This window comes from Rhodococcus xishaensis (assembly GCF_004011825.1).
Lineage (GTDB): Bacteria > Actinomycetota > Actinomycetes > Mycobacteriales > Mycobacteriaceae > Prescottella > Prescottella xishaensis.
The window spans coordinates 343,655-401,325 of record NZ_RKLO01000005.1 but is presented as its reverse complement, the minus strand read 5'-3'; the positions used below and the strand labels follow the sequence as shown (position 1 = coordinate 401,325).

Below are 57,671 nucleotides of genomic sequence, written 5' to 3'. Positions count from 1 at the left end.
TCGGTCCCGCTGCACAGCGCCTTTGCGCACTCATGCAACACAACGATGGCCCGTCTGGCCGTCTCGCTGCCCGCCGACGCGCTACAACAGGCGGCGCTGCAGTTCGGCCTGGGTATCGACTACGTCACCCCGGGGCTGACGACCGTCACCGGGAGCGTGCCTACGGCGGACACACCAGCCGAGCGGGTCGAGTCGGGAATCGGCCAGGGGCAGGTCACTGCGTCGCCCTTCGGGATGGCGCTCGTCGCCGCGTCCATCGCCCACGGTTCGACACCCGCACCGATGATGATCCTCGGCGAGCCCGGCACTGCGGATCGCACCGTCACCCCGACGCCGGCAACTGTCGACGCTGATCTGCGCGCGATGATGCGCGAGACGGTCACGGACGGAACCGCGACGACACTCGCCGACCTTCCTGGCCTCGAGGGCAAGACCGGCACGGCGGAGTACGGTAGCGGCACAGGTTCACACGGATGGTTCGTGGGCATCGACAACGATCTCGCTTTCGCGGTTTTCGTTGCGGGAGCAGGTAGTTCGGGTCCCGCGCTGGATGCTGCCGGTCGTTTCCTGAGGTAGGTCCGCGCCATTCCCGAGTCGGGCCCGCACGGCAACAGGATGTAGCGGCACGTCAGGTGGCGCAATCGTGACTTCTTCGTAGGCCGTCCGTGCTTGTTACGCAAGTGGCGAACGGGAGGATTGTGGCCATGGGTTTCAGTGCCTCGCCCCGTTTTCGGCGTGGCTGTGCGATTGCCCTGCCTGTCTGCCTTCTCGCTGTTTCGGCCGCGGCGCTCGCGTCCTGTATGGGCGAAAAGCCTGATGCGAGTGCACAATCGGCGGTGATCGGGTTTGTCCAGGCGCTGAACGATCGGGACTCCGAGGCTGCCGCCGCGCTCACGTCGTACCCGAACGCGGCAAGGGAATCCATCCAGCAGATGTTCGACGGCCTTGACGCGCAGGAATCCCTTTGGACCGTTGCACAGTTCATGAAACTCAATAGTGATTCGGGATTCTTCACCGTCGACGTGGCATGGAACTTCGGCGAGGGCAAGGACTGGGACTACTACGTCGACGGTGGGGTCAGGAAGCTGTCGGTGGGCTGGCGCGTCTCCTGGGATCCGACCCTGCTGGCGCCCGGGCTCGGTCACGGCGCGTCGCTCCGGTACGACCGAACCGACGCGGCGCCGCCGAAGGTGTTCGATGACACGGACACGCCTTTGATGTCGGAGCAGACGATCAACGCGATCATGCTCGACCCCGCAGCGATGCCCGATCCGGCGGCCACGACCGATCGCGTCGCGAAGGCGATCGAGCCGGTTGCCCCGCTCGTGACCGCCGATTACATGCGAGAGGAACTCGCGGCCAAGCCCGGGGAGAAGGTCGCCGCGGTCCTGCTGCGGGACCCGGACTACTTCTACCTGGAACAGGAGCTCACCGGTATTCCCGGTGTCGTGGTCGACAAGCAGCCCGAACTGATCACGGACGACCGTCGGATCTTCACCCCACTGCTCGATCCGCTCCGCGCCGTGTGGCAGATGAACCGCGACGCCACCGCCGGTTGGGCCGTGAACATCGTTGAACCGGACGGCTCGGTGCAGCAGCAGGTGGGTTACCAGGGACCGCCCGGACCGGACATCAAAGCCACCCTCGACTCAGAGATGCAACTGGCCGCGGAGAATGCCGTCGTGAGTGTAGGCACGCCAGCTGCCATCGTCGCGATCCGTCCATCCACGGGAGGAATTGTCTTTGCGGCACAGAATAATCAGGCGATCGAGCAGGGGGCCATTGCCTTCGATGGGTTGTATCCCGCGGGCAGTTCCCTCGATGTGGTCCGGCAGGCTGCGGCGCTGCAGTCGGGGGTCGGACCGTTGGACGTGAGCGACGACGACCTCGAACGCGCTGGACGGCAACTGGGCATCGGACTGCACTACGAGATGCCGGGGCTCGATCCCAAGACTGGGGTACTGACCGAGGAACAGTCAGGGCTCGACCAAGTGATGAGGTCGAGAACCGGCATTGAGCCGCAGGTCAGCGTCTTCGGTCTCGCGATGGTCGCCGCTTCGGTCGCGCGTGGCAGTGTCCCGATGCCGATGTTCGTCGAGGGGGAGCAGGCCACCGCGGAAAACGTCGAGGACGCGCTGCCGGCGGCGGTGACCGATCAGCTGCGGAACACCATGCGCGACAACGTGCAGACGGGTCCGGCCTCATTCCTCGCGGGCTACCCCGACCTGATCGGGGTCGCGTCCGGCAACGAGACCGACCGCTGGTTCTTCGGTTCCCGCGGTGACCTCGCGTTCGCCGTTTTCGTCGCCGACGCCGACGGCAGCGACCGGGCGGTGAAGATGACCGACCTGCTCATGAGGGAACTGGCCAAGCCGATGTAGACGCGAGCCCGCCTCCGTCAGCTGAGGGGTCGCCGCGCCCGCACTGCCCGATAGAGCACTCGCCATCCGATGAGGAACAGAGCGAGGAAGGACGCCGCGACGAGAACGAACGAGAACGCGGTGCCCTGACCGCTGATCACGCGCAGCAGCATGCCCAGCAGCAGGGTCGATACCCACGCGAGGACCCCCGTCGGGAAGACCGACAGCGGATCGAATTTGTCTCGGTAGAGCTGGAACGTCACGAGCCATCCGGCGGCCAATCCGGCTAGAAATGGCCACGCCGTCGTCGCGAGCCCAGCAAAGGTGAGGGCCTCCTCGTGGCTCCTACGGCCCGATGCCGCGAACACGAGCACCAGAAGGACGTCGATCGCTGCGGCCGACAGGTACCTCTTCACGCCGCTCAGCCTATTCCCATGGTGGTGCCGCGGCCGTTCACGCCCGGGGAAGGACCTCCGACAGCACTGCCGGCGCCGTCCAGTCCGAGGTGACGATGCTCGCCGAGTGAGCGGCCAACTCGGCCACCCGTTCCAGCGCCTCGGCCTCGGTCGGCGTCCTGTTGTCGATCGCGGGCGGCACGCTTTCGGCAAAGGTCATCACCGTCAGGTACCCGTTTTCGCGATACCAGTCTGTGTCGACGCCCTCGGACAGGTAGCTGTTCGCGTCGCTGTCGAAGATCACGAACCAGGGTCGAATCGACGCCTCGTACTTTGCCACTCGCGGATCGGCCTCCCCGACACCACCGAGGACTGCCGGGAAGGCGGCCGCCTGATCGAGTTCACCTGCCGCCGCCAGATCCCGGATGTGCGTGGCGTACTCGACGTCGGTTTTTGCGGTGTCAACGGGGTTGTACGACTCGACCGTTCCGTTGATCAGGTAGAAAACGAATTTGCCCCGCATCGCGTCTCGGGTCGGCCAGCCGTTGGTACGCACCGCCTCGTCCAAGGTCGATTGCGAGTCGCCGACCAAGTCGGCGGGCCGGAGCAGGGCATCGCCGAGTTGTGCACCGATGAGTGCATCGAGTTCGTCGGGTCCGCGCCCGAAGTCCGACGATCCGCTGGACCCGTCGATCGACGGGGCGTTGAACCCGTCCTTCATCTCCACCTTGACCATCACCGGAGCGTGGTCGGGATTGGCCTCGTGCCAGGCCCGCAGGTCCGCAAGGCAGCCATCGAGTCCTTGATTGCGGGGGCCGGTGCGCAACTGCTCGGGCGACTGCGCGTCCACGCAGTTGTTGTCGTTACCAATGGGATTGGCATGCGCGACCCGCCACCCAAGCCCCAAACGGTTGGTCCACACATCGATTTCGATCAGTGCGGCGCCGGCGTCCAGCGCATCGGTGAGGTAGGGGAAGGTGGCCTTTTCGTACGCGTTGTGAACACCGACGGTGGTCGTGTCGTCAAACCCGAGTTGCCCGGTGTTCGTGGGTAGCCCGCCAGCGTTCGCGGACGCGGGTAGCGAAACAAGGACGGTTGCGACGGCCGGGGCCAGCGCAGCCGAGAAGCGCGCTAGCCGAGGGATGTTCAACATGCAGCCCCTTGGAGAAAAATGAACAGATTTCGGGGGAGCATATAGCGGTGTACGCGGCGGCGGCGGCGTTTTGTTCGTAAGCGCAGCTTACGTACGTTCGACGAACCTCCTTGCGGGTACGAGGTCAACCGCAAGACGCACCCGCTGTGGCCAACGGAGGCGGCCGCAGCGGGTGCGTGAGTCGAGGGGAGAGAGGGTCAGCCCTGGAGGCCGGCCTCGATCTCGAGGTTGATGGCGATCTTGTCGCCGACGACGGCTCCGCCGCCCTCGAGCGGCATGTCGATGCTGATGCCGAAGTCCTTGCGGTTGATCGTGGTGCTGGCCTCGAACCCGGCGACCGGGCCGTGGCCCATGCCCGGGTTGACGCCGAGGAACTCGAGCGCGAGTTCCACCGGCTTGGTCACGCCGCGCAGCGTGAACTCGCCCTCGACGACGTAGTTCGGACCGGCCGCACGGACACCAGTGGAGACGAACGTGGCGGTCGGGAACTGCTCGACGTCGAAGAAGTCGGCGGACTTGATGTGGCCGTCGCGCTGCTCTTGGTTGGTGTCGATGGATGCCACCTGGATCTCGGCCCGCACGGACGGAGTGCCGTCCTCGGCGACCGTGATCGCGCCCGAGAAGTCCTTGAAGGTGCCGCGTACCTTGCTCACCACCAGGTGGCGGACCGTGAAGCCGACGGTCGAGTGAGCGGGGTCGATGGCCCAGGTGCCGGAGGTCAGGGCGGGAAGTGCGAGGGCGGTGGTCATGTGAACTCCTAGACAGAAAGTAGTTGAACCTTCAAGGACTACCTTTGCAACGGTGGCACCGGCGCCGTCATTCCGCAAGCAGGCGTGACGCCGGTCACATAACAACGCTCATTCCGGGCGTGGAGGTGGTGGTCGGTCCTCAGCCTCGGCCGCTGTAGCCGCGGGGCCGACACTCATGGGATCGACTATGGGATCGACATTCGAGGGATCAGAGACGGCGCTACGCACATCCGGCGCCGGAGTCGCGCTGTCATCGAGCGCCTTGTCATCGAGCGCCTTGTCATCGAGCGCCCCGTCATCGAAATCTGCGTCGAACACGAAGTCGCCGCGCATACGCCCCCGGAACAGGAACGCGACGATAATCCAGCCGACGATCGCGACCAGAATGAAACTCACACCGCGGTAGACGAATGCGGCCGCCACTGCCCGGGACGCGCTGATGCTCGCGGCCGTCGTCAGCGCCGCGATCAGAGTGGCATCGACGTATAGCAGGCCGCCCGGGGCGCCCGGGATCGTCGCGACCGCCTTACCGGCGGCGAACGCGACGAGCAGTCCCGCAAGTACCGGATCGGCGCCGATGGCGAAACACGCCGCGCCAAGACAGACGACGTCGGCCATCCGGTGAACCGTCGACCAGCCCAGCGTCAAGGCCGCATCCCGCCTGCCGAGTTGAACCGAGTCGAGTTGCGCGACAATGCCCCGGACTGCCTCCATCCCCGCATCCGCGGGCTTGCGTCGGATCCGGTTCGCCCGGATCAGCGCCCAGCACGCGACCCGCTCGATCGCGTCGGGATGCGCCGAAACGTAGCGGCCCGCGTACATCAGCCCCACCAGCCCGGCTACGGAGAAGAGGAGCGTGAACGGGCTCACCGATCCGCCCACCAGCAGCGCTCCGGCCATACCGATTGCCGCGAGCCCCGCAACGGCAATGACCCCCGAGATCGCGAGCTGCCACGACGCGACCACGGGAGAGGCGCCCCAGCGGCGGGTTTCCCTGTACGTGAAGGCCGTCGAGAACACCTGACCCGCCGGCAGTGTCAATGCCATCGCCGTCGACCCGCTGATCACCGCGACCGATCGCCGCTGACTTACGGGCACCCCGCCGGCGTGCAACAGCTGCTTCTGGACCCGGCCGTAGCCGCTCAGGGAGACCGCCTGCGCCGCGACACACAGCGCCAGCCAACCCCAGTGAATCTCCGAAAGGGCCTGCCACGATTCGTGCAGCCGGGGCCACAGATAGATGCCTTCACCGATCAGCACGGCCGCGAGCAGACCTCCGGCGACCCACTTGAGCCACCAGAACCGACCGCGAGATCGATCCGAGTCGCCGCCTCGAGAGTCGGGCTCCGGCAGTGCCACCCGCCCAGGGTAACCAAGATCGCTCATGTCACTCGGGATACTCCACCGGCCACGCCAGGTGCGTGTTGCGGCGACGGCCGCGCAACTGCACGTGGTCGCCCAGTTCCCAGTGGGCCTGCTCGTCGTCGTCGGCGAAGTACAGCGCACTGGTCGACGCGAGGACGCGGCTCGGTCGCAGCTTCGCGAGTTCGGTCAGCCGTGACGCCTCATTCACCGGATCCCCGATCACCGTGTACTCGAATCGCTCGGCGGCACCGATGTTGCCCGCAACCGCGAGCCCCGCCGAGACGCCGATCCCGACGTCCAAGCCGGTGATCTCGTCGAGGGCGAAACGCAGTTTCCGCGCCGCGGCCAGTGCGGCCGTCGGCGCGTCCGGGCGGTCCAGTGGTGCGCCGAAGATCGCGAGCGCGGCGTCGCCCATGAACTTGTTGACGAAACCGTGGTGGCTGTCGACGACGCCGACGACCACCCGAAAGAACTCGTTGAGCAGTTCGACGACCTCACCGGGCGGGCGCTCAGCCGCCGCGCCGGTGGAGCCGACCATGTCGACGAACAGGACCGCGACGAAGCGCGTCTCGCCGCCCAGTTCGGTACCGAACTGGAGCGCCCGTCGGGCGACGTCCTCACCGACATGCTGGCCGAACAGCTCACGCAGCAGCTTCCGCTCGTCGGACTCGCGCATCATCCGGTTGAAGCCGACCTGCAGGCGGCCGATCTCCGAGCCATCGAACACCGCGACCCGCACGTCCGTGTCGCCCCGCTGCACGCGCTCGATCGCCCGGCGCAGCTGCCGGACCGGGTCGGAGATCTGACTCGCGGTCAGCATCGACAGCGCGAACGCCTGTCCGATCGTCATGATCGACAGCAACAGGATCGCCCACGCGAGCGCACCGGGCGAGAACTCGAGATTGGTGCTCAGCTGGGTGACACACAGCAAGATGATCCCGATGACCGGCATTAGTGTGCCCAGCCCCCACGTCATTGCCATGCGGGTGCCGACGCCGGGCGCCATCGTCCGGTCGAATTGGCCCTCGCTCAGCGCCTGCGCAGCGACCGGCCGCAGGATCCGCTCACCGAGCATGTAGGTGAAACCGAATGTCGTCGTCGCGGCCATGCACACGGTGACGACCACCGCCACCGCCAGTTCCGGCATCTCGCCGACCGTCAGGGCGACGAACAGCACGCCGCCAAGAATCCACAGCCCAAGATGCACGATGGCCTGACGCAGCGGTGCGTGCAGTGCCGCCATCTGCTCGGCGCGAGTAGGAGGGCCACCGCGCAGTTGCCAACGGATCACCACATGCAACATCGTCGCCGCGGCTGTCAGGCTCACGACACCCGCGAACAGCAGATAGGCGCCGAAGATCGCGGCGTTTCGACCTTGCTCGGCGATGAGCCCCGCGTTCTCCCGGATCGGTAGGCCATAGCGAACAAACGCGAACACCAGCAGCGCGCCGATCAGGTTCGCACCGAGCATCGAAAGCATGTAGAGAGGCCAACGACTGCGAATCGTTAGCGTCACTGCTCGATACGATGCCAACACGACCCCATAATTTAGCCGGAGAAGCTTCGCAGTTCGGCAGCGCACGCGGTCCAAGCGCCAGTCGGTCCGCGATCCGTTGGCAAAACCCCCGCTCGATAGGCCCGCGCAGTGAGCGACAAGGAACCTCGCGAGAGCCCCACGCTGGCGAAATCAGGTGCGGCGGTCGCACCAGAAACCGAGCAGAGACGGCCGGCGGCGGAGTCCGTACACCCGTTCGTTCGTGTCGGCGCGGCTTGGACCTGGCGTCTGCTGGTCCTCTTCGTGGGTCTGCTCGCGCTCGGGTACGTCATCTCGAAGCTCGAAGCCGTCGTCATCCCCGTTGCGCTCGCGTTACTACTGGCAGCATTCCTGATGCCCAGCGTGGATTGGATGAACCGGCGCGGGCTACCCCGGGCTGTGGCCGTGATCATCGCCGTCGTCGCCACGATCGGGGTCGTCGCCGCGATTCTGTCGTTCGTCGTAGAACAGTTCGTACAGGGCCTGCCGGCGTTGAGCGACCAGTTCACCGCCAGCATCACCAAGCTGCAGCAGTGGCTCACCGAAGGGCCGCTGCACTTCAGCGAGGACCAGATCCGCAGCGCGGGAGACAACGTCGTCAGGGCCGTTCAGTCCAACCAGGAGGCGCTCACCAGCGGCGCATTGACGACCGCCACGGTCATCGGAGAGATCTTCGCGGGCGCCTTCCTCACACTGTTCACCCTCGTGTTCTTCCTGTACGGCGGCGACCAGATCTGGGAATTCGTTACCAGGGTTATTCCGAAGAACACCCGCAGCCGGGTTCGGTTGGCGGGACGACAGGGTTTCTCCTCGCTCGTCGGTTACACCCGCGCGACGGTTGCGGTGGCCGCGGTCGACGCGATCGGTATCGGCACCGGGCTCGCGATCCTCGGCGTGCCACTCGCGCTTCCACTCGCGTCGCTCGTCTTCATCGGTGCGTTCGTTCCGATCATCGGTGCGTTCGTCACAGGATTCCTCGCGGTCCTCGTCGCCCTGGTGACGAAGGGGCTGCTGACCGCGTTGATCGTGCTCGGCATCATCATCGCCGTCATGCAACTGGAGGGCCACGTTCTTCAGCCGCTGCTGCTCGGCCGCGCGGTCCGGCTGCACCCGCTCGCCGTCGTCCTCGCGATCGCGACGGGCCTCGTGCTCGCCGGCATCGTTGGCGCCCTGCTGGCCGTGCCGATCGTCGCGTTCCTCAAGACCGCTGTCCGGTCGTTGCGCGCCGAGGACCAGGAGGAAGCCTATGAGTCCCTGGTCAGCGTCGACCCATCCACACCGATGTATCCGGCGACGCCCGACGAACCCGACGAGTCCACGAGTGGTGGGCTGGCCACGACCCGTGACTGACATATCCTTGCCCGCATGGAGGCAAGAGATCTGCGAGTGTCCGATGCTGAGCGTGAACACGTTGGCGAGCTGCTCCAACGTGCAGTGGGGCAAGGAATGCTCTCGCTCGGCGAGTTCACCGAACGGATGGACACAGTGCTGGCTGCGAAGACCCGAGGCGAACTGAACGCCGTCCTCGTGGATCTGCCGGGCATACAGTTGAATCCCGCATACGTCAACGGCCCGAACACGCCGGCCGCGCCCGCACCGGGCCCCGCGCCCACGCCGGTCGCGCCAGGCCCCGCTCCCGCACCTGCATTCGCGGGGGCTGGCGGGCACCCGGTGCAGCAGCCTCAGGTCATCCGTGGGCGCATGTCGACAATCACCCGCAAGGGACGTTGGCACGTGCCACCGGCCCTGTTCCTGGACTCACGAATGGGCAGCGCGACCCTCGACTTCACCGAAGCCGTCATGCAGACGCAGGTGGTCCACCTGACCGTGGAAGACAACTGCGGATCGATCGTGCTCATCCTTCCGCCCGAAGCGACAGCCGACCTGAACGACATCGACTCGATTGCCAGTTCGGTGTCGAACAAGGCCCGCACCGGGCCGCCCTACGGTCCACTGCACCTCGTCGTCCGGGGCCGGGTGCGCTTCGGGTCGATCACTGCGCGGTACCCACTCGGGATCCTGCGCAAGATGTTCGGCTGACGGATCGCTCGCCCCGCTCAGTCCTCCCTGTGCCGGGCGAGCAGTTCGCTCACGCTGACCGCGACACCATCACCGCGGCGGTGGCGACCCGGGTGCTCCGAATCCGAGGTCTCCGCTGCGGCACCGCGTGGTCCCTGCGGGTCCGCGTCGGGCTCCCGCTGCGGCTCCGGTGAGGGCCTCATCGTCGGACGCGCTCCCGGGTCCGGTGCCCTCAATGAAGCGAGCCAGGCCAGATCCTCTTCCTCGTCGGGGTGGTGCGGCCGTGGCCCGGGCACCGCGCGGGACCGAGGATCGGGGCGCGGCGTACCCGGTCGCGGGGACGCGGAGCGAGCCCGGGGAGCGTCCACTATCTGGGGGAGGGGCTGAGTCATCGGTTCGGCAGCCGCCGCGGCGTTCGCCGGAGCGATTTGAGGCACGTCCGCCGAGGCCAGTTCGCTCTCGAGGATCGGCTCGGCGAGTCCGATCTTCTGCTGGATGCGCTTCATCCATGCCGGCGCCCACCAGCTGTCGTCGCCGAGCAGCTTCATCACCGCGGGCACCAGGAACATGCGGATCAGCGTCGCGTCGATGATCAGCGCCGAGATCATCCCGTAGGCGATGTACTTCATCATCACCAATTCGGAGAACCCGAACGCGCCGGTGACCACGATCAGGATCAGCGCGGCCGCGGTGATGATCCGGCCCGTGTGCGCGGTGCCGATCCGGATGGCTTCCGTCGTACTCGCACCCTGTGAGCGGGCCTCCACCATGCGCGAGAGCAAGAACACCTCGTAGTCGATCGACAGGCCGTAGATGATCGCGACGATCAGCACCAGGACCGGCGAGGTGATCGGCCCAGGAGTGAAGTTCAGCAGGCTCGACCCGTGCCCGTCGATGAAGATCCACGTCAGGATGCCGAGCGTCGAACCCAATCCGAGCGCGCTCATCAGGACGGCCTTGATCGGCAGCACGATCGAGCCGAAGGCGAGGAACATCAGCACCGTCGTCAAGAACAGGACCGTGACGATCATGAGCGGCAGGTTGTCGAGCAGTGCGTTGATGCTGTCCTGCTCGATCGCCGGGGTGCCACCGACGAGGACCTGGACGCCGTCCGGGGTCGGCATCGACCGCAGGTAGTCGATAGTGGGAGCAGAATCGTTGCGGTCCACCAGCCCGGCCTTGAGGACCTGCACGCCGTCCTTCGACGGACCCGTGATCGTGAACCTCTCGACCAGTCCCGGCGCTCCGCTCGCCGTCTGGAGGATCTGGCCGACCTCCATGCCCTCAGCTCCGCTGATGACGAGCTTCACCGGCTCGGTGCGCTCGCCCGGGAACAGTTCGTCGAACTGCTCCTGCGCGACCCGCGTCGGGTTGTCCGGCGGCAGGTAGGTCTCGTTGATACCACCGAACTTGATGCCGCTCATCGGGAGGATGAGCAGCACCAGACCGACCACGATCGGGATCGTCACCTTGAGCGGGTTGCGCATCACCCACTGGGTGAGTCGACCCCATATGCTCGCCTCGATCTGTTCGGTCGACTTGATCTGGCCGAACCGTTTGAGTCCGAACTTGTCGATTCTTCGGCCCAGGATGCTGAGGATCGCGGGCAGGATCGTGACGGATGTGAACGCCGCCAAAAGCACGGTCGCGATGGCACCGTAGGCGACCGACTTGAGGAAGCCCTGCGGGAACAGGATCAGTCCGCCGAGGCTGACCGCAATCATCGTTGCGGAGAACAACACCGTCCGGCCCGCGGTCATGACACTGCGGCGCACCGCGGTGCGGGTGTCGTACCCGTCGCCGAGTTCCTCCCGGAACCGGCTGACGATGAACAGCCCGTAGTCGATCGCCAGGCCCAGTCCGATCAGCGAGACCACCGACGCGACGAACGAATTGACCTCCGTGAAGTGCGTGAGCACGCGCACGATGCCGTTGGCGCCGAGGATCGTCAAACCACCGACGATCAGCGGCAGCGCTGCAGCGACGACACCGCCGAACACGAAGAACAGCAGCACCCCGACCGCTGGGATCGCGAGCAACTCCATCCGTTTGATGTCGTTGGCCATGGTGTCGTTGATCGCGCTCGCGACCGGCTGCATGCCGGCGAGCTGCACCTCGACGCCGTCGATGTCGAACGCGTCCTTGATGGCGCGGAAGTTGTTGGTGATCGCGGTGTCGTTGTCGCCCTTGAGCGCGATACTCGCGATCGCGTGGGTACGGTCCTCAGTTGCCAGCGCAGCCAGCCGTGGCGTGTTCGGAACCGGGAAGTAGCTGAGGTTGATCCTCTCGACCTGGTTGGGGTGATTTCGAAGCAGGCTTTGAAGGCTGTCGGAGACCTCGGCGCTGAACTCCGGATCGTCGACGGTCTTGCCCTCGGGGGCGGTGTACATGGCGACCACGTCACCGGTGGTGTCCCGGCCGAATGTGCTGTCCGCGAGCTGGGCGGCCGCCACGGATTCCGAACCCGGGTCGTCCCAACCGCTCTGGCTGAGGTGATCAGCGAGGCTGGAACCGTAGGCACCAAGTGCCAACAGCCCGGCCACCATCACCGCGATGACGGTGAAGCGGGCGCGGTAGACGAGATCTCCCCAGCGATCGAACACGGTGCGACTCCTCAGCGCCCGACGAGCAGGGCAGACAGCGGACGGAAAGGCTGCAACCAGGCACCCTCTTCGGGCAGGGACTCCAGGCTCACCCGTGGCAGCGGCTCACGGAAGACGCCGGGAATGTCCTCGAGATCGACGAAGTCCAGGATTTCGGACGAGACCGCCCAGCTGGCGTGCTCACGGAACCCGAGAACCTGCACCGGCACTCCGGTTGCTGCGATGTCCTCGAGAGGCTCACGGAAAGCTTGTCCGTCGGCCGACGCAACGATGACACCGGCCAGTCCCTCACCATGGCGCAGTTCGATGTGGTGGAGCATGTCGGCATCGACGTCGCTGTCCTCGTCGACCTTGGGCTTGGCGAACACCGCGAACCCCACGTTACGTAACGCCTCGACCCAGGGTCGGACAACATCGGCGCTACCAGGGGCGATGTTCGTGAACACCGTCGCCTCGGGCTCGAGTGTCGCCGTTTCGACCGTGGACAGCTCAGTCGTACGGGACAGCAGCCAGCGGCCCAGTGCGTCGAATCGCGGCCGGTACGCGGCGGTCGGGCGACCCCCGAGGATCGCACCCAGACCCATGTCGAGGTTGGGTGCGTCCCATACCAGCAGTACTCGCTTGTGCCGTCGGACGTCGGGACCGTTGCCGTCGAGGGAATCGCGAGCCAGGTCCGTGTCCTGTGTGTCTTCGCTGAGACTCATTACTTGATCTTCCCCCAGATGAGGTCCGTGATCGTGCTGCCGACCTGGTGTGCCTTACCCTCGAACTTCGTCACCGGCCGCTCATGTGTTATCGGCGACTCCCAGTCGAGCTCGGTGAGCAGCGGTTCGGCGTCACCGGCCTCGCGGATCGCCTCGGCGTACTCGGCGTGGTCGGTCGCGACGTGGAGCACACCACCGGGCTTCAACCGGCTCGCGATAAGCGCGAACGTCGGAGCCTGCAGCAGGCGGCGCTTGTGGTGGCGGGCCTTGGGCCACGGATCCGGGAAGAACACGCGGACGCCCGTCAGCGATTCTGGGGCCACCATGTGTTCGAGGACCTCGACGGCGTCGCCCCGCAGGACGCGGACGTTGGGTATCTGATTCCGCTCGACGAGTTGGAGCAGCTGCGCCAAACCAGGCCGATAGACCTCGACGGCAATGAGGTTCACGTGCGGCTCAGCCTTGGCCATGGCGGCCGTCGCGGTGCCCGTGCCGGAGCCGATCTCGAGGATCAGGGGAGCCTCACGGCCGAACCACGAGGTCGTATCGAGAAGGTCGTCGCCGACGTCCCGGCCGATCTTCGGCCACATCCGGTCCCACGCGCTCTGCTGTGGTCCGGTGAGCGATCCGCGGCGGGAACGGAAACTGGTCACCCGTGGGTAGAGACGTGAACCCTTGCCGGCGCCGGCATGCTGCCCGGCCGCGGCGTCAGAAGGCGAGCGGTCGTCGCGTGAGGTCTCGGGTGCGTCCTGATCGGCATGGTTCACCGGACCATTGTCACGTATGTGCACGGGTGCGGGCCGTTTCGGTTGACAGACAATGCGGTCGGTTCGGTCTGGTGCGACGATCTCTCTCGCGGGGTTCTCGGCGTTCGCGCTGGTAGCAGCTGTTCTTGATCCCCTGTTCGATGGACTGACAGAATCGGCGTCGCGGTCACGGGGGAGGGGGAGAACACAGTGGACAGCGGATGTGAGCTGCTCGACCGTATCGCCGCCGACATCGGCGGCGCGGCCCTGCAGGTCTCGGGAGAGTTGAATGAGCCCATCCGGATCCAGGTCGTCGGCCGCGCAGGCGTCGGACGCACCACCGTGGCCGATGCACTCCAGCGTGCCGGGTTCGAAACCGTATCCGAGTCGTCCGCGGTGGATGCCCCCGGTGTCGCCGATCCGGACCTCGACGGTGACGTCGTCGTATACGTGCTGTCCGGGGCGCCCCGTAGCCCCGATGTGGAGGCGCTGCGGCGGGTGCCGCGCGAGACCGCGGTAGCGCTCGTGAACAAGGCGGACCTGCAGCCGTCGTGGGCGTCGGCGATGCGGGTCACGGCCGAGTGCGAGGCCGAGACCGGTGTGCGGGCGCTGCCGATGGTGGGTGCCCGATCGCGGCCCGGTACCCCGGACGGTCACGGCGACGTGATCGCGGCAGTTGCTGCCGCCGACCGGATAGCGAGGGCGCGCCGCTGTCGGGCGGCGCTGAAGACCTTGGCCGAGGCCGCAGCGCGGGGGCCGGACCGGGACGTTCTGGAAGGCTATCTGCGCAGCGATGAGGCGGTCCGGCTGGCCTCCCGGGCCGCGGATGCTCTCGGTGACGGCGCTGCCGATCGGCGCCGACTCGCCATCGTGCGGCGACGTTCGATGGTGCGCACCTCCGCGAGCGTGCAGTGACAACCGACCCGACGGGGTTTCCATCCGACGCGCAGCAGATCGTCGAACGGTGGGACCCCGAAGGCCTGCACGAATGGCGGAACCAGGACTGGAGGACCGGACGGGCCGTCCACGTCGTGGCGGTGCGGGGCATCGATCCGGCGTCCGTGCTCGACGCGCTGGCCTCGGTCGACCCGGTCACCGCCGCGCCCGGAGGCGCTGCCGTGGTGGTCATGGTCCTCGACGCGGCCTCGGTTCTCGGACGTGACGAGCTGTCCGCGCTCGACGAAGCCGCCGCGGACGTCGAGCGGGTGGTCTTCGTGCTCACCAGCGCACGTGACGCGCGCCTGGACGCGGTGCGGCAACGAAACGAGACGCTGCTACGAGCACACGCGGCCCGGTTCGCCGACGTTCGAGTGCTGACCATGACCGAAACCCTGCTCTCCGTGGTCGAGGAGGTTCTGGCCGCCGATCGCGATGTGACCGCCGGCCGCAATGCGCGACGGGCAGCGCACTCGCTCGTCGAGAGGACGCGCTGCCGGATCACCGAGACCGCCCGGGTGCTGCGGGACGGCAGCGATGATGAAGCTGCCGCGTTGCGGACCCGCAAGGGGCGGCTTGCGCTCGAGCGTGACGGTGGCCGCGCCGAGCGGCTGGCCCAGTTGCGCGGCGACGTCCAGCGGGTGCGGGTCGAGCTCCTGCACGAGGCCGCCAACCGGTCCCGTTCGGTGGCCGCTGCCGCCCGGCTCGAGATCGACCGCGCCGGATACGGAGACCTGCAGGCGATTCCCGAACGGATGAACGACCTCGCAGACCGGACGGTGACCGAACTCGACGAGATCGTTGCCCGGCAACTCGAGGAAGTCGTCGGCCAGGCAGGCGTGCGGGACATGCCTCCGGCGGCTTCCGCGCCGCCGGAGGAGGGGCCTGCCGGCCCGCAGCCGCGGCACCGAGGCGTCGAGGACCGGCTCATGGTGGTCGTCGGGGCGTCGGCCGGAGTCGGTATCGGTCGGCTCGCGACCTCCCCGATCTCGATGGTGCCCGCGCTCGACATCGCCACCATCCCGATCACCCTCGCCCTCGGCGGGGCGGCCGCGTGGTGGATCGCGCGGTCGCGGCGACTGGTCGCCGAGCGTGCCCACGTCCGGCAGTGGGCGTCGGACACGGCAGGACACCTGCGGTCGCAGCTCGAGCAGCGGGTGCAGCGACAGATCCTCGAGACCGAGGCGCAGGTCAGTGCCCGAATACTCGATGACAGCCGCGCCGCGGCCCTGGCCGTCGACGAGGAGCTAGCCCGCATCGACGTCGAGGCCCGACGGTTGGCGGCGGAGCGCAGGGGCCGGATCGCGTCGTGCGAGCGGGACCGCGCCGCGCTGGCGAAGGCGCTCGATGTGCTCGGGACTCCGAGGGAACCGGACGGTGCCGCTCCGCGTCCAATCCCGTGACAGGTCAATTCCGCGTTGATGGGTGGACGTCGATGGGTGGACGTCGACGGGTGGACGTTGACGGGTGGACGACGGCCAACACAGAGTCGAGCGGGAGGAATCATGATCACCACGGACGAGTTCACGGCTGATCAGCCGGAGATCGACCCCGACGACTTCGGGACAGAGTCGGGCACCGTCGAACTGGCCGGTCCGGCGTATGACATCGACGGTGACGGCATCCTCGACACTCGGACGTATGAGGTGGACGACGCGATGATCGTCGCGACCGACACCGATGGGGACGGCGACGCCGACCACCTGACGATCGTCGATTCTGGCGGCGAGTACTCGGCCTGGGAGTTCCACCGCGATGCCGACGGTCGGGAACGGTGGGAGCGAATCGACGAAGGTGGCCTGGGCCGATAGCAGACCGATCAGGACGGTTGCAACCCGATCGGGCCGTCGTCTGAATCGTTCCTGTGACCTAACCGACGACACCCGGTTCCCCCAAGCCCTAAGCTCGGCGTTAACCTCTATAACTAGGACACCCGGCACCCGTGTCCTTCGTTTGTTGCCCGCGATGCCGAGGTGGGTGACAGACGGAGTGGGCGGGTTGCACCCCGCCGAGAGGGGGAAATCGGTTCTGCCTCGTCTCAGCCCCGCCCCGAGCGGGGCTGATGTGGTCGTTCCGGTTCCCGGCCCCACCCCAGGAGAGTTTGATGACCTCAGCGACCATCCCCGGTCTGAACGGAACTGACGGCATGCCCCCCACTGAGCACTCCGAACTGCTCGCCTGGGTTCGCGAGGTTGCCGAGCTGACCCAGCCTGACCGGGTCGTCTTCGCGGACGGCTCCGACGAGGAGTGGGAACGCCTGACCGATCAGCTCGTCGAGGCCGGCACGTTCACCCGACTCAACGAAGACAAGAAGCCGAACTCGTTCCTCGGCAACTCCGATCCGTCCGATGTCGCCCGGGTCGAGTCCCGTACCTTCATCTGCTCCCGGGAGCAGGTTGATGCCGGCCCGACCAACAACTGGATGGACCCGACCGAGATGCGGGCCATCATGACGGACCTGTACCGCGGCAGCATGCGCGGTCGGACCATGTACGTGGTGCCGTTCTGCATGGGTCCGCTCGGTGCCGACGATCCGAAGCTGGGTGTCGAGATCACCGACTCCGAGTACGTCGTCGTGTCGATGCGCATCATGACCCGGATGGGTAAGGCCGCCCTCGAGAAGATGGGCACCGATCGCCCGTTCGTGAAGGCCCTGCACTCGGTGGGCGCGCCGCTCGAACCAGGCGAGAAGGATGTGCCGTGGCCCTGCAACGACACCAAGTACATCACCCACTTCCCCGAGGACCGCGAGATCTGGAGCTACGGCTCCGGCTACGGCGGCAACGCGCTGCTCGGCAAGAAGTGCTACTCGCTGCGGATCGCGTCGGCGATGGCCCACGACGAGGGCTGGCTGGCCGAGCACATGCTGATCCTCAAGCTCATCTCGCCCGAGAACAAGAACTACTACGTGGTGGCTGCCTTCCCGTCGGCGTGCGGCAAGACCAACCTCGCGATGATCCAGCCGACCATCCCGGGTTGGCGCGCCGAGACCCTCGGTGACGACATCGCCTGGATGCGTTTCGGTGAGGACGGTCGCCTCTACGCGGTCAACCCCGAGTTCGGTTTCTTCGGCGTGGCGCCGGGCACCAACCACGGTTCCAACCCCAACGCGATGAAGACCGTCGATGCCGGCAACACGCTGTACACCAACGTGGCACTCACGGACGACGGCGACGTGTGGTGGGAGGGCCTGGAAGGGACCCCCGAGCACCTCATCGATTGGAAGGGCAACGACTGGACCCCCGAGTCCGGCACCAAAGCCGCCCATCCGAACTCGCGCTACTGCACCCCGATGTCGCAGTGCCCGATCCTGGCCCCCGAGTGGGACGACCCGCAGGGCGTGCCGATCTCGGCGATCCTGTTCGGCGGACGTCGCAAGACCACCGTTCCGCTGGTCAGCGAGTCCTTCGACTGGCAGCACGGCACCTTCCTCGGCGCGACGCTGTCGTCCGAGCAGACCGCCGCCGCCGAGGGCAAGGTCGGTTCGGTCCGCCGCGACCCGATGGCGATGCTGCCGTTCCTCGGCTACAACGCCGGTGACTACCTGAACCACTGGCTCGACCTCGGCAAGAACGCCGACTCGGCCAAGCTGCCCAAGATCTTCTACGTGAACTGGTTCCGTCGGGGCGAGGACGGCCGCTTCCTGTGGCCTGGCTTCGGGGAGAACTCCCGTGTGCTCGAGTGGATCATCAACCGCATCGAGCACAAGGCCGACGCCACCAGCACCCCGATCGGCTTCGTCCCGTCCGCCTCCGAGCTCACCCTCGACGGCCTCGACGTGGAACTGGCTGACGTCGACGCGGCCCTCGAGGTCAACGTGGACGAATGGAAGGCCGAGATCCCGCTCATCGAGGAGTGGCTCGAGTTCCTGGGCGAGAAGGTGCCGGCGGGCGTCCGCGACGAGCTCGAGGCGCTCAAGCAACGTTTGGGCTGATGCAGCACTGTGAGTGACCGAATGTCACATCGGTTCAGGACCACTGAACCGATGTGACATTCGTCGTTTTGGGGGGTGGTTGTGGAATGGTGCGGCGGCTGATTTCGCTGACATGCGTATACGTTCGTACATCCGCGGACCCGGCTCTGTGCCGTGCACGACAGAATGGTGCAATAGCACCGACTTGAAATCGACCCGGCTGCCCGGCGTGGCCACGAGGAGGGATCCGGCATGGGGATCTACAACAACGTGACCGAACTGGTCGGACGCACCCCGCTGGTGCGCCTGAACCGTCTCACCGAGGGCCTCGGTGCCCAGGTGGTGGCGAAGCTCGAGTTCTACAACCCCGCCAACAGCGTCAAGGATCGGATCGGTGTCGCGATCATCGACGCCGCCGAGCAGGCCGGTGAGCTGAAGCCGGGCGGCACCATCGTCGAGGGCACGTCGGGGAACACCGGTATCGCGCTCGCGATGGTCGGCGCGGCCCGCGGCTACAAGGTCATCCTCACGATGCCCGAGACGATGTCCACCGAGCGTCGTGTCATGCTGCGCGCATTCGGTGCCGAGATCGTCCTGACGCCGGGGGCCGAGGGCATGGCCGGTGCTGTGAACAAGGCCGAGGAGATCGTCGCGCAGACCGACAACGCGGTTCTGGCACGGCAGTTCGCGAACGTTGCGAACCCGGAGATTCACGCCCGCACCACCGGTGAGGAGGTCTGGGCCGACACCGACGGGGACATCGACATCTTCGTCGCCGGCATCGGAACCGGCGGCACGCTGACCGGCGCCGGCCGCACGCTGCGCAAGTACAAGCCGGAGGTGACGCTCGTCGGCGTCGAGCCGGCCGATTCGCCGATCCTCACCGGCGGCCAGCCCGGACCCCACAAGATCCAGGGAATTGGCGCGAACTTCGTGCCCGAGGTCCTCGACCGCGAGATCTACGACGAGATCATCGACGTCGAGTTCGACGACGCCGTCCGCGTGGCCCGCAGCCTGGGCACCGACGAGGGCATCCTCGGCGGCATCTCGGCCGGAGCGAACGTCTGGGCGGCGCTCGAGTTGGCCAAGCGCCCGGAGAATGCGGGCAAGATGATCGTCGTGGTGGTGCCGGACTTCGGCGAGCGCTACATCTCCACCCCGCTCTTCGAGCACATCCGAGGCTGAGGGTCGTGAGTCTCCTGCGCACGATCCGGGAGGATCTCCGGGCAGCACGGGGACATGACCCGGCCGCGCGCAGCGACGTCGAGAACGCCGTTGTGTACTCGGGCCTGCACGCCATCTGGTCGCACCGGATCGCGCACGGCATGTGGGCCAGGCCCGCGCTGCGCGGTCCGGCCCGGGTACTGGCGCAGTTCACACGATTCCTCACCGGCATCGAGATCCATCCCGGTGCGACGATCGGACGGCGGTTCTTCATCGACCACGGCATGGGCGTCGTGATCGGGGAGACCGCCGAGATCGGCGACGACGTGATGATCTACCACGGCGTCACGCTCGGCGGTCGCTCACTCGCGAAGTCGAAGCGGCACCCGACGATCGGCGACCGCGTCACGATCGGCGCCGGCGCAAAGATCCTCGGTCCGGTGGTGATCGGTGACGACAGCGCGATCGGCGCCAACGCTGTCGTCACCCGCGACGTCCCCGTCGACCACATCGCGACCGGAATTCCGGCGTCGGTGCGGCCACGCAAACAGCATGAGCAGCTGGTCGATCCCACGTCGTACATCGACCCGGCGATCTACATCTGAGCGCTGCGTACGAGCCGAACGGTTCATCGCGGTGGACGCGCGCTGACCCGGCGCACATGGTGTGATGCTCGAGTGATGGAACAGGATCCCGAGCCCCGCGCCGGTCACATCTCCCGCGTGGAGATGGTCCGCCAGATCATGATCGGCATTCTCGCCGGCCCGTTGTTCATCGTCGGCTTCACTCGAGTAGCGGGCTGGCTTTGGGAGATTCTCGGGGAATGGGTTGGCCCACTTTCCTCCGAGAGCTTCTCCGGCGCCGGGGTGGTTGTTGCCGCGGGCCTTGCGGGGGCTACGCATCGGCGGTATCCCCGCTTCAGGGCCTTGGCATGGACGGCGGCCGTTGCCGCCTACGGTGTGTGGTCCCTGTACATCCTGGTTGGGTCCTAGGCAGGTTCGGACTTCTAGGCGAAGGAGAGGCGCCGCTGCGGTAGGTCCGCGGCGGCGCCTCATCCATCTGCCTCTCGGTAAATCTCCTTATGTATCAGGTGTTTGGAGACGAGTCGCCGCGGTCCTTCGCGCTGGCTCAGTTCATGCGCCACCCATGACAAGGATGAAGTAGGCGGTGGAGGCGCCTGCGAGAAGCAAGTAGAGGCCTGGGAAGGCGATGTTGTAGACCCGGGCTCTGATGCAGACAACGACGGCGCCGACGAAGTACACCGTCAAACCAACACCGGCCGCGACGCCGACCCACGGCAGTGTGAGGAGCCCGACGACGAGTCCGATCGCGCCGGCGAGCTTGGCAGTACCGAGATGCGGCAGAGCGGTGACCGGAACTCCCACGTCGGCGGAGTTCTTCAGCACAAAGCCGGCATGGAGGTAGTCGGCGACCGCGATGAAGGCGTTCGCGGCGATGCACAGCAGGGTGGCGACGAGCAACGCGCCGATCATGCGGAATACCTGCCGAGAACGGTGTGTGGCCTTGGAGTTACGTCATCGTCGGTCCAGCCGGACAGGTGGCTGCGGTACTCGAGGGCCGCGGGTATCGACAGCAGTGGGTTGTCGGCCCTGTCGGGTAGTTCGAGAATCAGGGTGAACGCCGGTTCGTCGGCCTCCCGCAGCGCCAGGTATCGGATTCCGGGTGGCGCAGCGTCATGGACCGCAGTGAAGAGGGCCTCGATCTGCTGTGTGACCTCGGGGATCTGCTCGGGTGCGGTGCGGAACCGGACCATCTGTAGGCTCATGTCTGGGTTTCTCCTTGGTGCGAACAGTTGGGTCGAGAGATGGTGCTCTCGACCATCCCGACGTCTCGCACCCCGGAAAGGTGACACCTGGTGGTATCGGTTGCGGATTTCGAAGCGGCGCGGCCGCAGTTGACCGCGGTCGCGTTTCGGTTGCTCGGCTCGATTCCGGACGCCGAAGACGCAGTGCAGACGACGTGGCTACGGGCGGATGCTGCTGACTCCAGCGAGGTCCGAAACAGCCCAGCATGGTTGACGACGGTGCTCACCAGGGTCTGCCTCGACCATTTGCGGGCGCGAGGCCGGCGCCGCGAGGAACCGTTGCTGGCCGACATGATCCCAGCGGACGCCGTGGCTGCGGACGAACAGTACCTGCGGCGTGAGAACGTGTCCCGCGCACTGATGGTGCTCCTCGACCGCCTGACACCCCCACAGCGTGTCGCCTACGTCCTCCACGACCTCTTCGGCGTCCCTTTCAAGGAGATCGCGGAGACGCTCGGCACTACCGCCGCCAACGCCAAGAAGCACGCAAGTCGAGCGCGACAGCGGGTGGACCAGTCCGGCCAGAGCACCTCCGACGTCAGGGTCGACAGTGCCGTGGTGAACGCATTCCTCACCGCCGCCGCCGGCGGCGACATCAACCGGATGATCGCCCTCATGACCGACGACTGCATACGAACAGTCGATGCCGCGCTCGTGCCTCCCGGCACCGCAACCACCGTCACCGGTGCTCAGGCGATTGCCGAGGAGACCACGCTGTTCGCCGACCGCATCCTCGCGAGCACCCAGATGATCGTCGACGGCCTCCCCGCGCACGTCATCGCGCCTGGGGGTCACCTGCTGGCGATCCTCGACATCCAAACCCGAAACGGCCGAATCGATCACATCACGATCACCCGGTCGTCCGAGTCGGTCGCCTTGGCGATGGGCGCGTGGGCAACTCACTGACCTGCCGGCCCACGGGAAACACATCAGGCGCGGCGCCGCAACCAGCGGGGCCGCGCCTGAGGAAGATCCGCGGAGCCTAGCCGGTGTAGCCGGGCGGCATCAGGACGGACTTGGTCTCGCAGTATTCCTCGAGTCCCTCGGGGCCGAACTCACGACCGATGCCGGACTTCTTGTAGCCGCCGAACGGTGAAGTCGGATCGACCGCGTACCAGTTGATCGCGTAGGTGCCGGTGCGAATCTTCTTGGCGATCTCGATGCCCTTGTCGATGTCGGTGGTGAACACCGAACCGGCCAGGCCGTAGTCCGAGTCGTTGGCGATCTTGATCGCGTCGTCGACGGTGTCGTAGGGGATCACCGAAAGGACCGGACCGAAGATCTCCTCGCGGGCGATCGTCATCGAGTTGTCGACGTCGGCGAAGATGGTCGGCTCGACGAACCAGCCCTTCTCCAGGCCAGCCGGGACTCCCCCGCCGACGACGAGGCGGGCGCCCTCTTCCTTGCCCTTCTCGATGTAGCCGAGGACCTTGTCGCGCTGCTTCTCGGTGATGATCGGGCCGAGTTGTGCGGCGGGGTCGTCGGGCATGCCCATCGGCATGAAGCCGGCGAACTGCACCATCGCGTCGACGATCTCGTCGTAGCGCGAACGCGGCGCAAGAATCCGGGTCTGGCCGACACAGGCCTGACCGGAGTTCATCAGGCCGGACATCATCAGCATCGGCATCGTGGCCTGAACGTCCATGTCCTCGAGGAGGATTGCGGCGGACTTGCCGCCGAGCTCGAGTGAGCAGCTCTTGAGCTGGTCGGCGGCGATGGCGCCGATCTTGCGGCCGACGGCGGTGCTACCGGTGAAGGTAACCTTGTCGACGTCGGGGTGCGAGACGAGGTACTCGCCGGTCTCGGCGCCGCCCGGCACGATCGACAGCACGCCCTCGGGAACACCGGCCTCGGTGAAGATCTCGGCGACCATGTTCGCGTTGAGCGGTGTCTCCGGCGCCGGCTTGAGCACGACGGTACAGCCGGCCAGCAGGGCCGGGGCCAGCTTGTTGATCGCGAGGAACAGCGGGACGTTCCACGCGATGACGGCGCCGACGACACCGACCGGCTCTCGGTAGACGCGAGTTTGGCCGAACGGGCCCGTCCGGACTTCCTCCCACGAGAAGTCGTTCGCGAGGCCCGCGTAGTAGTTGAGTGTTGCGAGCGTCGGGATCTTCTGCATCATCTCCACGCCCGACGGCGGTGCGCCCATCTCGTTGGAGATGGTGGAGACCAGTTCGGCGGCCCGCTCCTCGATGAGCTTGGCGGCCTTGGAGAGGATCTCGCCGCGTTGCGCGGGCGTGGTCTCGGCCCACGTGCCCGACTCGAGCGCGGCGCGCGCGGACGCGACGGCGGCGTCGATATCGGCCGGTGCCGCGACGGGAACACTTCCGACACGCTCCTCGGTCGCGGGGGAGAACACCTCCAGCCTCTGGTCGGTGGCCGGCGCGACCCATCGTCCGCCGATGAAGAGTTTGTCGTAGTCGGTCATTAGATCTTCCTTGGTCTCGTGGAGTGCCGCAGATCACAGACTAGAACACGTTACAACGAGTTGTCAGTGGGTGCGACAAGAGCCGTCGGTCAGGTTGTCGATCGCGAGCAGGCCGGCGCCGGTGAGAGTGCCGAGGACGCCGAGTTCGGCAGGGGCGAGCCGCAACTCGCGCAGGAACGACAGCCGTGCGTGAGCAGTCGCCGTCGCGGTCATCGGGTCCCATAGCGCGGGTCCGGCCTGGGCGAAGCCGCCGCCGACGACGATGAGGTCGACGTCGAGCAGCGCTGCGGCCGATGCGAAGGCCTCGCCGAGAGCGGTTGCCGCCCGCTCGAGGGCGGCGACCGCCGTCGGTTCGCCGAGTTCGGCATCGACGGCCAGGTCGGCGCCGGTCGCACCGACCCACCCGTTCGCGCGGGCCCAGCGCAGTGCCGCCGACCCGCTCGCGATGGTCTCGAGGCAGCCGACGGCTCCGCATCCGCAGCGCTCCTCGCCGCCCGAAACCACCATGTGGCCGATGTGACCAGCGTTTCCGGTTCGCCCGCCGTCGATCCGGCCGCCGCGGATCAGCCCGCCGCCGACTCCCGTCGACACCACTACGCCCAGCAGATCCGCGGTGCTCCGGCCCGCACCGCGGCGGTGCTCGCCGAGTGCGGCCGCGGCGCCGTCGAGAGCCAGGGCGACCGTCGCCGACGGGAACAGGTTCCGGACGGCGTCTGCCAAGGGGAAACCATCGCGCCACTCCGCGACGTTGACCGGTGCGACCGTGCCGGCACCCGTATCGACCGGGCCCGCGGATGCGATGCCGACAGAGGTGACCGTGGCGTCGCCGGCGACCTTGCGCAGCAGCGAGGCGCACGCATCCCACACCCGGGACTTGGGTGTCGGGACGGTCACCGGGGGTTCGAGCGAGCCGCCCGACACCACACGAGCCGCTGCCATCTTGGTGCCGCCGACGTCGAGTGCGAGTGCGGTCATACCGTCGAGGCTAGTTACCCACGCGGTGTCGGGTGGCCGAGATTCGATCTCAGTGCCTGCGAACAGCCTCAGTGTATGCGGACAACCTCAGCGCTTGCGGACAACCAGGACCAGGTTGCTCACGAGCACCTCGCGCAGAACGGGGATCTTCACCATCCACCAGGCCCAGCGCGGGTGGTAGCGCGGGAAGATGGCGAGGACGTCACCGCCGGTCTGGGCTTTCGCCCATTCGAGCCCGTCCTTCGCCCCGATGTCGAACAGCGAGACACCGAACCGGTTCTTGGGCTCCTTGCCTTGCTTGCGCTTGTAGCGCCGGGCCGCGTATTCGCCGCCCAGGTAGTGCCACGGGCCGGTCTCGTGCCCGCCGAACGGGCCCCACCACAGCGTGTAAGACAGCACCATCAGACCGCCAGGGCGCGTCACCCGGAGCATCTCCTCGGCCATCACCCACGGCTGCGCGACGTGTTCGGCGACGTTCGACGAGAAGCACACGTCCACCGAATCGGTGCGGATCGGCAGGGCCAACCCGGAGCCGCGGATCGAGTCGCCGACTGTGAGGCCGGCCGCGTGCATCTCCGACGGGTCCGGTTCGACGGGGACGTACCAGGCTCCGGCCTTCCCGAACGCGTCGGCGAAGTAGCCGGGACCCCCGCCGACGTCGAGAACCGTCGTGCCAGTCAGATCCGCGTCAGTGAGTCCGCGGTACAGGTCACCGATCAGCTCGACAGAGTCCCGGGCGAGCGCGCCGTAGAACACGTCAGGGTCGGACTGTTCGTACCGGAAGTCACTGAGGAGGCCGACCGACCGCTTCAGGGTTGCCCGACGGGCGAAGAAGCGGGTCACTCGGGATGCGCGGGCGGCGGTCACGGGAGGAACCTTAGCGATCGGACGTATGGTGGCCCCCGCTCACTGGGTTTCGCTACAGACGGTAGAGTGCGCCGGTCCAGCCGATAAGGTGTGTCGCAGGTGACCGTCCAGCCAAGCCGAAGAGGGGGCACACACGTGCGAGAGGTTCTCCTGCTGTGCTGGCGCGACACTGGGCATCCCCAGGGTGGCGGCAGTGAGCGGTACCTCGAGGAGGTCGGGGCCGGGCTCGCGCGCCGGGGCATCAAGGTGACCCTGCGCACCGCCGGCTACCCCGGTGCCCAGCGTGAGGAGATCGTCGACGGCGTGCGGATCAGCCGCGGCGGCGGTCGGCTGACGGTGTATCCGCGGGCCTTGGGCGCAATCGTCGCCGGGCGTCTCGGGCTCGGTCCGCTCGCCGGTCTGCGCCCCGACGCCGTCATCGACACCCAGAACGGCATCCCGTTCTTCTCACGCGCCGTCGCCGGTGCCCCGGTCACGGTGCTCGTCCACCACTGCCACCGCGAGCAGTGGCCCGTCGCCGGCCGACTCATGGGACGGGTCGGCTGGTGGATCGAGTCCTGGCTCTCGCCGCGAGTGCACCGCGACAGTCAGTACCTGACGGTGTCGCTGCCGTCGGCCGACGAACTGACCGATCTGGGCGTCGAGCGTGACCGTATTGCTGTAGTACGCAACGGCGCCGACGCGATGCCGACCGCAGTCGAGCCCGGCGGCGACCTCACCCGCACCGCGGAGCCGCGCGTGTGCGTGCTTTCGCGGCTGGTGCCACACAAGCAGATCGAGGACGCCCTTGCCGCCGTCGCGCAGCTGCGGCAGACCATCCCAGCTCTGCATCTCGACGTCGTCGGTGGCGGCTGGTGGGAGCAGAACCTCCGTGAGCGTGCCGACGAACTCGGCATCGGCGACGCGGTGACCTTCCACGGCCACGTGTCGGAGGAACGCAAGCACGAGCTGCTTGCGCGGGCGTGGGTGCATGTCATGCCGTCCCGCAAGGAAGGGTGGGGCCTGGCGGTGATCGAGGCCGCGCAGCACGGCGTCCCGACCGTCGGCTACCGCAGCTCCAAGGGGCTCACAGACTCGATCATCGACGGAGTCACCGGCCTGCTCGTCGGTGGCGACTCGGACGGCTCCGGATCCGATGTCCGCGCAGTGCCGGCGCTGACGACCGCTGTGGAATCCCTGCTGCTCGACCCCGAGTTGCGTGCCTACCTCGGCGACAAGGCCCGCCTGCGGGCCCGGGAGTTCTCGTGGGAGCAGACCGCCGCCGGTGTGCACACCGTGCTTGCCGCGTCAGCCACGGGACGGCACGTGTCGGGTCTCATCGCCGGCGCCGAAGCCGGGGCGGTTGCGTCGGTGGGACCACAGGCGGGACCCCAGGGCACCTAGCGCGCCCCCCACCAGCAGCGTCGCCCACACCAGATGCGCCGCGACGGCGGGTGAGCGATCACCTGGCGGCGCTGCGGCTGCCCCCGGAACCCGGTACAGCGCCAGCTCGTCGTCCGACCACACCGGTTCGAGCCGGTCGAGGGTCCGTTGCGATTCGCCCAGCGGCCCCGGAGTGGTGCGCTCGACGAGCACCCACCCCACGCTTTGGTCGGCGAGCTCGTCCGGCGCGGCCCCCGATAGCAACAGCTCCTCCACGCGCGCGGCTCGTGCCCCCTCGCCCTCGACGGTCGACGCCTGCCCGACCACGAGTTGTCCGGTCTGCAGCACGTCGACCGGCAGCATCCGCGGTGCCGGGTCGAGAACGGGCGCATCGCCGCTGTAGGGGAACATGCGGAACATCCCGGTCGGCAGGACGGCGACGTCGCCCTGCTCCGGTGACGCCTCCAGCCGTTCGACGACCCGCTGCCACGACGCGGGGTACTGCACGGGCTTCAATGCTCCTCCGACGCCCCACGCGAAGTCGGGCAGCGCCAGGACGACGGCTGCGATTACGGTGACCGGGACGGCGGCGACAGGGACCGCGGCGGGCACCGAGACCCGCGCGCTCAGCGACCGCACGCCGGCGGCCGCGGCCAGCACGTACAGGGGCGCGGCGAGCGCCACCCACTTCTGGGTGTCGCGCAGCAGCCCGGCGCCGGGCACGTGGACGACGGCCCACTCACCGACGGCCAGACCAAAGCCGGTGGCCGCCAGCGCGGGCAGCAGCACCGCCGCGAGCGCCAGCACCGCGAGCGCGACGACCACGGGGTTGCGTCTGCGCCGCCACAGCGCGGGCAGCCCGCACGCGACCACCGCGAGCAGCAGGACGGTTCCTCCCAGCGCCCACAGCGACGTCCGCGACGCCGGCACGGCGTCGCCGTTCCAGATCCCACCCAGCCCGGCGACGCTGCCGATCGTGCCGAGGCCGGGCTCGGCGCGGGCGGCGAACGCCGCGACTCCGGCGGGGTCCGACGTCGCCCCGCCGCCGGACATCGCCGTCGCTACCAGCCACGGCGCCGACACGGCCACGACCAGCAGGACCGTCCACAGCAGGCGCGGCGCCCTCGAGCCGCGCCCGCCGGGGGCTCCCAGCACGGCCAGCGCGACGACGGCCGCGAGGATCGCGCCGGTCGGGGTCAGGCCGGCGGCCGCGATGCACAGGGTGAGCGCCCACCAGCCGCCCGGGCGTCCGCGTCGGATCGAGACCGCCGCACAGACGATCCATGGCAGTGCCGCATAGCCCGTGAGCAGGCTCCAGTGCCCCTGCAGCAGACGTTCGGCGACGTACGGGTTCCACAGCATCACCGTCGACGCCACCAGTTGCGGCCCCAACCCGGCACCGGGCAGCAGGACCGTCACCAGACGTGCGGCGCCCCAGCCGGCCAGCCACAGCGCCGCGAACAGGATCGTCTTGACCACGACACCGCCGTCGACGACGGAGCTGAGCACCGCGACCAGCCAGTCCTGCGGGACGGCGCGGGCCGCGGCGTCGCTGAGCCCCAGTGCCGAGTCGGTGAGGTACGACCGCGGGGTGCTCACTGCGTCGCGGATCAGCAGGTAGCCAGGGCCCAGCAGCGGGCCCAGGACCAGCGCAGCCAGGGCGGCGCTGTACAGGATCGGCACCGCTCGGGTGGTTGCTGTGCGCCGTGCCGTCATGACGCGCACTGTACTGGTGCGATCATGGGCGAATGCCACGCCAATCCCTGTCCGGCTCGACCGTCGTCGCCGGTATGACGATGGTGACGATCGGGTCGATGACGGCGAACATCGCCGCCTACCTGCTCGCGCTTGCCGGGCTGCGCTGGCTCGGCCCCGCCGGGTACGGGGAGTTTGCGAGCCTGCTCGCCGCGCAGCTGGTCCTCGCGGTGCCGGCGCTCGGGTTGCAGACCGTCGTGGCCCGCGAGGTGGTGCACGGCAAGTCCGAGCCGGCTTTGCGGGCGCTCGGCTACCGCAGCGCAGCGATCGTCGGCGCCGTCGCGCTCGCGCTGGTGCCGTTGATGTCGTGGGCGCTCGACACGAGCCTCGGTGCGACATCGGCGGCACTCGTTGCAGCGCCGCTACTGGTGCTGCTCGCCACCGAACAGGGGCTGTTGCAGGGCACCGGCCGGTTTGCGGAACTGAGCGTCGTGCTGGCCGGTGCCGGGATCGCGAGGGTGGCTCCGGCGGTGGCGGTGTTGGCGGTCGGCGGTGGTCCGGGGCCGACGCTGCTCGCTGGAGCAGTCGGTACGGGAGTCATGGCGTTCGCGGCACGACTGATCGTGGCCCGCGTGCCCAGCGGCGGTGAACAAGGTGGCGGAACCGCGATAGGCGTCGCGACGGTGCTGCGAGCGTCGCAGGTGCAGTTGGCGCTGATCGCGCTGTCGTCGATGGACCTCGTGATCGCACGTGCGGTGCTCGACTCCCACGACGCCGGTCTCTATGCGGCCGGAGCCGTGGTGACCAAGGCCGCGTTCTGGCTGCCACAGGCCATAGGAGTGGTGCTCTACCCGAAGATGGCGAATCCCAAGCAGTCCGCGTCGGCGGTCCGGTCGGCGGTCGGGGTCCTGGTCGCGCTCGGTGCCGTCGTAGTCGTCGGTGCTGTCGTAGCAGCTCCGCTCGCGCCGATTCTGTTCGGCGACGAGTACGCGCCGGTGCAAGGGATCTTGTGGATGTTCGCGTGGAACGGTGCGGCGCTCGCGGTGCTGCAGGGCGTGCTGCTGTCGGCGATCGCGGGGGAGCGCACCCACCTCGCGATAGTCGCGTGGGTGGGTCTCGCGATCGAGGCGGCGCTGATGTTCACCGTCGCCGACACGGTCCGCCAGTTCGTCGCGGTCGCGATGTGCGTGGCGACGGTGACGGCCGCCACGGTGGCGGTGCTGGTGCTGCGCAGCGCTCGGTCCGCCGACGTCCCGACACGCTAGGCCGGGGACGACCCGTCCCGAGAGAATCACGTCGCACTTTTGGCGCAAAAGGTGTTCGGATTTGGGTTTTGTTGGACTGGACCACGGCCGGTTGGTCCCCTTTGCGAACCGGAACTTGACGGGGTTAACCCTTGTGGCAGAACGTAGTTAGATGACCAGTGAACGCGATGTTCGCGCGAGGTACACGATCGAGGCGATCGGGACCTTCTTCCTGGTGTTCACCGTCGGAGCCGCCGTAGGCAGCGGCACCCCGTTCGCCCCGTTGGCGATCGGGGCGACCCTGATGGTGATGATCTACGCCGGCGGGCATATCTCCGGTGGACACTACAACCCGGCGGTGACCCTGGCCGTGCTGGTACGGCACCGGATCGGACTTCGTGACGCCGTCGGATACTGGGTCGTCCAGCTCCTGGCCGGACTCCTCGCAGCTGTACTGGTACGTGCGGTCGTGTTTCCGGCGCAGGTCGAGACCGCGGAAACACTGACGTTGGAGGGTCGTACCCTGCTAGCCGCTCTCGTGGTGGAACTGCTGTTCGCGTTCGCCCTGTGCTTCGTTGTCCTCAATGTCGCCACCAGCAAGGATCATCCGAACAACTCGTTCTACGGGCTGGCCGTCGGATTCACCGTGGTGGCAGGGGCATTCGCTGTCGGAGCGATCTCAGGTGGCGCGTTCAACCCGGCGGTGACAGTTGGTGCTGCCGTGATGGGATTGTTCGCGTGGCCGACGCTGTGGGTGTACCTGGTGGCCCAACTCCCGGCTGCCGTGGCTGCCGGCGCCCTCTTCCTTGCGCTGAACCCCGACGACCGGTGATCGCAGCGTAGACGGTGGCGCAGGCTGCGCGCCGTCGGGCGTACCGCCGTGTGAGGGCCTGCTCGCGCGGCTGCGGCCAGATCCCGTCCCGTCTGGGGTTGTCGGAGCCATGCGCGGCCGAACCCCGCACGGTGATCCGTGCGGGGTCCGGTGGTCAACAGGTTGCGGGGGCTACTGCTGGCGCGGCGGCTCGGTGAAGCCGCTCTCGTCGAAATCGCCCTTGTCCATCTGCACCGTGGGGAACTCCTCGGTCTTGTCCGACGACGCCCATTCGTCGCGGCCACCGGCCTGCCCCGACCCACTGGGCGGGGTCGCCGGTCCGCCGGCGACGGCGCCCTTCTCGCCGCGGCCACCACGGATGCCGACCACGATGCCGACGATCAGCGCGATTGCACCCAGGATGCCGGCGACGAGCGGCACCGTCCGGCTGGCCAGCGCCAGCTGGTCCTGGCCGTCCTTGGCCTGGCTGATCTGGTTCTCGATGGTGGACTCTTCGAACGGCAGGACAGCCTGGAGGACGGTCACCTCGGGCTCGTCCTTGTCGCGGGCGTAGTACTGGTTCATCATCTCCTGGCCCTTGATGACGACGCCGGTGACCGGGTCGACCCACACGTCGCGCTGGTTCTGGTACCAGCGGGTCATCGTGACCGGCTCCTCGCCGCCGGGAACGCCCCACGTCTCGGCGGGAAGCGACAGCCTGTAGGTGGGGTCACCGACTGCCTCGAACATGTCGGTGGGTTCGATCACCTGGCTGTAGTGGTAGACCCTCATTCCGTTGATCTCGGTTTCCTCAACGAAATTGATGTCCTGGCTCGTGCGGATGTTCAGGTCGAAGTACGGGTAGCTCTTCTGCTCCGCGTCGAAAGGCCACTTGTACTGCAGGCCGGTGTGGGAGACCTCCGTAGCCGGCATGTCGAGCGAGGTCTGGATGGTGCCCACCGGCGGCTCCACCGGCATCGCGCTGACCCGGTCGACGGTGACCCGGTCGACGCTCGCCGTGAGCAGGCCGGTGTCACCCTGCTTGTCCGTGCGGATCACCGCTTGGCCGGCCTGAAGCGAAACGACCTCGGCGTCGGACGGCTCCTCGGCGATCACGTAGCGCTGCGCGACGATCGGCACGCCGGTGTCGACCTGGGCCCGGCCTTCGAGCAGGGCCGCCGAGTCGAGCACGTCACCGGTGCCGGAGGCGATCGTGGTGACCTCGAGGTCGAGGGGGGTCTTCTTGAGCCTGTCCAAGCTGTACGCGGGAACGAGGATCGCGACGGCCAGTAGGAAGGTCCCGAGGCCTACCAGGACGCTGGCAAGTATCCGGCTCCGGCCTGAGCGCTCGGCCATGCTGTCTCCTAACTCAATGCTGTTGAATCGAGATACCCCCACCGACAGCACGTGCGCTGCGCGGGTCGCACGGTGCCCACTTTGGGACACCACGTGAGCCCAGACACTAACAGTCCCGCTGTCTGGTTTGCGTCACCCACCACATTCTGGGCGAATTACGTCGCTCTTTCGCTTGTCTGCAACCTGCAGGCACACTGAACGTGATGGACACCAATCACCTGCGCCAGACCGCCCCGGTCGGCGATCCCCGGGCCTTCGTACCAGCTCTCGACGGCATGCGCGGATTCGCGGCGCTCGGGGTGCTCGTGACACACGTGGCCTTCCAGACCGGCGCCGTCGGGGACCCGGTCGTCGGCCGGATCTGGGGGCGGTTCGATCTGGCGGTGGCGGTCTTCTTCGCGCTGTCGGGATTCCTGCTGTGGCGTCCGCACGCCGGCGCGGCCCGCGGTCTGGGCGCCCCGCCGAGAACCGTCAAGTACTGGATCTCCCGTGCGGCCCGCATCCTGCCCGCGTACTGGGTGGCGGTGGTCCTGGTGCTGGCGTTCCTGCCGGCCGCCGGTGGTGGGTGGCAGGTGTGGACGGCGAACCTGGCGTTGATTCAGGTCTTCGTCCCACTCACCCTCACCGAGGGGCTGACGCAGATGTGGTCGCTGTCGGTTGAGGTGGCGTTCTATCTCGTTCTCCCGATCATCGCTCTGACGCTGGTCAGGCTGCGGGGAGCGGCTGCACGGTTTCGGGTTCCTGTGCTGCTCACGGTGGCTCTGGTGAGCCTGGTCTGGGCGTTCCTACCGGTGCCGTCCCCGGCGGGCATCCATCACGACAACTGGCTGCCCGGCTACATCCCGTGGTTCGCGGCGGGAATGCTGCTCGCCGAACTCGCGATGGTCGGCGGGACGTGGGTACACCGCCTCGCCGAACGTCGGGTGCTGATGGCCGCGATCGCGCTGGTCGCGTTCGGGTTGTCGACGACCTGGCTGGCCGGCCCGGAGGGCCTCGTGCGCCCGGAGCCGTGGCAGTACGCGACCAAGATCGCGCTCGGTGCGGTCATGGGCTTCGCGCTGCTCGCGCCGTTGGCGCTCGCCCATCACCGGCACCGCATTCTGGCCAGCCCGCTCTCGCTGGCGGTAGGGCGGTGGTCCTACGGCGTGTTCATCTGGCACCTCCCGGTGCTGACGATCGTCTTCCCGATGTTCGGGATCACGCCCTTCAGCGGCAATTTCTGGTTCGTTCTCGCTGTCACCACGGTGCTGTCGATCGCGGTCGCGTCGGCCAGTTATGCGCTAGTGGAGGATCCTGCGCGACGCGCCGTTCACCGCTGGGAGCGGCGCCGCCACATCGGTGAACGCGACAGCGGTAGTGCCGTCACCCCGACGCAGACGACGCCGATCAGCGCGAACAGCTGAATCAGGAACGAATGCCCGACGTAGCCGTCGGCGGCCCGCCAGGGGCCGGTCGACAGCAGCACCGACGCGGTCACCAGTGAAAGGCCTGCGGTGGCGGCCATCACCCGGACGGCGAATACCGCGCCCCTCCACCGCGACAGTCCCAGCGCGCAGGCGGCGACGCCGAGGGCGGTGGCGGCGCCCACGGGACCGGCGACGACGCCCGCGACCGCCACTACCCCGAGCGCCGCGGCCCAGGTGCTGCGCCACGGTCGTGGCGGTGGCCCGGGATCCGTTGCGCGTCGACGGGGAACCAGCGCCAGCAGCGCGAGCGGGATGAGCAGTAGCAGCCCGAAGGCGATCCCAGCGCGATACCAGCGGTCGGTCGGGAACGTCAGGGTCACCGTGCCCTCCGTCCCGGCAGGCACGATCCAGCCCTGCTGCCACCCGTCGACGACGATCGGCTGCAGCTCTGTGCCGTCGGGCGCGGTCGCGACCCAGCCGACGTTGGTGCTCTCGGGCACCACGACCAGCCGATCGGCGCCGGACGCGTCGACGTCGAGTTCCCGCAGGTTCTCGGTCCAGCGTCCGACCGACGGTGCGCTGACGGACGGGGTCGGCGGCTCCGGCCCCGCATTCAGTTGCAGGCTGTCGACGGTGAACGCCGGACCGGGTGCGACGACGATGTCCTGACGCCCCTCCGGCAGCGGGATCGAGCCCGGCACGCACGGGGTCGCGGACACCGGCTGCCCGGTCGCCAGCTGCTGCGCGGTCGCGGTGACCGACATCCGCATCGTCACGCCGCCGACGGAAATGGTGGGGCCGGCGTCGCAGCCCACCGTGACCGTGCGCTCAGGCGGCACGGCCGCGGTGCGCTCCGGCGATGCGGTCGCGGTGCCCGGCACCGGTCGTCCGTCCTCGCCGAGCGCGACCACTTCCGACAGGCCCGGGGGCTGCGCCTGCAGGAACCCGAGTCCGGTGCGATCGAGCACGCCGTGCCATTTCACCAGCGTGAGCTCGATCGTGTCCGTGAGGTGTGGTTCGAGCTCGATGGTATGGGTGGCGCTTGGCCCGTCGGCTGAGTCGTCGGGGTCGTCGAGGTCGTCGAGGTCGCGAGTCTGCGGGCCGTTGCCCAGGTTGACCGCTACCCGCGACGGCGCGGCCGGCAGTTCTCCGAGGCTCGTGGTCAGGTGCAGCCCGGTGACGACCGTCGGCTGCGGGAGGGTGATCGTCAGTGTCGGGAGGCCTCCCTTGCCCTGCGCGCTGTCCGCGGGCGCCGTCCACGATGTTGCGGGGTTGCCGTCGACGGCGGCGCTCGCGCCACCGCGCAGTTCGACACCCTCGGCGGGGGCGCGTGCGGACACCGCGGAGGGATCGGCGACGAGCGCGTCGAGCGGGGCCCCTGCCCGCGGCCGCAACGTCATCTCCGGGGTGACGGCGGTGGCGTCGGGCACCGACAACGTCCGAGTGAATGTGCCCGGATCCTCGGGCGGCAGGGCCAGCGCGGGGCTGCAGTGGACGCGGTCCGGGCCGTCGGCACAGCCGGCGCGCCCGGGCAGTTCCTGGCCGAGGTCCCAGCCACGGATCTGGGCGCCTTCCGGGGTGGCGGGCAGCACGGTTCGGTGAACGATCGGAACGGGGACGGGGTCGCCGGACGAGTAGTCGTCGATCGACAGCTCGCTGATCCCGAACTGGAATCCGGGGGAACCGTCCTCGGTGTAGGTGGCGAGGATCCGCATCCACGGAGTCGTGCCCGGCGGCAGCGACACCGACACCGGCTCCCCGGGCTTGTCGATCTTGATCGAGGTCGAGGCGTTGGGGGTTTCGACGCGGATCCACTTCACCGGTGGTCCGAACGCGGCCGGGCTGGTCGTCACGTGCAGCATGCCGCGGGTGATCGGGGTGTCCAGGTCCACGCGCAGCCATTGGCCGCGCGCGGTCTCGAGGCCGTTGCTCAGCCATGCGGTGGCCGGGTCGCCGTCCACGGTCGCGGCCGGTCCGCTGCCCGGCGCGGTGCCGCCGAGCTGGGTGGCGTCGGCGGCCGAACTCGACACGGTGATCTTCGCGCCCGACCACTCGCCCTGCACAAGCGGTGCGCCCGGGACCGGATAGTCGGGGACCGCGTTGTAGGTGCGGCGCGGGTCGTCGGGGGCGCGCAGCCCGGAGCTGTGGTTGTCGACCTGGCCGAAGTCGGTCTCGCGGTCGGTGGGAGTGTCGGTGACGGTGACTTCTCCGACGTCCCGCCCGGCCCGGCGCACGTCGCTGGCGAGCAGCGCCGGGCCGGTAATGGTGCCGTTCTCGGCGAGCCGCAGGAGCGATTCGGGTCCGCCCTGCACGACGGGAACTGCGTCCAGGTCCACGGTGTACGGCCCGGCGTGCGGTGTCGGGCCGCTCGGCGAGGTGACCCGGTAGATCTCTATCGCCGGGTATGCGGGGCGCAGGTCGCCATCCACCACCACGTTCTCTTCGTCGTCGGTGGGCGCGATGTCCTCGCCGAATTGTGCGACCTTGTCCAGACCGGGCGATCCCTCGACTGCTTGGTGGACCAGGATCGGGCGCGCGGACCGTGACGTTTGCGGGTCGAGGTCGTTGCGGACGACTACGTAGCGGATGCCCTGTCCGAGCAGTGTGTCGGCGAGCCCGGCGGACGGGCGGCCGTCGGAGATCAGCCGCTGCACGGAGTCGAGCGCCCGGATCGCGCCGGGGGGCACGAGAGGGACGGCGTCGCGCGCTGCCCACGGGGTCGACGCCAGTGCCTGCAGCGGTTCGTCGCGGGTCAGGCCCCAGATCTGGGCCCCGAACGGAGCGCCCGGCACGACGAGTGCGCGTTCGGCATGCGCGTCGGAGGATCCGGAGGCCTCGGAGCCGGATCCGGCAGTGCTGTCTGAGCCGGCGGAGCCGGCGGCGTTGTCGGCGAGCCACTGCGCCGCGTCATGCCAGTACGACGGCACCGCGTCGTACGTGCCGCGGGGCGCGAGCCGGCCGGACCACGCGAGCGAGGTCGTGAGGGTGAGCGCGACGAGCAGCAGCGCGGTGACCGCGACCATCGGTTCGCGCTCGGGGTGTGCGAACGCGGTTCGCCAGCGTCTCAGCGGCACCGATCCTGGTAGCGGCACGCGCGCGAGCAGGTGCGCGAGGCCGAGGACGAGCGGCAGCCTGACGAGCGGCTCGAGCTTGTGCACGTTGCGCAGCGGGGCGCCGCTGCCGTCGAGGAACGCCCGGACCTGCTCGGCGATCGGGGACCCGAGGTCGCCGATGTAACCGGCGCCGAGTCCGGCGATGCCGACGAACAGAATCAGCGTCAGTCGGCCCTTGGCGGGCATCCTCCGCATGCACAGCCCGGCCAGCCCGGCGGCTGCGATCAGGCCGGTGGCGACGACGGCAACGGGCTGGGTGACGAGGACCGTGCCCGCGACCCGCTCGGGGGACACGAACGGTGTCCAGCTGTCGGTGCCACGCAGCACTTCGGTCAAGGACGTCCACTGTGTCGTGACGCCGGACGATTCGATGTAGTCGAGGAATGGCGGGCTGACCCGGCCGAGCAGCAGCAGCGGGACGATCCACCACACAGTTGCGAGCAGCAGACTCGGGATCCACCACGCGGTGAACACCCACCAGCGCCGATTGGGGCGGTGCGCGATCCACCACAGACCCGCGACGAGGCATGCCGCTGCGGTGGCCACCGCGTTGACGGCGCCCATGAGTGCGACGGCGAGCGCCGACTGTGCCGCGAGACGCCCGAGGCTGCGGCCGCCTCGCCAGGTGGGCGAGGTGGCCAGGATCACCGGCAGCAGCACCCACGGGGCCAGCATCATCGGCAGCGTCTCCGACGAGATCGAGCCGATCGTGGTGAGCACTCGCGGCGACAGCGCGAACGCGACGGCCGCGACGATGCGGGAACCGCGGCTGCCGATGCCGAGGGCCTCGGCGACGCGGATGACGCCCCAGAACCCGGCGACGATCAGCAGCGCCCACCACAGGCGCTGCGTGATCCACGGCGGAACCCGCAGCAGCTCACCTAGCGCGAAGAACGCGCCGTGCGGGAAGAAGTAGCCGTAGGCCTGGTTCTGGACCTGCCCGAGCGGCGCCACACTGCTCCATTGGTGGGCGGCGCGGGACAGGAACCCGATCGGATTCTCGGTGAGGTCGTACTTCGTGTCGGCGACGATCCGTCCCGGCGATTGGAGCAGGCACAGGACCAGCGCGACGAACCCGGCGCCGATCAGCCAGCGCCGGGTCAGTGGTTCGATCGAAGGTTCGACGGTAGGGCCCCCGTCGGTGGGGCCACCGGTCGAGGGGGAAGTGCGGGAACGCGCGATTCGAGCGGGCTCAGCGGCTGCCGTACTCAACCTGGTTCAGAAGCGAGGAGGGGGCGTTTCCCTCACGGTCGACGGTCGGAAGGGTGTTCTGCTCCATGGCCGCGGTGCCTCCGAGCACGGCTCCGGCGCCGACGAGTGCACCGATCGCTGCGGCGGCAATGCCGGGGACAAGGAACTTCGCCATCTCGGATCTCCCATGGGTCTAAGGCATCGGGCACGGTGGTCGAGCGTCGGCCACTCGTGCATTCGTGACATCCGGGTCAAGGTACCACCCGCCCGCGCCACGGGTGCGCACGTCCACACCGAGCGTCCCGAGCAGCGTGCCGAGTTTGGTGGTCGTCTCGTCGAGTTCGGCGTCGGGATCGGACCCCGCGACGATTCCGCCCCCCGCCCATGCGAGCGCGGTGGTGCCGTCGGCGTCGATCTCCGCGCACCGGATCGCCACCACCCAGTCGCCGTCGCCGGCCGTGTCGCACCACCCGACGGCGCCGCCGTAGAAACGACGATCGCCTTCGATCTCGTGGATGGTCTCGAGCGCGCGGTCCGTTGGGGTCCCGCACACCGCCGGCGTCGGATGAAGTCGGCCGGCGAGGGCGAGCGAGTGGAGGGACGGGTCACGCAGTTCCCCGCGGATGGGGCTGTCCAGGTGCCACACTTCCCGGGTCCCGGTCAGCTGCGGCGACGACGGGACGTCCAACTCGGTGCACAGCGGCGCGAGTACGTCCCGGATCCAGTCGACGACGTAGGCGTGTTCGGTGAGGTTCTTCGAGGAGGCGAGAAGGGCCTCACCCTCGGCTCGATCGGCGGCGGGGTCGGCGCGGCGGGGCGCCGATCCGGCCAGCGGATGACAAGTGACGGTGGTGCCGCGCCGACTGAGCAGGATTTCAGGACTCGCGCCGACGAGGGTATGTCCGACATACCCGTCGCCTGCGGGGGTGAGGTCGACCGCGTACCCGTTGGCGGTCTCGTGCCGGGCGATCAACCGCGCCACCAGTGCCTCGGGAGAGATCGGGGTGTCGGCGACGAGTCTCACGGCCCGCGCGGCGACGACTTTCTCGAGGTCCCCGTTCCGCAGCCGCTCGACGAGTCCTTGTATTCGTGCGACATGTTCCGTGGCAGTGGGGATCTCGTTGTCGACCCGGACCGTCGGCAATGCTGCGACGGTCTGCGGCCGCCACGGCCCGGGCGTCCAGGACATCGTCTCGGGTGCGGTGAGCGCGGCCGGCGCGTTCGGATCGAACGGCAGTGCACCGACGACCAGGTCGGCCAGTCCGGCGGCGAGTGCGTCGGCCGCGTCGGCCGCGTCGTCGAATCGATCTCGCGCCCCGGCGGTACGAAGTGTGCGCGTGGGGCGCGAGAGGAGGAAGCCGTCCATGGTGCTTCGACGATAGTCGGCGCGCCCGAACTAGCCGCCGCGAGGTGCGCGCCGTTACTTGCCCGGCGGGACGATCAGCACCGGACGGTGGCTGTGCCGGAGTACGTGGTCGGCGACACTGCTCTGCAGCAGTGATCGCAGCCCGGTGGTCCCGCGGGTCCCGGTCACGATGATGTCCGCGTCGAGCTCGTTGGCACACTCGACGATCGTCGCCCAGATCGCTGTCGTCGACTCGCGGCAGCGGCCCTCGGCGTTGAGGCCCGCGAGGAGGGCAACGTCCACGCCCTCCTCGTTGGTGGACTTCGCGTCGGTGAGTGCGATGTCCTCGGACGTCTCGTCGGGAACCCACTCGGGCTGCATCACCCCGGACAGTCCGGACATGCGGGCGGCCTGCCGAACCATCGGCTCCCACACGGTGACGACTACCGCGCGCTTCGCGGCGAGGAATCGACCGGCGTACTCGATGGCACGCTTGGAGTTGTCGGAGCCGTCGTAGGCGATGAGCATGAGATCTGCCGGCACTGTGACCTCCTGGAATCCGGGACGACGCGCTTCGGCGGACTTCGGCCTTCCGTCTTCGAGATTACCTTGCCATTACCAGCCCCGCTCGGTTCCGAGATTGGCAGGGATCGATCTCGGCTACCGTCGGGTCCATGCGAATTCGACATGCGTTCGCCATCGCGCTGTGCGCCGGACTGGCGGCCGGTTGCGCGTCCGGGGCCGGGACCGACACGACGACGACTGCCCAACCGACCTCGCCCTCGCCGACGCAGACGGCATCGGAGACCTCGAGCGCACCGATGGCAGCGTCGCCCTTCGGGTCGGCGATGTGCGGACCGGCGTTCCTCTCGTCGCTCACCGAGCGGCAGAAGCTCGCGCAGCTACTCATGGTCGGCGTCACGGGAACCGCGGACGCGCTCGAGGTCGTCAGGTCCGAACAGATCGGCGGCATCTTTATCGGCAGCTGGACCGACGAGACGATGCTCGGAAACGGCGAGATCGCGGCGGTCGCGGACGCGAGTGCCGTGCCGCTCATGGTGTCGATCGACGAGGAGGGCGGGCGGGTCTCGCGCGTCGGCCAACTCTTCGGCGCGGACCCGTCCGCCCGCGAAGTCGCGCGAACCATGACGCCCGAGCAGGCTTACGAGATGGCGCTCGAGCGGGGCCGCGAGTTGCGGCGAATCGGGATCACCGTGAACTTCGCGCCCGACGTCGACGTGAGCAGCCAACCCGACAACGCGGTCATCGGAGACCGATCCTTCTCGGACGACCCGCAGGTCGTGACGACGTACGCGGAGGCCTACGCGCGGGGCATGCGTGCGGCCGGAATCCTGCCGGTTATCAAGCACTTCCCGGGCCACGGCTCGGCGTCGGGCGATTCGCATACCGGTGCCGTGACGACACCTCCCCTCGACCAGCTGCAGGCGTCCGACCTGGTCCCGTACCGGGCGTTGGTCGGCACCGATGTCGGGGTCATGCTGGGGCACCTGAACGTCCCCGGTCTCACGACCGGTGATCTGCCGGCGAGCTTGAGCCCTGAGGCGGTGTCGCTGCTCAGGGACGGCACCGGCTACGGCGCGCCCCCGTTCACGGGGCCGATCTTCACCGACGACCTCAGTGGGATGCGGGCGATCACCGACCGGTTCGACATCGCCCAAGCCGTCGAGCAGGCACTGTCGTCGGGGGTAACGGTTGCGCTGTGGCTCACCACCGACGAGGTCCCACAGGTCCTGGACCACCTCGAGCAAGCGGTCGCTTCGGGCCGTCTGCCGGCGTCGCAGGTCGATTCATCGGTGCTGACGGTGGCGCGTGAGAAGGGGGCCGTGACGTGTTGAGAGGGTCGGGTCGCATCGCAGGTCGACCGCAGATCTTCTGACTATCGAGTAAGATAACGATCCTTACCTGCGGTTGGAGGAACTATGGCTGGTGGCACCAAGCGCCTGCCCAGGGCGGTGCGTGAGCAGCAGATGCTCGACGCCGCCGTCGAGGTGTTCTCCGACAACGGGTTTCACGACGCGTCAATGGATTCGATCGCGGCGAAGGCGAACATCTCCAAGCCGATGCTGTACCTCTACTACGGGTCCAAGGACGAGTTGTTCGCGTCGTGCATCCACCGGGAGGGCCAGCGTTTCGTCGAGGCCATTTCCCCTGCGGGCGATCCCGACCTGCCGCCACGCGAGCAGCTACGCGCTGCGCTCACCGGCTTCCTGGGGTTCGTCGACGAGCACCGAAGTTCGTGGATGGTGCTCTACCGGCAGGCGATCGGTCAGCAGGCATTCGCATCTCAGGTCGGCAACAGCCGCGACCGGTTGATCGAACTGACGGAGAAGCTGCTCGAGTCGAGCACCAAGGACCCGGAACCGGGCACCGACTTCTCGATCATGGCGGTCGCACTCGTCGGGGCGGGGGAGGCCGTCGCTGACCGGGTGGCCGGCGGCGAGATCGACGTCGACGCCGCTGTCGAGCTGCTCGACAAGCTCGCCTGGCGCGGTCTGGCGGGCGGCAAGAAGAAGTAGCCCGAGACTCTGACCGACGGGTGTGGTCAGGCCGCCCGTCGCCGGCGTCCACGCAGCAAGTACGCGCGCTCGGACTCGCTCATGCCACCCCACACGCCGAACGGTTCCGGCACCGCCAGCGAGTGGGCGAGGCACGTGGCCATGACCGGACAGGAGTTGCAGATCGCTTTGGCGCGCCGTTCACGCACTGTGCGGGCGCTACCCCGTTCGCCCGTGGGTGGGAAGAAGATCGATGCGTCCATGCCCTGACAGCGACCGTGCTGCTGCCATTCCCAGGTATCGGCAAGGGGGGCGAGGGTCGGTGCGGTGCCGGTCATCGAATGCTCCTCGTGAAGGTTCGTGGACCGCCGGGTCGGGCGCAGGAAAATGCGCCACCTGCGGAGTCTAACGAGGACGACACCCGGCGCCCGGCTCGGGTGTCCGAACTGGTCGAGCCGGACACGATTTCCACCGGCATCCGGCAGTTCGTCGGACACGAGGCTGCTAGGAGCGAGGGCACAGGCCGCGGCGGAACCCCTTCCGCCGCGGCCCGTCTGCTAGCGCACCGTCGCGGTCAGGTGCGGGTATCCCTTCTTGGGATTCTTCAACGCGACATCCCACCCGTCGGGTGTCGGGTCGGTGTACAGGTTCACCGTCGCGGGGAGCACGATCGGCTTGCCGAACCGGACGGCGTAGGTCACCGCGGCCGGCAGGCGTCCCTCGAGGGGCTGCAGCGCGGCGGCGGCACTCCACATGCCGTGTGCGATGGTGCCGGGGAACCCGAACACCTTGGCACCGAGCGACGAGATGTGGATCGGGTTGCGGTCGCCCGACACCGCCGCGTATCGACCGATGGTCTTCTGATCCACCCTCAGGGTGCGTGTGGGCGGCGGTGGGACCTCCTCAGCGTGTTCGGCCTTGGGCTCCTTCGGTGCGCCTGTGGGGTGCATCTTCAGGAACGAGCTCACCTGCCGCCACACGAGTTCGCGGCCCACCGACACCTCGCTGACCAGGTCCACCTGAGTGCCCTTCGGGTGTGGTCGCATGTTCTCGGCGTGGACCTTCAGGTCCAAGGGTTCGCTCACCGAGATCGGGCGATGCTGCTCGATCAGGTTGTCCGTGTGAACGGAACCGATTGCGGGGAAGGGGAACTCGCGTGAGGTGAGCAAACGCATCACGGTCGGGAACACGAGCGTGAACGGGTACGTGATCGGGAGGGTGTCGCCGAACCGCAGGCCGCACACCTTCGTGTACGTGGCGAGGTTGTCGTGGTCGACGTGCAGGCCGGAGAGTGCCAGCGTGTCCTTCGGCAGGCTTCGCCGGCCTGACGGCTTCACGAACGGCAGCGTGCTGAACGCCGCTCGCGTGTAGTTGTCGAGGGTGCTGGGCTGCTCGCGCAACTGCACGAGCGTGTCCTTGCGGCCGGTCATCATGCGCCCAGGAGGGACTGGCCGCACACCCGCACGATCTGGCCGGTGACGGCGCTCGACGCGGGACTCGCGAAGTACGCGACCGTCTCGGCAACGTCGACGGTCTCTCCACCCTGGAGCAGCGAGCTCATGCGACGGCCGGCCTCGCGGGTGGCGAACGGGATCGCCGCGGTCATGGCGGTCTCGATGAAGCCGGGTGCGACCGCGTTGATCGTGATCTTCTTCTCGGCCAGGACGGGTGCGGTGGCCTGCACCAGCCCGATGACGCCCGCCTTCGAGGTGCCGTAGTTGGTCTGCCCGCGGTTGCCGGCGATACCGGCGATGGACGACACGTCGATCACCCGGCCGCCCTCGCGCAGGACACCCTTCGTGACCAGAGCATCGGTGATCTTCTGCGGGGCAAGGAGATTGACCCCAATGACGCTGTTCCAGCGGCCCTCGTCCATGTTCGCGAGCGTCTTGTCGCGGGTGATGCCGGCGTTGTGGACGATGATGTCGACGCCGCCGTGACGTTCGGTCAGGTGATCGGCGAGCTTGTCGGCGGCGTCGGCAGCGGTGACGTCGAGGGCAAGTGACGTGCCGCCAACCTTGTTCGCGGTCTCCGACAGCGGCTGGCCGGCGGCCGGGATGTCGGCGCACACGACCTGAGCGCCGTCACGGGAGAGCACCTCGGCGATGGTGGCACCGATGCCACGTGCCGCGCCGGTCACCACGGCCACCTTGCCTTCGAGCGGACGATCCCAGTTGGCCGGGGCGACGGCGTCCTCGGCGCCGATGCGGATGACCTGGCCGTCGACGAACGCGGACTTGGCTGAGAGCAGGAAGCGCAGCGTCGATTCGAGGCCGGAAAGGCCCGGTGCCGCGTCGGGCGAGACGTACACCAGCTGCGCGGTGGAACCGTGCTTGATCTCCTTGCCGACACTTCGGGTGAAGCCTTCGAGAGCACGCTGGGCGATCTGCTCGTCGACACTGGACGCCGACTCGGGCGTGGTGCCGAGCACCACGACGCGCGCGCACGCGGTGAGGTTGCGGATGACCGGCTGGAAGAACTCGAAGAGCTGCGCCAGTTCGCTGACCTGACCGATGCCGGTCGCGTCGAACACCAGGGCGCCGTAGCGATCGTCGTGCGGCTGTGCGGTCGGGTAGTCCGACAGGAGCTCCCGGATCGGCTCGACGAGCCGGCCCTTGCCGCCGAGGAGAATCGGTCCGGCGAGCGGCGGTTCGCCCGCCTTGTACCGGCGCAGCTTTTCCGGCTGCGGCAACCCGGTCTGTTTGGCGATGAATGCGCCCGGCACGGACGAGAGGAACTGCGAGTAGAGGTCGGGAGCGCCCTTGCTGGCTGCCACGGTCCACCTTCTTTGTCGATTGCGTTGTCGCTGGTCCGGCACCCGCTACATCAGGTGCGGTATCGACATTGAACTTACTCTGGAGTAAGTTCAATGTCGAGTGCACAAAGCTGATTGAACCCTGCCCCTTCTCATGGAGACCGACGTGACAAGCAAAGCCCGTACCCGCAGCAAGAAGCCGGCACCCGCACGTAAGTCCAGCGGTCGGCAGCTTCGCCCTGTCGCCATCGTCGGCGGCAACCGGATCCCGTTCGCACGCTCGGACCGCGCCTATGCGCGGGCATCCAACCAGGACATGTTCACCGCGACCCTCGACGGCCTCGTGAGCCGGTTCGGTCTGCAGGACGAGCGGTTGGGCATGGTCGCCGGTGGTGCGGTGCTCAAGCACAGCCGGGACTTCAATCTGATGCGCGAGTGCGTGCTCGGCAGCGCCCTGAGCCCCTACACCCCGGCGTACGACCTGCAACAGGCGTGCGGCACGGGCCTGCAGTCGATCGTCGCGGTCGGGGACGCCATCGCCGCCGGACGCATCGAGGCGGGTGTCGGCGGCGGCGTCGACACGACGTCGGACGCACCGATCGGCGTGAACGACGAGCTGCGCGAGTTCCTGCTGTCGGTCAACCGGGCCCGTTCGACAGCCGACCGGGTCAAGCTGTTCGGCCAGGTGCGCCCGTCCATGCTCGGTATCGAGATCCCGCGCAACGGTGAGCCCCGCACCGGCCTGTCGATGGGTGAGCACGCCGCGATCACCGCCAAGGAATTCGGCATCCGCCGCGAGGACCAGGACGAGTTGGCGGTGGCGAGCCACCGCAACATGGCTGCGGCCTATGATCGCGGCTTCTTCGATGACCTCGTCACACCGTTCCTCGGGCTGACCCGCGACGACAACCTGCGCCCTGGCTCCACTGTCGACAAACTTGCGACGTTGAAGCCGGTATTCGGTACCAAGCTCGGCGACGCGACGATGACGGCCGGCAACTCCACCCCGCTCACCGACGGCGCGTCCGCGGTGCTGCTGTCCACCGACGAGTGGGCGGCCGAGCGGAGCCTGCCGGTGCTCGCGCATCTGGTGGATTCCGAGACCGCCGCCGTCGACTACATCCACGGCGGCGACGGTCTGCTCATGGCGCCCACGTACGCGGTGCCTCGTCTGCTCGCCCGCAACGGTCTCACGCTGCAGGACTTCGACTTCTACGAGATCCACGAGGCCTTCGCGTCGGTGGTCCTGGCGACCATGCAGGCGTGGGAGTCCGACGAGTACTGCAAGGAACGGCTGGGGCTCGACGGTGCGCTCGGCTCGATCGACCGCAGCAAGCTCAATATCAACGGTTCATCGCTCGCGGCGGGGCATCCGTTCGCGGCCACTGGTGGTCGGATCGTCGCGTCGTTGGCCAAGATGTTGGCAGAGAAGGGCTCGGGCCGTGGCCTGATCTCGATCTGCGCGGCCGGTGGCCAGGGCGTGACCGCGATCGTCGAGGTCTGATCTACCGGGGACAAAACGGCCGGATCGGACAAACCTGACCGATCTTGAATCGACTTGTAACGCTGTCCGCGTGGGAGTGATATTCCAGTTGGCACCGTGTCGTTACCGGACCCCCGACCTGGCAACGACACGGTGCCGCTGTGCCTGCTCGACCCAGTCGTCCCCGACTCGGTTCGGTGGTGCGCAGAATCGCAGATCCGGCGTCCGATATGGTCATCCGTCCCCACTACCCTGAGTGGGACGAACAGAGAACATGAGTGGGACGAACACTTAGCGACGGTCCCGCAAGGTGCCGATTCGGCAGGAGCCCTACTTGATGAGTGACGAGCGCGGCGGCGCTGAGGACCAAGAGCGCCCTTTGGAGAATCCGGATCCGGACGAGAACACGACCAAAATGATGGCCGTTGTTCCCTCCGAGACCCCGGACCCCGCCGGCACGGATCCAGTAGCCGATCCGGATCCAGGAGCCGATCCGGACCCGGGAGCCGATGCGGACGCCGAAGCGCCTACCGAGGCGATCCCCACAGTGGCGATCCCCACAGTATCGGGGGGCACGCCCGAACCCACGGAGAAGGCGGACCCCGAACCGTCGGGCGACGTGGACCCGGGCACGCCTGCCGGCGCGGCCACCGAGCGGCCGCGTTGGATGAAGTATGCGGCCGTCGCAGGCGGTGTCGCGGCGGTCGGTGCGATCTTGTACACGGTCGACTTGGTGACCTCGGCCGACCGGGTGCCGCGCGGGACTACCGTCGCGGGGGTCGGGATCGGGGGCCAGAGTCCCGCGGCCGCCGAGGAGATGCTGCGCGCCGAGGTCGGTCCGCGAGTGGAGCGTCCGGTGCCGGTGCGCGCCGGAACCACCGACGCGTCGGTCGTGCCCGCTCAGGCCGGGGTGACGATCGACTGGCAGGCCACCCTGGATCGGGTGGGAGATCAACCGGTGAATCCGTTCACCAGACTGGCGTCGCTGTTCACCACCCGGGAGATCGGCGTCGCCTCGACGGTCGACGACGCCGCGCTGTCGCAGGCAATCGCCGGTGTCCAGGGGGAGAGCGACCGGGCGCCACGCGAAGGCGACGTCGTGTTCGATGGCGCAAAGGTCGAGCCCGTCGCGCCGGAGGCCGGACAGAACTTGCGGGTGGACGAGGCCAAGGACACCTTCGTCGACGAGTGGTTCCTCGGCGGGGTCGTCGATCTGCCGGTAGATGTCGTCGAGGTCACCGTTACGCAGTCCGGAGTGGACGCCGCCATCCGCGACGTCGCGGCTCCCGCCGCAGCGTCGGACGTCGTGGTGACCGGCAAGGACGGTGCGGCGGCGACGCTGCCGCGCGATCAGATCGGCGCCGTGCTGAGCTTCGTGCCCGACGGCGAGGGCGGGCTGTCGCCGCAGTACAACCTGGAGGCAGCCGCCGAGATCCTCGCTCCGCAATTGGCGAGCACCGAGACCGAGTCGAAGGATGCGCAGATCAGTCTCGCGAGCGGCTCGCCACAAGTGGTTCCCTCGGTCACCGGTGAGAAGGTGCAGTGGCCCAGGACGCTTGAGCCGCTGCCGACGCTGCTCGTCGCGCCCGACGCCCGCACCACTCCCGCGATCTACGAGTCCGCCGAGCCGGAGCTGACGACCGAGGGCGCCGAGGCACTCGGGATCCGTGAGGTGATCGGCGAGTACACCACCGGCGGCTTCTCGTGGGCGTCAGGCGTCAACATACGGCTGGCTGCCAGCGAGATCGACGACGCGATCGTCAAGCCGGGAGAAACGTTCTCGCTCAACGGCTACACCGGTCCGCGCGGCGCGGCGGAGGGCTACATCGACTCCGGCATCATCAACTACGGTCGCCCCGATACCGCGATCGGTGGGGGGATCAGCCAGCTCGCGACGACTCTCTACAACGCCGCCTACTTCGCCGGCATGGACGACGTCGAACACACCGAGCACAGCTACTACATCTCTCGCTACCCGGCAGCCCGGGAGGCCACGGTGTTCGACGGCGTCATCGATCTGAAGTTCCGCAACCCCGCGGACACCGGAGTGGTGATCCAGACCATCGGCACCAACTCGGACATCACGGTGCGACTGTGGGGGACCAAAACCGTCGACGTCCAATCGGTGACAGGCGACCGCTCCAACTTCACGTCGCCGGAAACCATTACGCTCCCCGAGGGCCCGGACTGCGTGCCGTCCGGCGGCGGACAGGGATTCACGGTCAGTGACACCCGGATCATCACCGACGCAAAGACCGGGGCACAGATCTCCAGCAACACCCGGACCGTCCGGTACGACCCGATACCGATCGTCCATTGTGTGTCGGACGAGCCGGAAGAGAAGCCCTCTGACGACGACGAAAGGGACCAGCCACGGTCCCGTCGGGGCGGCTGATCCGGCCGTAGCGTCGCTCCCCGACACAATGTAGTGCAGCTCCCAACAGAAAGAGCCCCCGTGCGTAACCGCACGGGGGCTCTCGTCATCGGAGACTCAGAACGCTGCCTCGTCCAGCTCCATGATGTCGTTGTCGAGGTGCGACAGGATGGTGCGGGTCGCGGTCAGCTCGGGCAGGACGTTCTTCGCGAAGAACGACGCTGTCGCGATCTTGCCCTCGTAGAACGCCTTGTCCTTGTTCGACGCTCCCTCGTCGAGAGCCTTGATCGCGATCTCGGACTGGCGCAGCAGCAGCCAGCCGATGAGCAGGTCACCGACGGACATCAGGAAGCGGACCGAACCGAGGCCGACCTTGTACAGCTCGGTGGGCTGCTCCTGAGCCCCCATGAGGTGGCCGGTGAGGGTGGCGGCCATCGCCTGGACGTCCTCGAGCGCCGTCGACAGCAGGGCGCGCTCGGCCTTGAGACGACCGTTGCCGGCCTCGCTGTCGACGAACTTCTTGACCTCGCCGGCGACGTGGGCCAGCGCGACGCCGCGGTCACGGGCGATCTTGCGGAAGAAGAAGTCCTGCGCCTGGATGGCGGTGGTGCCCTCGTAGAGCGAGTCGATCTTCGAGTCGCGGATGTACTGCTCGATCGGGTAGTCCTGCAGGAAGCCCGAGCCACCCAGGGTCTGCAGGCTCTCGGCCAGGTACTGGTAGGCGCGCTCGGAGCCGACACCCTTGACGATCGGGAGCAGCAGGTCGTTGACCCGGTGCGCCATCTGCTCGTCGGCGCCCGACACCAGCTTCGCCATTTCCGGATCCTGGTGCGCGGAGGTGTACAGGTACACCGCGCGCAGGCCCTCGGCGTACGCCTTCTGCAGCGCCAGGCTGCGGCGCACGTCGGGGTGGTGGGTGATCGTGACGCGCGGCGCGGTCTTGTCGGTCATCTGCGTCAGGTCAGAGCCCTGGACGCGCTGCTTGGCGTAGTCGAGCGCGTTGAGGTAGCCCGTCGACAGGGTCGAAATGGCCTTGGTGCCGACCATCATGCGGGCGTGCTCGATGACGTCGAACATCTGCGCGATGCCGTCGTGGACCTCGCCGACGAGCCAGCCGACAGCCGGGGTGCCGTGACCACCGAAGGTGAGCTCGCAGGTCGTCGAAACCTTCAGACCCATCTTGTGCTCGACGTTGGTGACGAACACACCGTTGCGCTCGCCGAGTTCGTTCTTCTCGAAGTCGAAGTGGAACTTGGGGACGAAGAACAGGGAGAGGCCCTTGGTACCCGGGCCGGCGCCCTCGGGGCGAGCGAGGACGAGGTGGAAGATGTTCTCGAACAGGTCGTCCGACGTGGCCGAGGTGATGAAGCGCTTGACGCCCTCGATGTGCCACGTACCGTCCGCCTGCTGGATGGCCTTGGTGCGTCCCGCACCGACGTCCGAACCAGCGTCGGGCTCGGTGAGCACCATCGTGGCGCCCCAGCCGCGCTCGACGAGGGTGGCGGCCCACTTCTTCTGCTCGTCGGTGCCGTTGTTGTAGAGGACGTTCGCGAACGACGGGCCGGCGCCGAACATGAAGGCGCCGGGCTGCGCGCCGAGCAGCATCTCGGCGATGGCCCACACGATGGTGCGGGGGACCGGCACGCCGCCGATCTCCTCGCTCAGGCCCATCCGGTACCACTCGGCGTCCCACATCGCCTTGAACGACTTCTTGAACGACTCCGGGAGGGTCGCCTCGAACTTCTCGGGGTCGTAGACCGGCGGGTTGCGGTCGGCGTCGGCGAAGGCCTCACCGAGCGGGCCCTCCGCGAGACGTGCGACCTCGGACAGCATGTCCTTGACGGTCTCGGTGTCGAGGTCACCCCACACGCCCTCGCTCAGCGGCTTGTCCAGGCCCAATACCTCGAAGAGGTTGAATTCGAGGTCGCGGACGTTGCTCTTGTAGTGGCCCATCTTCTCTCCCTGAAGTGCACTCCGTTGGTGCGGTCTGTCTTTCCGTCGAGTACCGCCCAAGTAGCTACTCGTCGGTAACTTACCCGATATTACTCAAGATTAAGTTAGCTGCCAAGATACGGGCCTGCGCGCGACCAGGAGCGCGTCGATCGCTGTTCCGCCGTCGGTGTCCCGATAGCGCCGTTCTGCCACCGCCACGTCGAGTCGCCCATCGACTTCATCCGCTAAATCTGCTGGTGTATAGAGCAATTCGGGATCAGGTAGTCCACCAGCGCCATGCGCGTGGTCCATCGTCTCGTGGTCGAGAATTATGAGGATTCCCTCGGGTTCGAGGGCGTCGATGATTCGGCTCACAAGTGCGCGGTGCCGAGCCGGTTCGACGTGGACGTGGAGCATGAGGATCAGGTCGTATTTCACGCGACCGTCCAGGGCGATCGTCGTGGTTACGTCGTCGACTGCGTAGCTGAGGCGCTCGCGTACCGAACGCGGCGCCTGCGCAGCTATCTGTAGCGCCCTCGCCACCGCCACCGACGAGAAGTCGACCCCGGTGGTCTGCCACCCTCGTGTCGCCAGCCACAGCGCATGTCGGCCCTCCCCGCACGCGAGGTCCAGCGCCCGACCGGCGGGCAGTGACGTCACGAACTCCACGACCACAGGGTTCGGTGGCGCACCCCAGGCCATGTCGGTCTGTGAATACCGTTCGTCCCACTCCCGCGCATCCATGGAGACGACGCTACGGCGACCCGAGTCACGGGTGCAGCGTCGTACGCATGAGCAGGACGTTGTAGTTGCTGTGCACGGTGGTGAGGAAGTAGAGATCAGGGCCCGACGACCACGGGTGGACGTATGCGCCGTACATGGTCGGGAGTTCGTTGGCGTCGATCAGCACCTCGGGGGCACTCCACGGCCCGGTGGGCTCCGGCGCGCGACGCATCACGACGGAGTTGCGCCAGTCGGTGGTGAGCATCAGGTACTGCCCGAGGAACTCGTTGTACTGCACGGACAGCTCACCTACGCCGCCGAAGACGATCGGAGCCGCCGCGTCGGGGTTCTCGGGTATCCACTTGCCACCGTCCCAGTACTCGTACGCCCCGAGGTCGCGGATCTTCTGTTCGGGAACGCGTGTCAGGTAGACGAGGCCGCCTCGGCCCGCAGGTGTGCCGTACTGATAGACGAATCCGCCGTCCTTCATGAAGGCGCCCATCTGGAAGTTGCGGTTACCGCCCTCCGGGGGGCGGCGCGTCTCGGTGGCCTCGATCCAGTTCTCTCCGTTGTCGGTCGAGAAGGCCAGGCTCGAGTAGTTCGTCTCCCAATGGCCGGGCTCGCCCCAGTTCTTCACCGACATCATGCTCATGTATTGCACCCCGTCGACGGCAATGCCCGCGGTCGGAATTCGGCTGATCTCGACGAACGGAATCTTCGGGCTGGGTATCAGTTCCTTCGACTGGCCGACGATGTCCAGCGGTGTGCTGTCGAAGGTCATGCCGTCGGCAAGGAAGCCATCGGAGCTACGCACGAGGATGCTGCTGCGCCACGACCACAGGCTGCCGTTCAGCAGGTTGGGGATGCCGAGGCCGGCGGTGTCGCCGAAGGCGGTGAGGACCTGCCCGTTTCCGTTGTCCCACATGATCCCGAGGTCGGTGCCGAGCACGTTGTAGTCCTGGGTCCGGTTGGCGCTCAGCAGGCCGGTCACCTGTGCGACAGCCTGACTGCGTCCAGGCAGCACCGGCACCCCGTTCGTCCCGTTGAGGACGGGAATCGGATTGACCGAGTTCGGATTGGCGCTAACTGGTGCGGAGAAGGTGAGAGCGGGGGCGGAGGCGCATATCAGGACCGCAATGGCGGACTGAACTCGGTTTCGTTTCACGGATGTTCCCATCGGTGTCGGAAAACGGCGTGTTCCTGGAGGTTTGACCGAATTCTGGCCGCTTCGACCGCATTCCGGCGCGCGTAATAGGCTAGCTGTGAGCGGTGATTTCCACGAGAAGTAACGAAGGCATTTACGAGATCGTCATTTTCCGTTTTGGAATTGTCCGAAATGGACGTAGGAATGCTCGAACACGTGATTTGCCGCGATCGATCGCGTGGCCTGTACCCTGTGGTAGCGCGGCGATCGGCCGGGCGACAGTGACATGTGCCGCGGGAGACTTCGTTGTCCAAGTAACAGTGCGGGCCCGATTTGCGAAGTACCGTGTTGTGATAGACAGAGCCGCGCGGGCTCTGTCCCGAGGCGCCACGCGCCGCAGAATTTGGATGCAGAGGAGACCAAACATGGGTGCGCAGATCTCGAACTCCACCGAGCTCAGGCAGTCCGCCATCCTCGGGCTGGGGGTTTACCGCCCGGAGCGGGTCGTCAGCAACGAAGAGATCTGTCAGACCATCGACTCCAACGACGAGTGGATCCAGTCCCGTTCGGGCATCAAGAACCGCCGCTTCGCCAGCGACGAGGAAACGGTGCTCGCGATGTCCATCGCCTCCGGCCGCAAGGCCCTCGAGGTCAGCGGCCTCACCGGTGAGCAGATCGGCGCGGTGATCGTCGCCAGCTCCACCTATCCGCTGAACACGCCGCAGTGCGCGTCGCTCGTCGCGGACGCGCTCGGTACGGGTGGTTCGTCGGCGTTCGACGTGACCGCCGGTTGCGCCGGCTTCTCCTACGCGCTGGCCGTCGCGTCCGACATGGTCCGCGTCGGAACCGAGGACTATGTGCTCGTGATCGGCTCCGAGCGCATGAGCGACAGCACCGAGCCGACGGACCGCAGCGTGCGGTTCATCTTCGCCGACGGAGCCGGCGCGGCCGTTGTCGGACCGAGTGACGTTCCGGGAATCGGCCCGGTCGTGTGGGGCTCGGACGGCTCACAGGCGCACGCGATCCGCCAGGAGCCGGACTGGGCCGAGTTCCGGGTGGATCAGTCGAACGGTGGTCCGTGGATCCGGATGGATGGCACCACCGTCTTCCGCTGGGCGGCGTTCGAGATGGGCAAGGTTGCCACGCAGGCCGTCGAGCGCGCCGGTGTCGAGCTCGAGGACCTGGGCGCGTTCATCCCGCACCAGGCGAACGGTCGTATCAACGAGGTCATCGCGCGTCAGATCAAGCTGCCCGAGTCGGTTGCGGTGTCCGACGACATTGCCGAGACCGGCAACACCTCGGCCGCGTCGGTTCCGCTGGGGATGGAGGAAGTGCTCCGCACGGGTAAGGCGAAGCCCGGCGACCTGGCGCTGCTGATCGGCTTCGGAGCTGGCCTGTCCTACGCGGGTCAGGTCGTGACGCTGCCGCCGCTCGCCCAGGACTGACGTCGCCGAATACCTTGGACGGGCCCGCTCGCGCCGCGAGCGGGCCCGTCGTTTTTCACGGTCGCTGCCTTTCACGGTCGCTGCCTTTCACGGACACTGCCTTTCAGGGGCACCGTCGTCCGGGCTCTGCCGTCCGGGACCACAATCGTTCGGCACGTGACAGCTACCATTGCCGCCGCGCACAGTTCGTATGAGAGGTGGGGGTTCGGCCGTCGATGGGTGCTTTGAGAGTCCACACCTCCTGGGTGGCCGGATTCGCAGTCGTCGCAGTGCTGTTCGCGGGAGGCTGCAGTGCGGAGGTGGCGTCGGATCGATCCTCGACCCCCGCGCCGGACAACTCCGCCGCTGTCGGGCCGACGTCGGACCGCCCGGTCGGCGACCCTGTCGCCTCCGATGATGCGATGGTGCGACTGGCCGCGCTGCCGACCAAGCCGCGCGCGTCCAGGGATGGATACGACCGCGCACAGTTCGGTCAGGCGTGGACCGACGACGTCACCGTCGACGGTGGCCGCAACGGTTGCGACACCCGCAACGACATCCTCGGCCGCGACCTCGTCTACACGACCACCGATCCCATGTCCCGCGGCTGCACGGTGCTCTCGGGCACCCTCGAGGACGCCTATACGGGCAAAACGATCCGGTTCGTGCGCGGCGCCGACACGTCCGATGCCGTCCAGATCGACCACGTCGTCGCGCTTTCCGACGCATGGCAGAAGGGCGCGCAGGAACTCGACGAAACCACCCTCCGCAACCTCGCAAACGATCCACGCAATCTGCAAGCCGTGGACGGTCCGACCAATCAGGCCAAGAGCGATGCCGACGCCTCCGAATGGCTGCCGCCCAATCAGGCGTACCGCTGCACGTACGTCGAGCGGCAGATCGATGTGAAGATCGCCTACGGCCTGTGGGTCACGCAGGCGGAGCGCGACGCGATGGCGCGCGAGCTCGCGTCCTGCGCCGCAACGGAATCCGGGACGTCGAGCGCGGTCACCACGGTCGAGCCGGCGGCGGCCAACGCCTCGCCGACTGGTTCGTCCACGACGCCCAGCGAGGTCTACTACCCCAACTGCACGGCCGCGCGGGCTGCGGGCGTTGCCCCGCTGCAGCTAGGGCAGCCCGGGTACCGCGCCGGGATGGACGGCGACGGCGACGGGGTGGCCTGCGAATAGGATTTCGGGGTTGGCGACACCGAGTCAGTACGTTGCCGGATCCCAAACGTAGAACGGCAGCGGCAGCGCCAACGGGAGCATGATGCTGCCCAACGGGCTGTACAGGTCGAAAGCACCCTCCGTGCCGACCAAGTCGACCAAGCTGCCGGCACCCTCGAACGCACCCAAGGACCGCACAAGTTGGTGCCTGTTGCCCGACGGGTCAAGCTGATAGACCGCGGTGACGCCGTGCCATGACTTGCAGTAGATGTCGGCCGTTCCGAACGGGCTGAGTACGGGATTCGTTGTAACCGTTGCAGGTTCCCACGGGAGGCGGAAGCTGTCACTGCACGGCGTCCACTCCAGTCCCCCGGACCCGATATCCTCAGCGGCTGCTGTCGGCGCGGAGATGATGCCCACCCCGACTGCCAACAGAACTCCAGCGACAACGAACCGCGAACGCTTCATCCGACCATCCTCCAAGTACGTAGTGGTTGGTCTGCTTTTCGGCGCAGCGTTCGATTGCGTTACTAACGATGGACGTGGATGGGCATTCCGCCATTGGAGCTCGCGGGTTCATGGGGCACGCGAAGGTGACCACGACCCGCAGTGTGTACGCGCACCTGTTCGCCGACGACCACAGCGCCGCAACGGCTTCGTTCGGAACGATTGCTGAACCATCCGTGCGTCCCGGCAAGAATCGGAGCAAGCGCTGTGACGGTGGCAGCGGGCCAATCCTGGCTGACTCATACCTTGCCTCGTCACATCTGATGGTGCACCTGAGGTACTGGTAGCCCCGACAACAGGCAAAGCCCGACGAGAAAAGATTCTGGCCAGGTCCGGCAGAGAGCCGATGACGGAAATCGAACCCGCGTTCTCAGCTTGGGAAGTCGGTCGGCGTCGAACATGCGGGTCCGTGGTCGTCCACGAAACCGTCCACAGCATGCACGAAGTGTCCACGGCCGTATCCGGCGGTCCTTCGGGGTTCGCGCGTTGTAGTGACATCGCCGTGACATCGAGCGATCTGTTCGCCATCTGGGGCCACTGCGGACAGGGACCGATCCGAGCGGAGTTCAGCGCGGTCCAGCCGAACCGGTCGGGGGTCATTCTTGGGGCGGTTTCGGAGAAGTTCTGAACCCTCCGCACGGTTTTCCGCCCTCCCCTGCGGTGGAGGAAATGGGCGGTCGAGGTCCCCACCCCCTCCCTGGGGCGGGGCAGGTGGGTTCGGGCGGGTACATGACAAACGAACCTGATCGGTGTTGATACCGGTCAGGTCCGTTGTCGTGTCCGCTGGTTCTATGCGGTGGTGGAGATCTTCACGATCGCGGAGGGGTGGGGGAAGCCGAAGCCAACGCGGGTGATGGCGCGGATGGCGATTTGGTCGGAGGTGAAATGCGACTGGTCGGAGACCTTGAGGTCGGTGTCCTTACGCATCACGACGAACACCCGGTCGACGGGGATGCCCCAGACGACGCCGTCGGGGATGCCGGAGAACTCTTCTAGCGGCAGCCCGAGGATGGTTCGCTTGGTGGGTTCAGTGGGATCGTTCCCGAGAAGGGGTTCGTTGCTGCCCTCGGCCTTCTTGACCTTCGCCATCGTGAGGGCGGTGGTGGGGTTCGCAACCCAAGCGGTCAACGTTGCGCCGACGGTGCGGGCTTTGGAGATCGCTTCGGCGAACGGGTCGGTGTTGGCGTAGGCGTCCCCGGCGTCGACGGTGGATACTCCGGTGAGTCCGGCCAAGCCCTTGGGTGCGGGGGCGTCGAGGTCTCCGAAGAACGCGGCGTCGATTTTGCCGGCCACGTCACGGGCGATGCCTTGCCCCACGATTTCCTGCGCTTCGGGGCTGGAGTCGTCGGCGAGTTCGGAGCTGATCACCGACAGGGTGGCGAGCTTGCTCGGGGTGACGGTGAGTTCATCGGATTGCAGATCGGAGACGGGGATTTCCTCGCCTTCGCCGACCCAGGAACCGGAGGGGTCGTCGGTGATGACGGGGATGCGCAGGGTGGTGGAGCTGGTGTGGATGGCGGTCGCGGCCTGCATCGCGACGGACAACCGGGTCGTGGGCTGGACGACGAGGCCGTCGATCTCGTCGGGGGTGAAGGCTGTCGCGACAGCGGTGGAGGTGTAGTCGGCTGGGGCCATGATGTGAGTTCTCTTTCAGGAGGTTAGGTGTGTCTCGCGTCGCGTCCTGCGCGGGGTGCGGTGCCCTCCTGGGGCTGCGTTGGCCGTTCGTGGGCGCCTGGCCCAGCCTGTTCGGCTGGGTGACACGTTACAGGCCCGCCCCGACATCATGTGTGGGGCGGGCCTGTACGGGTGGGACTATCGACGCAGTGCGTTGGACCAGTTGGTGTGGGCCGGGAGCTGGTGCTCCCCTCCGCCCTGGCGGCGGTCGGGTTTGGGGGTACGAGTCTTGCCCCAGGCGGGATGTTCGGCGAGGACTTCGTCTACGGCGGCGGCGACCTTGGCATAGTCGATGGTGCCATTGTCGCCGCGGAGGTCATCGAGGTCGATGCCGGCGACCCACAGGTCTCGCGGGTCGGCGAGTTCGACCGCGAGCTGTTCGGCTTCGCGGCGCTCGTAGGCGGTGACCCGATCGCGGAGAGTATCGCGTTCGGCTTCTGTGTCACGGAGCTGGCGGCGGTACCGGGCCGCTTCCGCGTTGTCGGACTTGCGTGTCTGCTTCTCCTCCTTGACCGTTTCCTGCTTCTGCTCGGCGCCCTGCTGTTTGAGGTCGTCGGTATCGGTGGCCTTGTCGTGTTCGCTGTTGTCGGTGGGTGCGGTCATCAGCGCAGTCCTTTCATCAGTCGGGTTCGTACATTGGCGACGTGGGTGCAGGTGGGGTTGCGGCTATATCCGTCGGCCACCCATACCCGCCCGGAGTTATTGCGA

At 67.7% G+C, this 57,671-nt stretch carries 50 protein-coding genes (1 of these 50 cut by a window edge); 22 read left to right on the top strand and 28 right to left on the bottom strand.

Annotated features, from left to right (window positions below):
* Positions 1–576: the 3' end of a penicillin-binding transpeptidase domain-containing protein gene (locus EGT50_RS14105; protein WP_127955266.1), read on the top strand. The gene continues 1,173 nt to the left of window position 1, outside the view; the window shows 576 of its 1,749 coding nt (coding positions 1,174–1,749); the start codon falls outside the window, past its left edge; its stop codon occupies positions 574–576.
* 128 nt (positions 577–704) lie between these two features.
* Positions 705–2,381, top strand: a complete 1,677-nt coding sequence (locus EGT50_RS14100) for an NTF2-like N-terminal transpeptidase domain-containing protein (RefSeq protein ID WP_127955265.1) — start codon at positions 705–707, stop codon at positions 2,379–2,381.
* Positions 2,382–2,398: 17 nt separating this feature from the next.
* On the opposite strand, the gene EGT50_RS14095 is transcribed toward EGT50_RS14100, so the two are convergent.
* The 5 genes from EGT50_RS14095 to EGT50_RS14075 all read right to left on the bottom strand — a co-directional run bounded on the left by EGT50_RS14095 (position 2,399) and on the right by EGT50_RS14075 (position 7,502).
* Positions 2,399–2,776, bottom strand: a complete 378-nt coding sequence (locus EGT50_RS14095; RefSeq protein ID WP_127955264.1) for a DUF3054 domain-containing protein — start codon at positions 2,774–2,776, stop codon at positions 2,399–2,401.
* Positions 2,777–2,813: 37 nt separating this feature from the next.
* A complete protein-coding gene (locus EGT50_RS14090; protein WP_127955263.1) occupies positions 2,814–3,908 on the bottom strand; it encodes a phosphatidylinositol-specific phospholipase C domain-containing protein in 1,095 nt (364 codons plus the stop codon).
* Positions 3,909–4,105: 197 nt separating this feature from the next.
* Positions 4,106–4,657, bottom strand: coding sequence for a YceI family protein (locus tag EGT50_RS14085; RefSeq protein ID WP_127955262.1), 552 nt, complete (start codon positions 4,655–4,657; stop codon positions 4,106–4,108).
* 108 nt (positions 4,658–4,765) lie between these two features.
* On the bottom strand, positions 4,766–6,016 hold the full coding sequence (locus EGT50_RS14080) for a lysylphosphatidylglycerol synthase transmembrane domain-containing protein (RefSeq protein ID WP_235870752.1): 1,251 nt from the start codon (positions 6,014–6,016) through the stop codon (positions 4,766–4,768).
* A 28-nt stretch (positions 6,017–6,044) separates the two neighbouring features.
* On the bottom strand, positions 6,045–7,502 hold the full coding sequence (locus tag EGT50_RS14075) for an adenylate/guanylate cyclase domain-containing protein (RefSeq protein WP_127955323.1): 1,458 nt from the start codon (positions 7,500–7,502) through the stop codon (positions 6,045–6,047).
* A gap of 198 nt (positions 7,503–7,700) precedes the next feature.
* On the opposite strand from EGT50_RS14075, the gene EGT50_RS14070 reads away from it, so the two are divergent.
* Entirely contained in the window at positions 7,701–8,906 is a 1,206-nt protein-coding gene (locus EGT50_RS14070; protein ID WP_127955322.1) for an AI-2E family transporter, read from the top strand.
* Positions 8,907–8,921: 15 nt separating this feature from the next.
* A complete protein-coding gene (locus EGT50_RS14065) occupies positions 8,922–9,596 on the top strand; it encodes a DUF1707 SHOCT-like domain-containing protein (protein ID WP_127955260.1) in 675 nt (224 codons plus the stop codon).
* Positions 9,597–9,613: 17 nt separating this feature from the next.
* Here EGT50_RS14065 and EGT50_RS14060 read toward each other — a convergent pair whose 3' ends face one another.
* The 3 genes from EGT50_RS14060 to trmB are packed head-to-tail and all read right to left on the bottom strand — an operon-like array spanning position 9,614 to position 13,667.
* Positions 9,614–12,178: an MMPL family transporter gene (locus EGT50_RS14060; RefSeq protein ID WP_127955259.1), complete on the bottom strand. Its 2,565-nt coding sequence runs from the start codon at positions 12,176–12,178 to the stop codon at positions 9,614–9,616.
* Positions 12,179–12,189: 11 nt separating this feature from the next.
* A complete protein-coding gene (locus EGT50_RS14055; RefSeq protein ID WP_127955258.1) occupies positions 12,190–12,882 on the bottom strand; it encodes an NYN domain-containing protein in 693 nt (230 codons plus the stop codon).
* Positions 12,882–13,667, bottom strand: a complete 786-nt coding sequence (gene trmB / locus EGT50_RS14050) for a tRNA (guanosine(46)-N7)-methyltransferase TrmB (protein WP_127955321.1) — start codon at positions 13,665–13,667, stop codon at positions 12,882–12,884. Before trmB ends, EGT50_RS14055 begins: the two co-directional genes overlap by 1 nt.
* A 171-nt stretch (positions 13,668–13,838) precedes the next feature.
* On the opposite strand from trmB, the gene EGT50_RS14045 reads away from it, so the two are divergent.
* The 7 genes from EGT50_RS14045 (at position 13,839) to EGT50_RS14015 (ending at position 20,633) form a co-directional block, all read left to right on the top strand.
* The gene (locus EGT50_RS14045; RefSeq protein ID WP_127955257.1) at positions 13,839–14,543 is read left to right on the top strand and encodes a hypothetical protein; all 705 of its coding nucleotides are present in this window, start codon (positions 13,839–13,841) and stop codon (positions 14,541–14,543) included.
* Positions 14,540–15,967, top strand: a complete 1,428-nt coding sequence (locus tag EGT50_RS14040; protein WP_127955256.1) for a coiled-coil domain-containing protein — start codon at positions 14,540–14,542, stop codon at positions 15,965–15,967. Before EGT50_RS14045 ends, EGT50_RS14040 begins: the two co-directional genes overlap by 4 nt.
* A 102-nt stretch (positions 15,968–16,069) precedes the next feature.
* Positions 16,070–16,375 carry a DUF6802 family protein gene (locus EGT50_RS14035; protein WP_127955255.1) on the top strand — a complete coding sequence of 102 codons (306 nt, stop codon included), beginning with the start codon at positions 16,070–16,072 and terminating at the stop codon, positions 16,373–16,375.
* A gap of 293 nt (positions 16,376–16,668) precedes the next feature.
* The gene (locus tag EGT50_RS14030; RefSeq protein ID WP_127955254.1) at positions 16,669–18,498 is read left to right on the top strand and encodes a phosphoenolpyruvate carboxykinase (GTP); all 1,830 of its coding nucleotides are present in this window, start codon (positions 16,669–16,671) and stop codon (positions 18,496–18,498) included.
* Positions 18,499–18,729: 231 nt separating this feature from the next.
* Positions 18,730–19,662 (top strand): cysteine synthase A, encoded by a 933-nt coding sequence (gene cysK / locus EGT50_RS14025; RefSeq protein WP_127955253.1) that lies wholly within the window; start codon positions 18,730–18,732, stop codon positions 19,660–19,662.
* A 5-nt stretch (positions 19,663–19,667) separates the two neighbouring features.
* A complete protein-coding gene (gene epsC / locus EGT50_RS14020) occupies positions 19,668–20,246 on the top strand; it encodes a serine O-acetyltransferase EpsC (RefSeq protein ID WP_127955252.1) in 579 nt (192 codons plus the stop codon).
* A 75-nt stretch (positions 20,247–20,321) separates the two neighbouring features.
* On the top strand, positions 20,322–20,633 hold the full coding sequence (locus EGT50_RS14015; protein ID WP_127955251.1) for a hypothetical protein: 312 nt from the start codon (positions 20,322–20,324) through the stop codon (positions 20,631–20,633).
* A gap of 141 nt (positions 20,634–20,774) precedes the next feature.
* Here EGT50_RS14015 and EGT50_RS14010 read toward each other — a convergent pair whose 3' ends face one another.
* Together EGT50_RS14010 and EGT50_RS14005 are read right to left on the bottom strand one after the other, a co-directional pair.
* The gene (locus EGT50_RS14010; protein ID WP_127955250.1) at positions 20,775–21,134 is read right to left on the bottom strand and encodes a DoxX family protein; all 360 of its coding nucleotides are present in this window, start codon (positions 21,132–21,134) and stop codon (positions 20,775–20,777) included.
* Positions 21,131–21,427 carry a hypothetical protein gene (locus EGT50_RS14005; RefSeq protein WP_127955249.1) on the bottom strand — a complete coding sequence of 99 codons (297 nt, stop codon included), beginning with the start codon at positions 21,425–21,427 and terminating at the stop codon, positions 21,131–21,133. Before EGT50_RS14005 ends, EGT50_RS14010 begins: the two co-directional genes overlap by 4 nt.
* Before the next feature lie 90 nt (positions 21,428–21,517).
* On the opposite strand from EGT50_RS14005, the gene EGT50_RS14000 reads away from it, so the two are divergent.
* Positions 21,518–22,372: a sigma-70 family RNA polymerase sigma factor gene (locus EGT50_RS14000; protein WP_127955248.1), complete on the top strand. Its 855-nt coding sequence runs from the start codon at positions 21,518–21,520 to the stop codon at positions 22,370–22,372.
* Positions 22,373–22,448: 76 nt separating this feature from the next.
* Here EGT50_RS14000 and EGT50_RS13995 read toward each other — a convergent pair whose 3' ends face one another.
* From EGT50_RS13995 to EGT50_RS13985, 3 genes are all read right to left on the bottom strand, one after another.
* A complete protein-coding gene (locus EGT50_RS13995) occupies positions 22,449–23,897 on the bottom strand; it encodes an aldehyde dehydrogenase (protein ID WP_127955247.1) in 1,449 nt (482 codons plus the stop codon).
* A 63-nt stretch (positions 23,898–23,960) separates the two neighbouring features.
* Positions 23,961–24,872 carry an ROK family protein gene (locus tag EGT50_RS13990; protein ID WP_127955246.1) on the bottom strand — a complete coding sequence of 304 codons (912 nt, stop codon included), beginning with the start codon at positions 24,870–24,872 and terminating at the stop codon, positions 23,961–23,963.
* Positions 24,873–24,959: 87 nt separating this feature from the next.
* Complete coding sequence (locus EGT50_RS13985) at positions 24,960–25,715, bottom strand: class I SAM-dependent methyltransferase (RefSeq protein ID WP_127955320.1); 756 nt, start codon at positions 25,713–25,715, stop codon at positions 24,960–24,962.
* 159 nt (positions 25,716–25,874) lie between these two features.
* Between EGT50_RS13985 and EGT50_RS13980 the strand changes: the two genes are divergently transcribed.
* Positions 25,875–27,122, top strand: a complete 1,248-nt coding sequence (locus EGT50_RS13980; RefSeq protein WP_127955245.1) for a glycosyltransferase family 4 protein — start codon at positions 25,875–25,877, stop codon at positions 27,120–27,122.
* Here the strand turns inward: EGT50_RS13980 and EGT50_RS13975 are convergent.
* A complete protein-coding gene (locus EGT50_RS13975; protein WP_127955244.1) occupies positions 27,027–28,817 on the bottom strand; it encodes a hypothetical protein in 1,791 nt (596 codons plus the stop codon). The genes EGT50_RS13980 and EGT50_RS13975 overlap by 96 nt on opposite strands.
* A 32-nt stretch (positions 28,818–28,849) precedes the next feature.
* On the opposite strand from EGT50_RS13975, the gene EGT50_RS13970 reads away from it, so the two are divergent.
* A complete protein-coding gene (locus EGT50_RS13970) occupies positions 28,850–30,061 on the top strand; it encodes a polysaccharide biosynthesis protein (RefSeq protein ID WP_127955243.1) in 1,212 nt (403 codons plus the stop codon).
* A gap of 151 nt (positions 30,062–30,212) precedes the next feature.
* The gene (locus EGT50_RS13965; RefSeq protein ID WP_127955242.1) at positions 30,213–30,872 is read left to right on the top strand and encodes an MIP/aquaporin family protein; all 660 of its coding nucleotides are present in this window, start codon (positions 30,213–30,215) and stop codon (positions 30,870–30,872) included.
* Positions 30,873–31,043: 171 nt separating this feature from the next.
* On the opposite strand, the gene EGT50_RS13960 is transcribed toward EGT50_RS13965, so the two are convergent.
* Complete coding sequence (locus EGT50_RS13960) at positions 31,044–32,207, bottom strand: DUF3068 domain-containing protein (protein ID WP_127955241.1); 1,164 nt, start codon at positions 32,205–32,207, stop codon at positions 31,044–31,046.
* Positions 32,208–32,410: 203 nt separating this feature from the next.
* Here EGT50_RS13960 and EGT50_RS13955 point away from each other — a divergent pair, with 203 nt between their 5' ends.
* Complete coding sequence (locus tag EGT50_RS13955; RefSeq protein WP_206615827.1) at positions 32,411–33,610, top strand: acyltransferase family protein; 1,200 nt, start codon at positions 32,411–32,413, stop codon at positions 33,608–33,610.
* On the opposite strand, the gene EGT50_RS13950 is transcribed toward EGT50_RS13955, so the two are convergent.
* From EGT50_RS13950 to EGT50_RS13935, 4 genes are all read right to left on the bottom strand, one after another.
* Positions 33,517–37,830, bottom strand: coding sequence for an alpha-(1->3)-arabinofuranosyltransferase (locus EGT50_RS13950; RefSeq protein ID WP_206615835.1), 4,314 nt, complete (start codon positions 37,828–37,830; stop codon positions 33,517–33,519). The two genes, EGT50_RS13955 and EGT50_RS13950, sit on opposite strands and share 94 nt — an antisense overlap.
* 88 nt (positions 37,831–37,918) lie before the next feature.
* Positions 37,919–38,092 (bottom strand): DUF2613 domain-containing protein, encoded by a 174-nt coding sequence (locus EGT50_RS13945; protein WP_127955240.1) that lies wholly within the window; start codon positions 38,090–38,092, stop codon positions 37,919–37,921.
* Positions 38,093–38,110: 18 nt separating this feature from the next.
* Complete coding sequence (locus EGT50_RS13940; protein WP_127955239.1) at positions 38,111–39,283, bottom strand: isochorismate synthase; 1,173 nt, start codon at positions 39,281–39,283, stop codon at positions 38,111–38,113.
* 54 nt (positions 39,284–39,337) lie between these two features.
* A complete protein-coding gene (locus EGT50_RS13935) occupies positions 39,338–39,805 on the bottom strand; it encodes a universal stress protein (RefSeq protein WP_127955238.1) in 468 nt (155 codons plus the stop codon).
* Positions 39,806–39,936: 131 nt separating this feature from the next.
* Here EGT50_RS13935 and EGT50_RS13930 point away from each other — a divergent pair, with 131 nt between their 5' ends.
* Positions 39,937–41,118, top strand: a complete 1,182-nt coding sequence (locus EGT50_RS13930) for a glycoside hydrolase family 3 N-terminal domain-containing protein (protein ID WP_127955237.1) — start codon at positions 39,937–39,939, stop codon at positions 41,116–41,118.
* Positions 41,119–41,202: 84 nt separating this feature from the next.
* A complete protein-coding gene (locus EGT50_RS13925; protein ID WP_127955236.1) occupies positions 41,203–41,799 on the top strand; it encodes a TetR/AcrR family transcriptional regulator in 597 nt (198 codons plus the stop codon).
* 26 nt (positions 41,800–41,825) lie between these two features.
* Here EGT50_RS13925 and EGT50_RS13920 read toward each other — a convergent pair whose 3' ends face one another.
* From EGT50_RS13920 to EGT50_RS13910, 3 genes are all read right to left on the bottom strand, one after another.
* Entirely contained in the window at positions 41,826–42,116 is a 291-nt protein-coding gene (locus EGT50_RS13920) for a WhiB family transcriptional regulator (protein ID WP_127955235.1), read from the bottom strand.
* Positions 42,117–42,335: 219 nt separating this feature from the next.
* Entirely contained in the window at positions 42,336–43,208 is an 873-nt protein-coding gene (locus EGT50_RS13915; protein WP_127955317.1) for a MaoC/PaaZ C-terminal domain-containing protein, read from the bottom strand.
* Complete coding sequence (locus EGT50_RS13910) at positions 43,208–44,554, bottom strand: 3-oxoacyl-ACP reductase (RefSeq protein WP_127955234.1); 1,347 nt, start codon at positions 44,552–44,554, stop codon at positions 43,208–43,210. Before EGT50_RS13910 ends, EGT50_RS13915 begins: the two co-directional genes overlap by 1 nt.
* Before the next feature lie 145 nt (positions 44,555–44,699).
* Here EGT50_RS13910 and EGT50_RS13905 point away from each other — a divergent pair, with 145 nt between their 5' ends.
* Together EGT50_RS13905 and EGT50_RS13900 are read left to right on the top strand one after the other, a co-directional pair.
* Complete coding sequence (locus EGT50_RS13905) at positions 44,700–46,037, top strand: acetyl-CoA C-acetyltransferase (protein ID WP_127955233.1); 1,338 nt, start codon at positions 44,700–44,702, stop codon at positions 46,035–46,037.
* 316 nt (positions 46,038–46,353) lie between these two features.
* Positions 46,354–48,411, top strand: a complete 2,058-nt coding sequence (locus EGT50_RS13900; RefSeq protein ID WP_127955232.1) for a VanW family protein — start codon at positions 46,354–46,356, stop codon at positions 48,409–48,411.
* A gap of 96 nt (positions 48,412–48,507) precedes the next feature.
* Here the strand turns inward: EGT50_RS13900 and EGT50_RS13895 are convergent, their stop codons facing one another.
* The 3 genes from EGT50_RS13895 to EGT50_RS13885 all read right to left on the bottom strand — a co-directional run bounded on the left by EGT50_RS13895 (position 48,508) and on the right by EGT50_RS13885 (position 52,222).
* The gene (locus EGT50_RS13895; RefSeq protein ID WP_127955231.1) at positions 48,508–50,343 is read right to left on the bottom strand and encodes an acyl-CoA dehydrogenase; all 1,836 of its coding nucleotides are present in this window, start codon (positions 50,341–50,343) and stop codon (positions 48,508–48,510) included.
* Positions 50,344–50,442: 99 nt separating this feature from the next.
* On the bottom strand, positions 50,443–51,066 hold the full coding sequence (locus EGT50_RS13890; protein ID WP_127955230.1) for a class I SAM-dependent methyltransferase: 624 nt from the start codon (positions 51,064–51,066) through the stop codon (positions 50,443–50,445).
* Between the two features lie 25 nt (positions 51,067–51,091).
* A complete protein-coding gene (locus EGT50_RS13885) occupies positions 51,092–52,222 on the bottom strand; it encodes a DUF4185 domain-containing protein (protein ID WP_127955229.1) in 1,131 nt (376 codons plus the stop codon).
* Between the two features lie 392 nt (positions 52,223–52,614).
* Here EGT50_RS13885 and EGT50_RS13880 point away from each other — a divergent pair, with 392 nt between their 5' ends.
* Positions 52,615–53,634, top strand: coding sequence for a beta-ketoacyl-ACP synthase III (locus tag EGT50_RS13880; RefSeq protein WP_127955228.1), 1,020 nt, complete (start codon positions 52,615–52,617; stop codon positions 53,632–53,634).
* Between the two features lie 215 nt (positions 53,635–53,849).
* Positions 53,850–54,803, top strand: a complete 954-nt coding sequence (locus EGT50_RS13875; protein WP_127955227.1) for a GmrSD restriction endonuclease domain-containing protein — start codon at positions 53,850–53,852, stop codon at positions 54,801–54,803.
* Positions 54,804–54,827: 24 nt separating this feature from the next.
* On the opposite strand, the gene EGT50_RS13870 is transcribed toward EGT50_RS13875, so the two are convergent.
* The 3 genes from EGT50_RS13870 to EGT50_RS13860 all read right to left on the bottom strand — a co-directional run bounded on the left by EGT50_RS13870 (position 54,828) and on the right by EGT50_RS13860 (position 57,566).
* A complete protein-coding gene (locus tag EGT50_RS13870) occupies positions 54,828–55,250 on the bottom strand; it encodes a hypothetical protein (RefSeq protein ID WP_127955226.1) in 423 nt (140 codons plus the stop codon).
* Between the two features lie 828 nt (positions 55,251–56,078).
* Positions 56,079–56,924: a phage major capsid protein gene (locus EGT50_RS13865; protein WP_127955225.1), complete on the bottom strand. Its 846-nt coding sequence runs from the start codon at positions 56,922–56,924 to the stop codon at positions 56,079–56,081.
* Positions 56,925–57,101: 177 nt separating this feature from the next.
* Positions 57,102–57,566 carry a hypothetical protein gene (locus tag EGT50_RS13860; protein ID WP_127955224.1) on the bottom strand — a complete coding sequence of 155 codons (465 nt, stop codon included), beginning with the start codon at positions 57,564–57,566 and terminating at the stop codon, positions 57,102–57,104.
* Positions 57,567–57,671: the final 105 nt, after the last annotated feature.

What these genes read in the sequence shown, in the direction of transcription:
- EGT50_RS14100 (WP_127955265.1), top strand. Translation starts at nt 705, where the DNA reads ATGGGTTTCAGTGCCTCGCCCCGTTTTCGGCGTGGCTGTGCGATTGCC.
- EGT50_RS14090 (WP_127955263.1), bottom strand. Translation starts at nt 3,908, where the DNA reads ATGTTGAACATCCCTCGGCTAGCGCGCTTCTCGGCTGCGCTGGCCCCG.
- EGT50_RS14085 (WP_127955262.1), bottom strand. Translation starts at nt 4,657, where the DNA reads ATGACCACCGCCCTCGCACTTCCCGCCCTGACCTCCGGCACCTGGGCC.
- EGT50_RS14075 (WP_127955323.1), bottom strand. Translation starts at nt 7,502, where the DNA reads ATGCTTTCGATGCTCGGTGCGAACCTGATCGGCGCGCTGCTGGTGTTC.
- EGT50_RS14065 (WP_127955260.1), top strand. Translation starts at nt 8,922, where the DNA reads ATGGAGGCAAGAGATCTGCGAGTGTCCGATGCTGAGCGTGAACACGTT.
- EGT50_RS14055 (WP_127955258.1), bottom strand. Translation starts at nt 12,882, where the DNA reads ATGAGTCTCAGCGAAGACACACAGGACACGGACCTGGCTCGCGATTCC.
- EGT50_RS14035 (WP_127955255.1), top strand. Translation starts at nt 16,070, where the DNA reads ATGATCACCACGGACGAGTTCACGGCTGATCAGCCGGAGATCGACCCC.
- EGT50_RS14030 (WP_127955254.1), top strand. Translation starts at nt 16,669, where the DNA reads ATGACCTCAGCGACCATCCCCGGTCTGAACGGAACTGACGGCATGCCC.
- cysK (WP_127955253.1), top strand. Translation starts at nt 18,730, where the DNA reads ATGGGGATCTACAACAACGTGACCGAACTGGTCGGACGCACCCCGCTG.
- EGT50_RS14015 (WP_127955251.1), top strand. Translation starts at nt 20,322, where the DNA reads ATGGAACAGGATCCCGAGCCCCGCGCCGGTCACATCTCCCGCGTGGAG.
- EGT50_RS14010 (WP_127955250.1), bottom strand. Translation starts at nt 21,134, where the DNA reads ATGATCGGCGCGTTGCTCGTCGCCACCCTGCTGTGCATCGCCGCGAAC.
- EGT50_RS14005 (WP_127955249.1), bottom strand. Translation starts at nt 21,427, where the DNA reads ATGAGCCTACAGATGGTCCGGTTCCGCACCGCACCCGAGCAGATCCCC.
- EGT50_RS13995 (WP_127955247.1), bottom strand. Translation starts at nt 23,897, where the DNA reads ATGACCGACTACGACAAACTCTTCATCGGCGGACGATGGGTCGCGCCG.
- EGT50_RS13990 (WP_127955246.1), bottom strand. Translation starts at nt 24,872, where the DNA reads ATGACCGCACTCGCACTCGACGTCGGCGGCACCAAGATGGCAGCGGCT.
- EGT50_RS13975 (WP_127955244.1), bottom strand. Translation starts at nt 28,817, where the DNA reads ATGACGGCACGGCGCACAGCAACCACCCGAGCGGTGCCGATCCTGTAC.
- EGT50_RS13970 (WP_127955243.1), top strand. Translation starts at nt 28,850, where the DNA reads ATGCCACGCCAATCCCTGTCCGGCTCGACCGTCGTCGCCGGTATGACG.
- EGT50_RS13965 (WP_127955242.1), top strand. Translation starts at nt 30,213, where the DNA reads ATGACCAGTGAACGCGATGTTCGCGCGAGGTACACGATCGAGGCGATC.
- EGT50_RS13960 (WP_127955241.1), bottom strand. Translation starts at nt 32,207, where the DNA reads ATGGCCGAGCGCTCAGGCCGGAGCCGGATACTTGCCAGCGTCCTGGTA.
- EGT50_RS13955 (WP_206615827.1), top strand. Translation starts at nt 32,411, where the DNA reads ATGGACACCAATCACCTGCGCCAGACCGCCCCGGTCGGCGATCCCCGG.
- EGT50_RS13945 (WP_127955240.1), bottom strand. Translation starts at nt 38,092, where the DNA reads ATGGCGAAGTTCCTTGTCCCCGGCATTGCCGCCGCAGCGATCGGTGCA.
- EGT50_RS13940 (WP_127955239.1), bottom strand. Translation starts at nt 39,283, where the DNA reads ATGGACGGCTTCCTCCTCTCGCGCCCCACGCGCACACTTCGTACCGCC.
- EGT50_RS13930 (WP_127955237.1), top strand. Translation starts at nt 39,937, where the DNA reads ATGCGAATTCGACATGCGTTCGCCATCGCGCTGTGCGCCGGACTGGCG.
- EGT50_RS13925 (WP_127955236.1), top strand. Translation starts at nt 41,203, where the DNA reads ATGGCTGGTGGCACCAAGCGCCTGCCCAGGGCGGTGCGTGAGCAGCAG.
- EGT50_RS13920 (WP_127955235.1), bottom strand. Translation starts at nt 42,116, where the DNA reads ATGACCGGCACCGCACCGACCCTCGCCCCCCTTGCCGATACCTGGGAA.
- EGT50_RS13915 (WP_127955317.1), bottom strand. Translation starts at nt 43,208, where the DNA reads ATGACCGGCCGCAAGGACACGCTCGTGCAGTTGCGCGAGCAGCCCAGC.
- EGT50_RS13900 (WP_127955232.1), top strand. Translation starts at nt 46,354, where the DNA reads ATGAGTGACGAGCGCGGCGGCGCTGAGGACCAAGAGCGCCCTTTGGAG.
- EGT50_RS13895 (WP_127955231.1), bottom strand. Translation starts at nt 50,343, where the DNA reads ATGGGCCACTACAAGAGCAACGTCCGCGACCTCGAATTCAACCTCTTC.
- EGT50_RS13890 (WP_127955230.1), bottom strand. Translation starts at nt 51,066, where the DNA reads ATGGATGCGCGGGAGTGGGACGAACGGTATTCACAGACCGACATGGCC.
- EGT50_RS13885 (WP_127955229.1), bottom strand. Translation starts at nt 52,222, where the DNA reads ATGGGAACATCCGTGAAACGAAACCGAGTTCAGTCCGCCATTGCGGTC.
- EGT50_RS13880 (WP_127955228.1), top strand. Translation starts at nt 52,615, where the DNA reads ATGGGTGCGCAGATCTCGAACTCCACCGAGCTCAGGCAGTCCGCCATC.
- EGT50_RS13875 (WP_127955227.1), top strand. Translation starts at nt 53,850, where the DNA reads ATGGGTGCTTTGAGAGTCCACACCTCCTGGGTGGCCGGATTCGCAGTC.
- EGT50_RS13870 (WP_127955226.1), bottom strand. Translation starts at nt 55,250, where the DNA reads ATGAAGCGTTCGCGGTTCGTTGTCGCTGGAGTTCTGTTGGCAGTCGGG.
- EGT50_RS13865 (WP_127955225.1), bottom strand. Translation starts at nt 56,924, where the DNA reads ATGGCCCCAGCCGACTACACCTCCACCGCTGTCGCGACAGCCTTCACC.
- EGT50_RS13860 (WP_127955224.1), bottom strand. Translation starts at nt 57,566, where the DNA reads ATGACCGCACCCACCGACAACAGCGAACACGACAAGGCCACCGATACC.